Annotated in this window: 59 protein-coding genes (2 of these 59 running past the window's edge); 21 read left to right on the top strand and 38 right to left on the bottom strand. The window is 48.0% G+C overall.

Features of this window, described 5'->3' with window-relative positions; translation table 11 throughout:
• The 9 genes from AB9R92_RS10525 to AB9R92_RS10485 form a co-directional block, all read right to left on the bottom strand.
• Positions 1–377, bottom strand: partial view of a hypothetical protein gene (locus tag AB9R92_RS10525; RefSeq protein ID WP_370669404.1) — the 5' portion only. It extends 4 nt beyond the left edge of the window; 377 of the gene's 381 nt are visible here — the first part of the coding sequence; it begins with the start codon at positions 375–377; its stop codon lies beyond the left edge, outside the window.
• Positions 378–426: 49 nt separating this feature from the next.
• Complete coding sequence (locus AB9R92_RS10520; protein ID WP_370669403.1) at positions 427–975, bottom strand: GNAT family N-acetyltransferase; 549 nt, start codon at positions 973–975, stop codon at positions 427–429.
• 12 nt (positions 976–987) lie between these two features.
• On the bottom strand, positions 988–1,278 hold the full coding sequence (locus AB9R92_RS10515; protein WP_370669402.1) for a phosphatase: 291 nt from the start codon (positions 1,276–1,278) through the stop codon (positions 988–990).
• Between the two features lie 68 nt (positions 1,279–1,346).
• Entirely contained in the window at positions 1,347–4,385 is a 3,039-nt protein-coding gene (locus AB9R92_RS10510; RefSeq protein WP_370669401.1) for a cell wall-binding repeat-containing protein, read from the bottom strand.
• A gap of 188 nt (positions 4,386–4,573) precedes the next feature.
• The gene (locus AB9R92_RS10505; protein ID WP_370669400.1) at positions 4,574–5,485 is read right to left on the bottom strand and encodes a DUF5996 family protein; all 912 of its coding nucleotides are present in this window, start codon (positions 5,483–5,485) and stop codon (positions 4,574–4,576) included.
• 171 nt (positions 5,486–5,656) lie between these two features.
• On the bottom strand, positions 5,657–5,962 hold the full coding sequence (locus AB9R92_RS10500; protein ID WP_370669399.1) for a hypothetical protein: 306 nt from the start codon (positions 5,960–5,962) through the stop codon (positions 5,657–5,659).
• 23 nt (positions 5,963–5,985) lie between these two features.
• Complete coding sequence (locus AB9R92_RS10495; protein WP_370669398.1) at positions 5,986–7,785, bottom strand: M3 family oligoendopeptidase; 1,800 nt, start codon at positions 7,783–7,785, stop codon at positions 5,986–5,988.
• Positions 7,786–7,899: 114 nt separating this feature from the next.
• Positions 7,900–8,721: a PP2C family serine/threonine-protein phosphatase gene (locus AB9R92_RS10490; protein WP_370669397.1), complete on the bottom strand. Its 822-nt coding sequence runs from the start codon at positions 8,719–8,721 to the stop codon at positions 7,900–7,902.
• Positions 8,722–8,954: 233 nt separating this feature from the next.
• Positions 8,955–9,749: a hypothetical protein gene (locus AB9R92_RS10485; RefSeq protein WP_370669396.1), complete on the bottom strand. Its 795-nt coding sequence runs from the start codon at positions 9,747–9,749 to the stop codon at positions 8,955–8,957.
• A gap of 229 nt (positions 9,750–9,978) precedes the next feature.
• On the opposite strand from AB9R92_RS10485, the gene AB9R92_RS10480 reads away from it, so the two are divergent.
• On the top strand, positions 9,979–10,824 hold the full coding sequence (locus tag AB9R92_RS10480) for an SDR family oxidoreductase (protein ID WP_370669395.1): 846 nt from the start codon (positions 9,979–9,981) through the stop codon (positions 10,822–10,824).
• A 160-nt stretch (positions 10,825–10,984) separates the two neighbouring features.
• On the opposite strand, the gene AB9R92_RS10475 is transcribed toward AB9R92_RS10480, so the two are convergent.
• The 3 genes from AB9R92_RS10475 to AB9R92_RS10465 form a co-directional block, all read right to left on the bottom strand.
• The gene (locus tag AB9R92_RS10475; RefSeq protein WP_370669394.1) at positions 10,985–11,827 is read right to left on the bottom strand and encodes an ABC transporter permease; all 843 of its coding nucleotides are present in this window, start codon (positions 11,825–11,827) and stop codon (positions 10,985–10,987) included.
• A complete protein-coding gene (locus AB9R92_RS10470; protein ID WP_370669393.1) occupies positions 11,824–12,819 on the bottom strand; it encodes an ATP-binding cassette domain-containing protein in 996 nt (331 codons plus the stop codon). The genes AB9R92_RS10475 and AB9R92_RS10470 overlap by 4 nt, the downstream gene beginning before the upstream one ends.
• 178 nt (positions 12,820–12,997) lie before the next feature.
• Positions 12,998–13,981, bottom strand: a complete 984-nt coding sequence (locus AB9R92_RS10465; RefSeq protein ID WP_370669392.1) for a ketoacyl-ACP synthase III — start codon at positions 13,979–13,981, stop codon at positions 12,998–13,000.
• Between the two features lie 463 nt (positions 13,982–14,444).
• Here AB9R92_RS10465 and AB9R92_RS10460 point away from each other — a divergent pair, with 463 nt between their 5' ends.
• The 9 genes from AB9R92_RS10460 to AB9R92_RS10420 all read left to right on the top strand — a co-directional run bounded on the left by AB9R92_RS10460 (position 14,445) and on the right by AB9R92_RS10420 (position 21,929).
• Positions 14,445–16,394: an FUSC family protein gene (locus tag AB9R92_RS10460; protein ID WP_370669391.1), complete on the top strand. Its 1,950-nt coding sequence runs from the start codon at positions 14,445–14,447 to the stop codon at positions 16,392–16,394.
• Positions 16,395–16,781: 387 nt separating this feature from the next.
• Positions 16,782–16,985, top strand: a complete 204-nt coding sequence (locus AB9R92_RS10455; RefSeq protein WP_370669390.1) for a helix-turn-helix transcriptional regulator — start codon at positions 16,782–16,784, stop codon at positions 16,983–16,985.
• 76 nt (positions 16,986–17,061) lie between these two features.
• Positions 17,062–17,388 (top strand): permease, encoded by a 327-nt coding sequence (locus AB9R92_RS10450; protein ID WP_370670095.1) that lies wholly within the window; start codon positions 17,062–17,064, stop codon positions 17,386–17,388.
• Positions 17,388–17,615 (top strand): hypothetical protein, encoded by a 228-nt coding sequence (locus tag AB9R92_RS10445; RefSeq protein ID WP_370669389.1) that lies wholly within the window; start codon positions 17,388–17,390, stop codon positions 17,613–17,615. Before AB9R92_RS10450 ends, AB9R92_RS10445 begins: the two co-directional genes overlap by 1 nt.
• A 94-nt stretch (positions 17,616–17,709) precedes the next feature.
• The gene (locus AB9R92_RS10440; RefSeq protein WP_370669388.1) at positions 17,710–18,573 is read left to right on the top strand and encodes a MurR/RpiR family transcriptional regulator; all 864 of its coding nucleotides are present in this window, start codon (positions 17,710–17,712) and stop codon (positions 18,571–18,573) included.
• A 177-nt stretch (positions 18,574–18,750) separates the two neighbouring features.
• Positions 18,751–19,440 carry an RraA family protein gene (locus AB9R92_RS10435; RefSeq protein WP_370669387.1) on the top strand — a complete coding sequence of 230 codons (690 nt, stop codon included), beginning with the start codon at positions 18,751–18,753 and terminating at the stop codon, positions 19,438–19,440.
• A gap of 4 nt (positions 19,441–19,444) precedes the next feature.
• The gene (locus AB9R92_RS10430; RefSeq protein ID WP_370669386.1) at positions 19,445–20,317 is read left to right on the top strand and encodes an NAD(P)-dependent oxidoreductase; all 873 of its coding nucleotides are present in this window, start codon (positions 19,445–19,447) and stop codon (positions 20,315–20,317) included.
• Between the two features lie 22 nt (positions 20,318–20,339).
• Entirely contained in the window at positions 20,340–21,680 is a 1,341-nt protein-coding gene (locus tag AB9R92_RS10425; RefSeq protein WP_370669385.1) for a TRAP transporter large permease subunit, read from the top strand.
• A gap of 15 nt (positions 21,681–21,695) precedes the next feature.
• Positions 21,696–21,929 (top strand): hypothetical protein, encoded by a 234-nt coding sequence (locus tag AB9R92_RS10420; RefSeq protein ID WP_370669384.1) that lies wholly within the window; start codon positions 21,696–21,698, stop codon positions 21,927–21,929.
• Between the two features lie 47 nt (positions 21,930–21,976).
• On the opposite strand, the gene AB9R92_RS10415 is transcribed toward AB9R92_RS10420, so the two are convergent.
• Positions 21,977–22,183: a hypothetical protein gene (locus tag AB9R92_RS10415; RefSeq protein ID WP_370669383.1), complete on the bottom strand. Its 207-nt coding sequence runs from the start codon at positions 22,181–22,183 to the stop codon at positions 21,977–21,979.
• 37 nt (positions 22,184–22,220) lie between these two features.
• Positions 22,221–22,751 (bottom strand): 2'-5' RNA ligase family protein, encoded by a 531-nt coding sequence (locus AB9R92_RS10410; RefSeq protein WP_370669382.1) that lies wholly within the window; start codon positions 22,749–22,751, stop codon positions 22,221–22,223.
• Between the two features lie 215 nt (positions 22,752–22,966).
• On the opposite strand from AB9R92_RS10410, the gene AB9R92_RS10405 reads away from it, so the two are divergent.
• Complete coding sequence (locus AB9R92_RS10405) at positions 22,967–23,836, top strand: cation diffusion facilitator family transporter (RefSeq protein WP_370669381.1); 870 nt, start codon at positions 22,967–22,969, stop codon at positions 23,834–23,836.
• 28 nt (positions 23,837–23,864) lie between these two features.
• Here the strand turns inward: AB9R92_RS10405 and AB9R92_RS10400 are convergent, their stop codons facing one another.
• The 6 genes from AB9R92_RS10400 to AB9R92_RS10375 form a co-directional block, all read right to left on the bottom strand.
• The gene (locus AB9R92_RS10400) at positions 23,865–24,425 is read right to left on the bottom strand and encodes a GNAT family N-acetyltransferase (protein ID WP_370669380.1); all 561 of its coding nucleotides are present in this window, start codon (positions 24,423–24,425) and stop codon (positions 23,865–23,867) included.
• A gap of 128 nt (positions 24,426–24,553) precedes the next feature.
• Positions 24,554–25,018, bottom strand: coding sequence for a GNAT family N-acetyltransferase (locus AB9R92_RS10395; protein WP_370669379.1), 465 nt, complete (start codon positions 25,016–25,018; stop codon positions 24,554–24,556).
• Between the two features lie 31 nt (positions 25,019–25,049).
• On the bottom strand, positions 25,050–25,544 hold the full coding sequence (locus tag AB9R92_RS10390; RefSeq protein ID WP_370669378.1) for a GNAT family N-acetyltransferase: 495 nt from the start codon (positions 25,542–25,544) through the stop codon (positions 25,050–25,052).
• Positions 25,545–25,603: 59 nt separating this feature from the next.
• Complete coding sequence (locus tag AB9R92_RS10385; RefSeq protein WP_370669377.1) at positions 25,604–26,851, bottom strand: MFS transporter; 1,248 nt, start codon at positions 26,849–26,851, stop codon at positions 25,604–25,606.
• Between the two features lie 37 nt (positions 26,852–26,888).
• Positions 26,889–27,596, bottom strand: coding sequence for a class I SAM-dependent methyltransferase (locus AB9R92_RS10380; protein ID WP_370669376.1), 708 nt, complete (start codon positions 27,594–27,596; stop codon positions 26,889–26,891).
• 140 nt (positions 27,597–27,736) lie between these two features.
• Entirely contained in the window at positions 27,737–28,171 is a 435-nt protein-coding gene (locus AB9R92_RS10375) for an Rrf2 family transcriptional regulator (RefSeq protein ID WP_370669375.1), read from the bottom strand.
• Between the two features lie 187 nt (positions 28,172–28,358).
• On the opposite strand from AB9R92_RS10375, the gene AB9R92_RS10370 reads away from it, so the two are divergent.
• The gene (locus AB9R92_RS10370; RefSeq protein ID WP_370669374.1) at positions 28,359–29,216 is read left to right on the top strand and encodes an SDR family oxidoreductase; all 858 of its coding nucleotides are present in this window, start codon (positions 28,359–28,361) and stop codon (positions 29,214–29,216) included.
• A gap of 278 nt (positions 29,217–29,494) precedes the next feature.
• Here AB9R92_RS10370 and AB9R92_RS10365 read toward each other — a convergent pair whose 3' ends face one another.
• The 5 genes from AB9R92_RS10365 to AB9R92_RS10345 form a co-directional block, all read right to left on the bottom strand.
• Entirely contained in the window at positions 29,495–31,126 is a 1,632-nt protein-coding gene (locus tag AB9R92_RS10365) for a tetratricopeptide repeat protein (RefSeq protein ID WP_370669373.1), read from the bottom strand.
• 9 nt (positions 31,127–31,135) lie between these two features.
• A complete protein-coding gene (locus AB9R92_RS10360; protein WP_370669372.1) occupies positions 31,136–31,333 on the bottom strand; it encodes a hypothetical protein in 198 nt (65 codons plus the stop codon).
• A 3-nt stretch (positions 31,334–31,336) separates the two neighbouring features.
• Positions 31,337–31,717, bottom strand: coding sequence for an ASCH domain-containing protein (locus AB9R92_RS10355; protein WP_370669371.1), 381 nt, complete (start codon positions 31,715–31,717; stop codon positions 31,337–31,339).
• 55 nt (positions 31,718–31,772) lie between these two features.
• Positions 31,773–33,197: an anion permease gene (locus AB9R92_RS10350; RefSeq protein ID WP_370669370.1), complete on the bottom strand. Its 1,425-nt coding sequence runs from the start codon at positions 33,195–33,197 to the stop codon at positions 31,773–31,775.
• Between the two features lie 530 nt (positions 33,198–33,727).
• On the bottom strand, positions 33,728–34,276 hold the full coding sequence (locus AB9R92_RS10345; protein ID WP_370669369.1) for a GNAT family N-acetyltransferase: 549 nt from the start codon (positions 34,274–34,276) through the stop codon (positions 33,728–33,730).
• 294 nt (positions 34,277–34,570) lie between these two features.
• Between AB9R92_RS10345 and AB9R92_RS10340 the strand changes: the two genes are divergently transcribed.
• On the top strand, positions 34,571–35,338 hold the full coding sequence (locus AB9R92_RS10340) for an alpha/beta fold hydrolase (protein WP_370669368.1): 768 nt from the start codon (positions 34,571–34,573) through the stop codon (positions 35,336–35,338).
• A 355-nt stretch (positions 35,339–35,693) separates the two neighbouring features.
• Positions 35,694–36,290: a spore protease YyaC gene (yyaC, locus tag AB9R92_RS10335; protein ID WP_370670094.1), complete on the top strand. Its 597-nt coding sequence runs from the start codon at positions 35,694–35,696 to the stop codon at positions 36,288–36,290.
• 38 nt (positions 36,291–36,328) lie between these two features.
• Here yyaC and AB9R92_RS10330 read toward each other — a convergent pair whose 3' ends face one another.
• The gene (locus AB9R92_RS10330; protein ID WP_370670093.1) at positions 36,329–37,636 is read right to left on the bottom strand and encodes a CitMHS family transporter; all 1,308 of its coding nucleotides are present in this window, start codon (positions 37,634–37,636) and stop codon (positions 36,329–36,331) included.
• A 154-nt stretch (positions 37,637–37,790) separates the two neighbouring features.
• Positions 37,791–38,666, bottom strand: a complete 876-nt coding sequence (locus tag AB9R92_RS10325) for a LysR family transcriptional regulator (RefSeq protein WP_370669367.1) — start codon at positions 38,664–38,666, stop codon at positions 37,791–37,793.
• Positions 38,667–38,794: 128 nt separating this feature from the next.
• Here AB9R92_RS10325 and AB9R92_RS10320 point away from each other — a divergent pair, with 128 nt between their 5' ends.
• Positions 38,795–39,922 (top strand): 2-methylaconitate cis-trans isomerase PrpF family protein, encoded by a 1,128-nt coding sequence (locus tag AB9R92_RS10320; RefSeq protein ID WP_370669366.1) that lies wholly within the window; start codon positions 38,795–38,797, stop codon positions 39,920–39,922.
• Positions 39,923–40,037: 115 nt separating this feature from the next.
• Here the strand turns inward: AB9R92_RS10320 and AB9R92_RS10315 are convergent, their stop codons facing one another.
• The 4 genes from AB9R92_RS10315 to AB9R92_RS10300 form a co-directional block, all read right to left on the bottom strand.
• A complete protein-coding gene (locus AB9R92_RS10315; protein WP_370669365.1) occupies positions 40,038–40,589 on the bottom strand; it encodes an MEDS domain-containing protein in 552 nt (183 codons plus the stop codon).
• 417 nt (positions 40,590–41,006) lie between these two features.
• Positions 41,007–41,519 (bottom strand): GNAT family N-acetyltransferase, encoded by a 513-nt coding sequence (locus AB9R92_RS10310; RefSeq protein ID WP_370669364.1) that lies wholly within the window; start codon positions 41,517–41,519, stop codon positions 41,007–41,009.
• Between the two features lie 134 nt (positions 41,520–41,653).
• Positions 41,654–42,151 (bottom strand): DinB family protein, encoded by a 498-nt coding sequence (locus AB9R92_RS10305; protein WP_370669363.1) that lies wholly within the window; start codon positions 42,149–42,151, stop codon positions 41,654–41,656.
• Positions 42,152–42,209: 58 nt separating this feature from the next.
• On the bottom strand, positions 42,210–43,307 hold the full coding sequence (locus AB9R92_RS10300; protein WP_370669362.1) for a hypothetical protein: 1,098 nt from the start codon (positions 43,305–43,307) through the stop codon (positions 42,210–42,212).
• Positions 43,308–43,561: 254 nt separating this feature from the next.
• Here AB9R92_RS10300 and AB9R92_RS10295 point away from each other — a divergent pair, with 254 nt between their 5' ends.
• The gene (locus AB9R92_RS10295) at positions 43,562–44,767 is read left to right on the top strand and encodes an MFS transporter (protein ID WP_370669361.1); all 1,206 of its coding nucleotides are present in this window, start codon (positions 43,562–43,564) and stop codon (positions 44,765–44,767) included.
• 60 nt (positions 44,768–44,827) lie between these two features.
• On the opposite strand, the gene AB9R92_RS10290 is transcribed toward AB9R92_RS10295, so the two are convergent.
• Positions 44,828–45,298, bottom strand: a complete 471-nt coding sequence (locus tag AB9R92_RS10290; protein ID WP_370669360.1) for an NUDIX domain-containing protein — start codon at positions 45,296–45,298, stop codon at positions 44,828–44,830.
• Positions 45,279–45,932: a zinc dependent phospholipase C family protein gene (locus tag AB9R92_RS10285; protein WP_370669359.1), complete on the bottom strand. Its 654-nt coding sequence runs from the start codon at positions 45,930–45,932 to the stop codon at positions 45,279–45,281. The genes AB9R92_RS10290 and AB9R92_RS10285 overlap by 20 nt, the downstream gene beginning before the upstream one ends.
• A 266-nt stretch (positions 45,933–46,198) precedes the next feature.
• Here AB9R92_RS10285 and AB9R92_RS10280 point away from each other — a divergent pair, with 266 nt between their 5' ends.
• Positions 46,199–47,074, top strand: a complete 876-nt coding sequence (locus AB9R92_RS10280) for an alpha/beta fold hydrolase (protein WP_370669358.1) — start codon at positions 46,199–46,201, stop codon at positions 47,072–47,074.
• A gap of 8 nt (positions 47,075–47,082) precedes the next feature.
• Here the strand turns inward: AB9R92_RS10280 and AB9R92_RS10275 are convergent, their stop codons facing one another.
• The 4 genes from AB9R92_RS10275 to AB9R92_RS10260 form a co-directional block, all read right to left on the bottom strand.
• Complete coding sequence (locus AB9R92_RS10275; protein ID WP_370669357.1) at positions 47,083–47,772, bottom strand: aspartate/glutamate racemase family protein; 690 nt, start codon at positions 47,770–47,772, stop codon at positions 47,083–47,085.
• Positions 47,773–47,787: 15 nt separating this feature from the next.
• Positions 47,788–48,789: a S66 family peptidase gene (locus AB9R92_RS10270; RefSeq protein WP_370669356.1), complete on the bottom strand. Its 1,002-nt coding sequence runs from the start codon at positions 48,787–48,789 to the stop codon at positions 47,788–47,790.
• Positions 48,786–49,319 (bottom strand): kinase, encoded by a 534-nt coding sequence (locus AB9R92_RS10265; protein ID WP_370669355.1) that lies wholly within the window; start codon positions 49,317–49,319, stop codon positions 48,786–48,788. The genes AB9R92_RS10270 and AB9R92_RS10265 overlap by 4 nt, the downstream gene beginning before the upstream one ends.
• 107 nt (positions 49,320–49,426) lie before the next feature.
• On the bottom strand, positions 49,427–50,188 hold the full coding sequence (locus AB9R92_RS10260; RefSeq protein ID WP_370669354.1) for a Nif3-like dinuclear metal center hexameric protein: 762 nt from the start codon (positions 50,186–50,188) through the stop codon (positions 49,427–49,429).
• 145 nt (positions 50,189–50,333) lie between these two features.
• Between AB9R92_RS10260 and AB9R92_RS10255 the strand changes: the two genes are divergently transcribed.
• The 3 genes from AB9R92_RS10255 to AB9R92_RS10245 all read left to right on the top strand — a co-directional run bounded on the left by AB9R92_RS10255 (position 50,334) and on the right by AB9R92_RS10245 (position 53,097).
• The gene (locus AB9R92_RS10255; protein WP_370669353.1) at positions 50,334–50,657 is read left to right on the top strand and encodes an ArsR/SmtB family transcription factor; all 324 of its coding nucleotides are present in this window, start codon (positions 50,334–50,336) and stop codon (positions 50,655–50,657) included.
• Positions 50,658–50,763: 106 nt separating this feature from the next.
• Entirely contained in the window at positions 50,764–51,996 is a 1,233-nt protein-coding gene (locus AB9R92_RS10250; protein WP_370669352.1) for an MFS transporter, read from the top strand.
• Positions 51,997–52,251: 255 nt separating this feature from the next.
• Positions 52,252–53,097: a GAF domain-containing protein gene (locus AB9R92_RS10245; RefSeq protein WP_370669351.1), complete on the top strand. Its 846-nt coding sequence runs from the start codon at positions 52,252–52,254 to the stop codon at positions 53,095–53,097.
• Positions 53,098–53,185: 88 nt separating this feature from the next.
• Here AB9R92_RS10245 and AB9R92_RS10240 read toward each other — a convergent pair whose 3' ends face one another.
• The gene (locus tag AB9R92_RS10240) at positions 53,186–54,025 is read right to left on the bottom strand and encodes an aldo/keto reductase (RefSeq protein ID WP_370669350.1); all 840 of its coding nucleotides are present in this window, start codon (positions 54,023–54,025) and stop codon (positions 53,186–53,188) included.
• Positions 54,026–54,474: 449 nt separating this feature from the next.
• Between AB9R92_RS10240 and AB9R92_RS10235 the strand changes: the two genes are divergently transcribed.
• A protein-coding gene (locus AB9R92_RS10235; protein ID WP_370669349.1) for an EAL domain-containing protein crosses the window boundary here: on the top strand, positions 54,475–56,599 show its 5' portion. Its footprint extends 305 nt past the window's final position; only the first 2,125 of its 2,430 coding nucleotides appear in the window; its start codon is at positions 54,475–54,477; its stop codon lies beyond the right edge, outside the window.

Genomic DNA, 56,599 nt, shown 5'->3' with positions numbered 1-56,599 from the left:
TTTCCTGCTACAACATTATCGAAGGGAGTGAGCTGGTCATTTAAAAAAACAGCGATTTTATCATGTTCTTTGCCTGTCTTCAATTTATACGAATACTGCTGAATCTCATCGTTAGTTTCTTCATTTGAAACACTCAGCAGCATCTTCACCATATCGCCTTCCACTTGCATTTCGTGTTCAATAATACCTGGACTATGAAAAACGATAAATGAGTAATTGTTTCGATAAATCTGCTGGAGCTTATGCTCTGGGTTAACATTTTCTTGCACACTATAAGGCAACATATGGACCTTTTTGAAGCTTGGTCCATCAGTTAAATCATAAATACCGATACTAATAACTAAAGCCGCCGCTGCTAGAAAAAGCATTTTTCTCATGCGCCACTCTCCTTATCCTCTTCACTACGATTTGTTGTGCTCAAATGGGTTATTTACTACTGAGCTGGGTCTTTTTATACAAAACATGCTTTCTTAACGGGCTGCCTTCTGGAACGCGCGGATGTTCGAACTCTCCTACCTTCTCCATGCCGATCCGCTTCATGACGGTTTCAGACGGTGCGTTGACCGTTGAAGTGAACGAGTAGATTTCTTTTTTCCTGAGCTCCTCAAACGCATACACCAGGCAAGCTTTCGCCCCTTCTGTCGCATAGCCCCGTTTCCAGTACTTGTGGTCTAAGCGCCAACCAATTTCGGTCGCCCCTTCAATTCCGATATCGAAATTGACATCCAATAAACCGATAAAGCCGATAAACGCCCCATCTTCTTTTCGTTCCACCGCCCAAAGCCCGTAGCCCATCTCCTCAAAATGCGCTTCGATGCGGTCGATCAAGGCGTCCGATTCGGCACGGCTCAAGGTTTTTGGAAAGAACTCCATTACGTCAGTGTTTGCATTCAAAGCCGCGAACGGTGTGCGATCAGACGCTTTCCACCGCCTGAACCCGAGCCGTTCGGATTCGAATAAATAGCCGTTCTCCATGCAATCTTCCTTTCACAGTTCTTTTTCCTCTGAGTTTGTTTCCTCTGCTGCTAAAAAGTATTTTGCTTTCCACTCCCTGTCTGTCGCTTTGAATAAAAGCACGAGTCCTGCAATGAAGAGCACCAGGCTCAGGATAATCGGGAAAATGCCCACTTCACCCAATGCCGTTAAATAAAGCCCATATTCCCCTGAATAACCGACTTCCCTCAAATGCAGCGAATACACCGCCGCTGCGACCAAAGTAAACCCAAACAATAGAATGCCCGAGATGACGCCGATGCCGCCACCGATCAACTGCTTCATAACTTTCCCCCTCATTAAAGTTATAAAAAAAACAGGCGTCCGGAATCCGAACCGCCTGTTTTTCTGTGTTACTCGAACAATTGCCGGATGCTTTGCGTCGGCAAAGCGCCTTCACCGCCGAGGATGTAGATGCCGCTGACGGTTTTCAGCTGCGTTTGGACTGTCTTCACAGTCGCCGCATTCGGGCCGTTCGGTGCCGTCAACACGAGTGGTGCTTTCGTTTTCGCTGCCAGTACGGAGCCAGCGAGTGCATCCGGATAGTTCGCGCCGGTCGACAAGTACATGTTCTGGTTGTCGAAAGATGCTTTGAAATGGTTGATGATCGCGCTGTTCGTCTCGTAGCGTGAAGCGCCGGACAGGCGGACCGGGTTCTTGATTTCTTTTGCCGCGCTGTCAGAAACAGCGCCCTTACCGCCGACGATGAAGATTTTGCTGTAGGCTTTCGAAGCGAAATGCGCTTTCACTTCCGCCGGCAAGCCGTTCGGTTTCGTCAGCAAGATCGGCATCTTCTGGCTGCCTGCGACCGGAGCGATCGACAAGGCATCCGCAAATGTCGAACCGGTTGCCACGACCGCTTGCGTCGAGTTGGTCATTTTTTTCGCGATATTGACCGATGTTTCGTAGCGGTTTTTGCCGCTGATGCGTGTTGCTTTAATCTTAAGGTCTTTCAGTTCCAGTTCGACCGCTGGGCTGATGGCGCCCTGCCCGCCGATCAAGGTCACTTCTTCCACTTTCAAGCGTTTCAGTTCATCTTTTACCGCTTTCGGGATCGAATTGGTTTTCGTGAGCAATAGCGGTGCGTTTTGATATGCCGCAAGCGGCGCTGCACTCAAGGCATCCGGGAAATCGCCGCCTGTTGCCAAGACGGCTTTTTTCGATGTGCTCCAGCCTTTTTTCGAGACTTCCACTGCGGTATCGTAGCGGCTTGCCCCGCTGATGCGGTCGGCGAGGTTCCATTTATCGTCCATCGCTAGAATCGCTTCCGCTCCGTTCAAGCGGCCCCAGCCGGAGACGAGGTCAAAGCCCGGTGCCAACTCTTTCATTTCATACGGAAAATCTTCTTCGAAGAAAGGATCTCCTCCAAACGGATCCGGACGGTCTTCTTCGATAAATGCAACATCATCCGCTGAAGCCGTCAGCAAATTCTCCAGCTGGCCCGGCGTCAGGTTCGGGTTGATTGATTTCAAGACACCTGCAACTGCCGCGACGTGCGGCGCTGCCATGGATGTTCCGGACATCAAGGTGACATTGCCGTCCGGGAGCAAGCTCGGGATGTCGGTACCCGGTGCGACAAGGTCAAGCCCTTCGCCGTAGCTCGAGTAATCCGATACGAGGTCGAGTTTGTTCGTTGCGCCGACCGCGATTGCGTATTTCGAGGATGCCGGGTAGGACACTTCTTCCCAACCGTCATTACCGGATGCCGCGACAATCGTCACGCCGCGCTCGCTTGCGTATTTCATGGCGTATTCCAAGACGCGGCTATAGCCGCCGCCCAAGCTCATGTTGATGATGTCGGCCCCTTGGTCTGTTGCGTACAGGATGCCGTATGCGATTTGTTCTGTGTCGCCGTAGCCTGTCGCATCAAGCACTTTCACCGGCAGGATTTTCGTCGACTGGTTGATGCCTGTCATCGAATAATCGTTGTCCGCTTCCGCTGCGATGATGCCGGAAACGTGTGTGCCGTGCCCTTCGTCATCAAATGCTTTATTGTCGTCGTTGATGAAATCGTACCCTGTGCTGATTACTTGGTTCTTCAAATCGGCCAGCGTGTAATCAACGCCGGTATCGATGACCGCGGTGATGACTTCCGTCTGCCCTTTTTGCGCTGCGAGCGACGTCATTTCCTCGAAATCGATGTCCGCGTCTTCAATGCCAAAGCCGCCGCCCGCGTTTTCAAGCGACCACTGCTCGTCATAATAGATGTCTTCTGAGTGAAGCTTGTATTGCTGTACCGGTTCGACGAATTCGACTTCCGGCAAGTCTTCAAGTGACTGCAAAGTTTTATTCGTTGAAGCAGCCGACATGCCCGACTTCAAATCAACTACGTAAAATTGGTTGAATTTCGGCGCTTCCGCCTCAAACTCGGAAACTGATTTGACGCCAGCTGTTCCTGCTTCCGCTTTCGTCAGTGTTTCGCCTTCTTTTACTTTCACAATGACTTTATTGATTGAAGCGTCTTTTACGACATAAGGAGTCGGAAGCATTGCCGACATGACCGATTTCCCGGCCAACTTGTTGATGTTGATCGCCTGGCCTGCCGCTTCCACGTCGTCCTTCAGATTGGCAGGCGCGGTTTTCAACGCCAGCGCGTATAATTCATTGATCGCTTTCTGGTCAGCTGCCGTGACGGTTTTCGAGCTTTGGAAGCCATTTTCTGCAATGCTCGTGACCAAGCCGTCGAGTTGCTTGAGGTTTTTCTTCAATGAATCGCGGACCGATGCTTCCTTCACGGCTTGATAGCCGATGAACGGCGCCAGCTTATAGTAAAGCTTGGTCAATTCTTTGCCGCTCTCTGTTTTCGAAAGCACTTCGCCGCGGATAACGCGCAATTGGTCAAGCAGTTTTTGATCGCTTGCCGCCGCGTCGTCCATGACCAGTTCCGCCGGGCATTGCTCATCGTTCGTCGGTTTCGACGCTTTTACGGTGACGCCGTCAAAGCCGATTGTGTAACTCGCTTCGTCGGCTTCAGGCAATTCCACCGGCAATTCTTCCGCGTAAGAAGATACCTTTATGTAGTAGGGCCCTTCCCAGGCGACCGGGAACTTCACAGTCGACTTTCGTTCTGCGAAACTGTAGTTGCTGAACGGGTCGAAAGGCTGGTCGGCGGTCGCGCGTTCTGCGTCTGGGTAAACGGTAAAGGTCAATTCATCATCTGACTGGAGAGAAACTTCAAAATGCGTATGTACCGAGACTTGTGCAGGATCGACGTCGATCCGGTACCAATGTTCGTTGTCTTCTGCAGAAAAAGTATCGCTTACGTCATCTCCTTGCTCCAATACATCTGCATCCACCAAATCTTCGGCTTGTGCCGTTTGTGTTGCCGGTAAAACGCCAAAAAGTGATACCCCCATCAAAAAACTCGTCGCAATCTTGAACGCGCGGTCCATCCTACCATCCCCATTTCAATTTTTTTACAATTTCATTAAATCCATTAAAGCACATCGGAAGGCATAAAAATAGATAGTTTTCAAAATATTTTTCCGTGACTTTTGATGCTCTTGGAGTTGGGCGTCTCGATTATAAAAAATCGGAGAAGACTTGCCTGAATTGGCATATCTTCCCCTCGTCTATCCCTTCATTTTTTCGCGTGCTGCTCCGGCATATCGAGCGGCGTAAAATAATACGAACAATCCGGCCAGTCCAATTCTTCGCTGAGGATGTCAAAAGTCGAGCGGAAAAATTCCTGCATCGCTTGTGTCGGATCGGGCGAGCCTGCAACTTTATCGAGCATCAGGAAGTACTCGCTCAGCGAAGCTTCAAAATACGCGTCGGCAGGCTTTAAGCGCTCGTTGTCGAGTTCCTTATTGATAAATGGATACGGCAGCACAAAAAACGCCGGTACATCGACGTTGGCGTCGCCAAGCCAGAATCCATACTCGATGAAATGTTCATCGAATGCCGCTTTTTCGATGACTTTGTCTTCCGGGTACGGCTGGCGGATGCCCGGCAAAACGAGCGACGAGACGTCGAAGGTTCCCCAGAACAAGGCGGGCTTCATTTTTCGGGAGCGCAGCGGGCCGATGAATTTCAGCTGTGCGGCGGCCGCAAAATGAAACAGCTTGAGCCCGCGTATTGCCTGTTCCCAATTAAAGGTCAGGGGTGTGTCGTCTTCGTCGAGATTGGTTTTATACGCCATCTCCTGCGGTTTGGGGTTGACCTTCAACTCGATGCCTTTCGATGACAGCGCATCGAAAATTTCTTTGAAATAGGTTTTGATCGACTTGGCCGTCTCGAGCGGCACGGCTTGCACATGTCCATCAACATTGATGAGGATACGGCTTTCATGAATATCCAAGTCGACTTGAAAAGCGCGATCTTGATGGAACAACAAGCCCGTCGTGAACCCATTTGGGGTTATGGCGAGCGTTACGTGTGCCCACTGCGGTTCCTGCTCGGCGGTTTCGAGTTTAATCTTGCCAAGGATCTGTGACAGCAAATGCAAAGTGAATTTCGTATCGGCCCATTCGGAATGCTTGATCACTTCCATTTCCTTCTCCTCCTCTGGATTTCAAATCCATAAGCGTCGGCAGTTTCTTTCCCCTTATATTCGACATGCTTGCTGACTTTCCTATCCCTTTTTTGAAGAGAAGCCGGTTAACTTTTCCATCATTGAAAAAACCGCTTCAGCTGAAATTGCTGAAACGGTTTTCCATGGGGTTCATCCCCACCACATCGCCGTGACAAAAAAAGCCCAGAGCGAAGCGGCTGGTGCCACTGTAAACAAAACGACTGCATATAGTTCCCTGTGAGTATAGAATTTTTCCTGTCGCTTAATCAACACCAGCAACAAAAGCCCAGAGACCATGTATAGAAATATCCCCGCCGCCGTCAAGCCCGTCAAATAATAGACAGGGGCAAGCGGCACCGCATGCTCACTTAAAAAATATGCCATGCCTTGGCCGAATATACAAAAACAACTAGCCATCAAAAAACTCAGCAGTAAACTCCATTGAAGTTTTTTCATCTTTTTCTCCTTAATTCAAAACTTTAGCAATGCTTCTCAGTCAGTTCCAAATACTCTTCAATGGCGGAAGTCAGCGATTTCTGCGCATCTCGCCAAAACGCCACTTGCGTGATGTCCGCCCCCAGGTACTGGTCGCCCAATTGCTCGACGGTCATCTTTCCGGAGTCGCGCAACAAGGCATCGTAGCGTTCCGGGAATCCGTCCGGCTGCTGCTTGGCTTGTTCATAGACGCCGTTGCTGAATAAATAGCCGATTGTGTACGGAATATTGTAGAACGCCTTTTCGGCATCGTAGAAATGGCCAATGAACATCCATTTGTGAAGCGCCAGCTCCTCGACCAATCCGCCATAAATTTCATTTTCCACCTCAGCGATCATCGCTTTGATCTGTGCTGCGGAAATCATGCCGCCTTCCCGTTGTTCGTAAAATTTTCGTTCGAAACGGAACATATTCGGCACGCTCACGACGTACTTCAAACCGTCGCGGATTTTCATTTCGAGCATGGCGAGCCGTTCGTGTTCCTCTGTTGTCTGTTCAATCACCGCATCCAGCACCAGATTCTCCATGAACGTAGAAGCCGTTTCCGCGACACTCGTGCCTTTTTGCTGCGCAAGCGCCGGTTCGTCGTGAATGATGAAGTTGTGGTAGGCGTGGCCCAGTTCATGCGCCAAGGTTACCAAATCCTGATAAGTATCACGATACGTCAGGAAAATCCGGCTTTCTTTGGCTAGTGGCATCGACGCGCAAAAGCCGCCTTCTGCTTTACCCGGCCGGTTTTCGGCTTCGATCCAGTCTTGTTCAAATGCGCGGTCGGCAAAATGGCCAAGCTTATCGCTGAACTGATGGAATTGCTTGCTGATGACGGTTTTCGCCGAAGCAAAGTCCACTTTGTCCGACAGCGAAAAAGCCGGCGACTCCAGATCGAACCAGCCGGCTGTATCGTGGCCCGCCATTTTTAATTTGCGTTCGATATACGCTCTGTACAAATCCTTATTGCCGTCGATGGCCTTGAGCATCGCATCGATTGAAGCTTCCTGGATCCGGTTGTGCTCGAGCATCTCTTTCAGTTTGTTGTCCCAGCCCCGCTGCTCGTAAATCGCCAGTCGCGATCCCGCCACACGGTTCAAAATGGCCGCCACGGTATCCGCTTGCGCTTCACATGTGTCGGCCACAGCTTCAGCTGCGCGCTGTCGGCTGGCGCGGTCTTTGGCGTTTACCGCTTCATTCAACGCCTGGCCGATCGATACTTGCTGGAGCTCTCCGTCCACTTCAATCGGCACCCTTAACTTGGTTAAGACCAGTTCATGCTGCTGTTCCCAGCCTGACAGGCCATTGACGGACAGCGCGCTGATCATGCGCTCCAGTTCGACCGGCAAGCGGTCCTTTACCATTCCTCTTCTTTCATTCAAATAAAACGACGAGTCCTGAATACGGTCAGAAGCCGTAAACTCCCGCCACTCCGCATCGGAAAATTCAGCAAGGGCTTGATCCAACTCAACCTGCAACGAAGCGAGCTTGGCTTTCAGTTGGGCGCTGTCCTCCATCAAAGCGAGCGCTGCCTGATCCGCCACGTTTTCCGCATAAGCACAAATGGCGAAATCGTCGAGTTGCTCCCAACCGAGCAAGGCCATTTGGAATTGATCGATGACTTCCCATAAGACATCGTTTTCACGCGTTTTCATCTCGCGGTAATTTTGCAATTGACCAGCCGCTTGTTCGAGCGTATTTTGCAAACCCGCCATGAACGTTTTCAGTTCTTCTGATTGGCTTGTTCCCGCATATAAGGAAGTTAAGTTCCACGTTTGTGCTGTTGTCTGTTCCACGAATAATCCCCTTTTTGTCTGCGGCAGCATCCCACTGCCTTATTTACGCATCTTTATACTCATTCTTCTCTTTCCTGAAAATTCCTTTTTTAAATGAATACAAAGACCGCAAAACTATTGCAGTTGATCTCCGGGGCGTGTGGATTCACTTTTGACTTCTACACTCCACGACAAGATTGTGGTGCTGTCCCGGACTTGCTTGTCTTTGATTTTTTCCAACAGCGCCCGTACGCCTTCTGTATTTGAAACACCATCAAATCGTTTTGCCACTTCCAATGGATTTGAAAAATCGGCATTGGGGCATTCCACCAATCCATCGGTCGTCAGCACAATGTGATTGGTCCCTTTTCGTAATTCTTTTGCGCCTGTGCTAAAACACGGCACCGGCAAATCGAATGTGTTCACTTTGCCGATCCATTCATAAAAGCTGCGGTGGTTTTGCTGCATCTCGCCAAGCGCTTCGAGTTCAGGATGAAACAAGTACAACAGGCAATCGCCGACCGAGAGCCACCAAAGGAACTTGCCTTTTCGTGCAGTGCACAAGACAGCCGTTTCGCCTTGCACTTCGCTGCATGCTCTTTTAAAGTGTTCGCTGTCAAAAGCCGTCAGGAGAATTTCCGGTAGCTGGCCAAATGCTTGTTTGACCGGCAGCTTTAAAGCACCGTTGATTAAAGGTGCCAAGCGGCTAATTTCCGCTACGACGAGCTCCGCGCTTTCTGCCGTTTGATGGGCGTCCAGCAACACGGTAAATTCCCAGTCTTCCTCCGCGTTCGCCCAAACCATACAGCCATCTTCATTTTTCGTTTGCCCAGCTGTCGAATTGCCGCCAAACCGCCCAACTGTGACTGGCCCGATTTGCTGAATGTCCAGCTGGTCGACAAAATGTTTTTCGCTGCCGACCCAACTGAATTGTGCTTGCTCTTTTCTATTTGCCATGAGTATTTGCCTCCAAGCTTCACTACTGCTCCGATAAAGTTGCTAACTGCATTTGCCTGCTGTATTCGCGCAAAAAAAGCCTATCGCCTTTTCAAAAGGCAATAGGTCTTCCCCTGTTCAACTCTATTGATTAAGTTATTTTTGCTTTAAAACTGGACTCAACTATATTGTCACACCAATAGCACCCAATTCAAAATAGGCTGTCAATTTGGCATTTGCTTACTAGTACGGCCTCAAACAGCATGACGGGCGCCAGGCAATTTCTGGCTATTTCTCGAACGGTAGTTTTTCACGCCATTGATGCCGATTAGACAGGTAGCCGTTGCAGCAATGAGCGCTAGTGGAAGTGCTTTCCAACCACCTAGTACCGAACCAACACTAATGGCCACAAAAGCCCATAAAATGGCGGCATAATAACCTGTTTGGTATTCGACTTCCTTCAACAGCCGTAACGAAATGGCCGCAGCGGCCAATAACATTCCCGCTTGCCATAAAATTCCCAGCAAGCCTGTGACTGGCCATCCATAAAAAGTAAGCGCAGATGATAGATTGGCAAATACAGCGACTGTCGTCCACCCATAATAAAGCGCAAAAGTGCCTGTGACAATCCATCGCTCTGGAGAAGCCAAGGAAGCATTCAATAGGTCCAAAAATACTGAGCGCAACAGCAGCCCCATTGCCGCAAAGATGAAAACGGTGGTCCATAGCCATTCGTTGGAAGCACACCAAATCCATGCCCCGAAACCTATGAAGATTAAGCTGGAACGCGCAGCGATGCGGTCATAAATAGTTTTGGGATAGCTGACAGGGAGGAGCTGGTAAATAGCATAAGCAATTGTTCCGAGAACGATAACGGACCAAATCGAAAATGCGTATCCTGCTGGCGTAATGAGCGGATCGGCTCCGTCGCCTTCAAACAAGCCACCGTTTGCTTTTTCCACCGCCCATACAGTGGCCGGCTGCAACAACGCTAACGCAAGAACCGCGATTCGCTGTAATTTACTCAACAAGCGTTTCAGCCATTTCACTTTACTCCTCCACCTTCCTATACTAAAACCCCATTTTATTTTCTCTTACAATATACACAGAATTTTCAGTCAATAAAATACATATGCTTACAATTTTTCATGTATAAGCTTGAATTTATGAAAATAGCTTGTGGGCTCATGCTATACTGGACGATATAACCAGTCTTTTATTGGTGATTTTATTCGCTCCTGTACCCACAATATGATTTCATGGAAAGCGGTGGATTAGATGACTGTACTGGTGACTGGCTTTACCGGGAACGTAGGGTATGAAGTTGCCCAGAGTTTAAAAAGGAAAGGTATTTCTTTTAAGTGTGCGGTGCGCAATGTGGAAAAAGCCCGGAAACAATACGGCTATGCCTACGAATTTTCAACATTGGACTTTGCAGATCCAGCAACTTTCAAACCAGCTCTAGAAGAGGTGGATCAACTATTTTTAATGTATCCGCCTGGCGAAAACCTGAAATTCGCTGAATTTTTAGAAGCAGCAAAAAGTAGCGACATTCGCCACATCACCTACCTGTCGGTAAAAGATGTCCAGTTTTTGCCGTTTATCCATCACCATAAAAACGAAAAGCTGATTCGCAAACTGGGAGTTTCTTATACATTCATCCGCGCCGGCTACTTTATGCAGAACCTGAACGATTTTTTAGGAGAGGAAATTAAAGAACGCCAGCGTATTTATGTGCCAGCGGGCATGGGGAAAACCAGTTTTGTCGATGTACGGGATTTAGCGGAAATTGCTTCTTTATCCTTACAGGATCCGCCCCTGTACGAAAATAAAGCCTATACGATCACAGGCGATGAAGCGCTGAACTTTTCACAAGTTGCCGAAAAAATGACAGAAATTCTCGGCAAGCCAATTACCTATGCAAACCCTTCCCCTAAAGATTTTAAACAGTACATGCTGAGCCGCGGAAAAGATAAAGGGTTTATCAATGTGGTCATCGGCATTCATTTTCCGACCAAATTGGGATTGGCCAAGGGCATAACTTCCGATTACCAAAACTTGACCGGCCACCCCCCCAAGAAAATGGAAGCCTATCTGCATGATTACCGGCACTCGTGGAAGTGAGCACATATAAAGGCCAAAGCGTGATGAGTTCTCCAAATAAAACCCCGGATGGGACCACTGTTGTTGACGTGGGCCTATCCGGGGTTCGTTTTTGTTCACTGAGCGAATGACGAAGATGAGCAGATAACCGGTTTCCGCACAGCAAGCCCCATCAAATCCACTATTCTTTTCGCCGGTACAGATACATGGTCAGCGGCGCAAAAATCACGACGAAAATCGCGGATACGACGACCACCCATCCGATCTGCTCCCATGTGCCGTTGCCGTGCATCAAGCCGCGCACCGCTGTGGCGAGGATGGAAATCGGATTGATGTTGACGAAGCCTTGCAGCCAGGAAGGCAAAGTCGATGGATCGACGAAGACATTGCTGACGAACGTCAGCGGAAACACCACCAAAAAGCTGACCATCATCAAGGATTTTTCGGAGCGCATGATGATGCCGGCGGCGGTCCAAATCCACGAGAAGCTGAACGAGAACAATAAAATGACCAATACCGCGCCCAACACTCCCATCGCTCCGCCTTCCGGCCGAAATCCGAGCACCAGCCCGAGCCCGATCATAATCGCCGATGCCAGCGAGTAGCGGATGACGTCGACAAGCAGCGCCCCGACCAAAGCGGACGGGAGCCAAATCGGCAAGGTCCGGAAGCGGTCGAATATGCCTTTTCGAATGTCGTTATTCAAGTCGATGCCGGTATACATCGTAATCTGCGATACGGTCATGACCAAAATGCCAGGCAACAGAAATTGCAAGTATTCACCTGTCGATCCGGCGATTGCGCCACCGAACAAATACGTGAACATCAATAGAAAAATGATTGGAAACACCGTGACGTCAAACATCTGCTCCGGCACATGCTTGATCCTAAGCAGCGCCCGGTGGGCAAACGCCATCGTCGAAGCCAAGGCATTCGGCGGATCCGGCCGCCTGCTGGAAGCAATGGCATTCGACGGATGCACTTCTTCATACGCCGTTTTGTCATGTTCAATTTGCACGCTCATGAGTTTTCCTCCTCAGTCGGCTGATTGCTGGCGGCTTGTCCGGTCAATGTCAAAAACACTTCATCCAAGCTCGGCCGCCCGAGCGAAAAATCGCTGATGCCGATTTTTTCTTTGCCCAGTTCGCCAAGCGCTTCGGCAACGATCGAAGAGTCTTTTGCCTGCGCACTCAAGGTCACGCCGTCTGTTGATACGTGAACCGGGACGCTGAGCTTGCGTTCAAGAATGGCTGCTGCTTGCGCTTGATCGGCTGCATCGAGCAATTGCACATTCAATGTGCCAGTCCCGACAGATGCTTTCAATTCACTGCTCGTGCCTTCTGCGATGATCTTGCCTTGATTGATGACGGCAATGCGATCGGCCAGCTGGTCCGCTTCCTCCAAGTTCTGTGTCGTCAACAGCACGGTCGTCCCAGCCTGAACGAGTGCGCGCACAATCTCCCATACCTGATTGCGGCTGCGCGGGTCGAGGCCTGTCGTCGGCTCGTCGAGAAATAACAAATCCGGCGTCACAACAATGCTTGCGGCGATATCGATCCGCCGCCTCATGCCGCCCGAATACTTTTTCACTTGCCGCTTCGCCGCACCTTCCAAGCCGAATGCCGAGAGCAATTCCGCCGCACGCTGCTTCGCTTCCTTCACCGTATAACCCATGAGCCTGGAGATGAGCACCAAGTTCTCGATGCCGGTCAGATCTTCATCGATCGATGCATACTGGCCCGTTAAACTGATGCGGCTTTTGATGGCCGCGCTTTCTGTCTTCAAATCGTGGCCGAAAATGGTCGCGCTGCCCGCGTCCGGCTGGATCAATGTGGCGAGCATGCGGATCGTCGTCGTTTTTCCCGCCCCATTCGGCCCTAAAAACCCGTATACTGTCCCGCTTGGTATCGCTAAGTCCACACCGTCTACCGCCCGTTCTTTCCCGTACACTTTCACCAGTCCCGCCGCTTCTACAGCCAATCCGTTCGCTTGCCGGTCCACGCTTTTAGTTTCCATGCTTTTCACCTTTTTTCTTTGCAGGATACGTTCACATGATTATGGGCTCTATTATAAACCTTTTGGCAGAATATTCACTCTTTTTATTTTATTATAGAACAAACGTTCTCACTAATCCACTATTATTTTCTATCAAAAGAAAACCCCTGCACTTAGCAGGAGTTTACACATACAACTATTAAATCGACCATTTCACCAGCATCCCCGCATGGGTCAAACCGCCGCCGAATCCGTACAGCAGCAATTGATCGCCCGCTTTGATGCGGCCGTCTTTGACGCCTTGTGCCAAAGACAAGGGAATCGAGCCGGCAGAGGTGTTGCCGTAATATTCAAGGGAATAGATGGTGTTCTCAAGCGACAGCCCGCTTCTCGTGCAAATCGACTCGATGATCCGCAAATTGGCGCTATGCGGCACGAACCAATCCACTTCACCAGGCGTTACCCCTGCTTTCTCCATTAAGGCGTTGACACCTTTCGGCACGGTATTGACTGCCCATTTATATACTTCGCGGCCATTTTGCCAGACGACGTTGCGGGCAGCCAACTGTTCGCCGAACATCTCTCCGGCCAGGTCTGTGCAATACAGGTTATTCGCCAACGCGCCGTTTGTCCCCATATGCGACTCGATAAAGCTCGGGTTGTCTGCGTCGTGTTCGACCAGGACTGCCCCGCCGCCGTCTCCGAACAAGATGCAGGTCGAGCGGTCGGTGTAGTCGAGGATCTTCGAGAAAGTCTCTGCCCCGATCACCAGAATCTTCTTATGCAATCCGGAGGTGATCAAGCCGTTCGCCACCTGCAGGCCGTAGGAAAAACCTGCGCACGCCGCGTTCAAATCAATCGCGCCGGCGTTCGGGATGTTCAGTTTCGCCTGGACCATCGCGGCGACGCTTGGTGTTTTGAAATCAGGCGTCATCGTGCAAGCGATAATCAAATCGACATCGTCGAACGATTTTTCGTAGCGTTCCGCCAAATCTTGTACTGCACTCACACTTATATCACTCGTAAATTCGTGTTCTCCCGCAATGCGGCGCTCCCGGATGCCGGTGCGCTGGAGAATCCACTCGTCATTTGTTTCAACCAATTGTTCCAGGTCCAAATTCGTCAGCCTCTTTTCGGGTACATACGATCCGATGGCTGTAATTCGTGCTGCTGATTTGCTCATTCATACACCCCTTTAGCTTACTCACCTCATTTTAGCACCTAACATTAGTATTAGGTACCAATAATTTAGATGAATGGGCAAATACTTTTTACTGCATAATATTTTCAGCGTATTTCCGATTCATAAGTCATGGGCTGCCTAGGAAATAAGAAGTCTAGTATCGCTCCAGTTGTTTGTGGCAATTGACTTCTCAATATTTTTCTATCTCTTAAAATGCTTACACCCAAAATAAAAACTTCAAAGAGATGAGAAAAATGTTAAAAAATGAATAATAAATTTGATGCTAAATAGAACTTCTACGAGGAGTTTTTTTCAAGCACCCACTCGATCTTAAAGTGAAACGTAAAGACAATGCAGAAGTTTGGCTCGTAAATTTCTGCAAGCGGACGGCTGAGGCTCGCCCTTCAAAATCGTTCTGTGGAATAATGGGCATAAGAGAATTTATTTTTTAGGAGGCGCTGGAATGAAACGAAACCGAATCGCAAAAAGTGGTGAATTCCGCAAGCTCCTGAAGCAGGCTTTCGCCATCAACCAACGCCCGCTCCCCTGGGCCAAAGCACTGGCTGCCGGCATCAGCTCCGGGCTTCCCGTGCTGATTGGCGTCCTGTTGGGCCAGTTGCAATACGGGCTGATCGCAGGGCTCGGCGGCTTGGCATTTCTATATATGTTCAATGAACCGTACGCGCTGCGTTCGAAGAAAATCTTTTTCGCCGCGCTCGGCTTGGCCTTGTCTGCAGGGTTCGGCGCCCTGTTGTCGCAACAGCCCTTGCTCGCCGCAGCCGCCGTCGGCATCATCGGGGCATCGGCGGTGTTTATTTTCGGCGCCTATCAGTTCACGGGGCCGACCGCGATTTTTTTCGTTCTGGTGTTTTTGATCAACAATAATATGGCAGACACCCCGTCGCTGTTCTTTTTGCATGGCTTTCTCGTGTTCCTGGGCGGCATGCTGTCCTGGCTGATGGCGATGTGGGCTTATCCATTCAATCCCCATGCGCCAGAAACCAAAGCAGTGAAACGGGGCTATATGGCGCTCACTGCTTTGGCTGAATCGGCTGGGTCCGCTGAATTCTATGAAGTGCGCCAGCATGCCTGGTCCGCCTTGAAATCCGCCGAAACGGACCTCAGCAATGCAAACGCGAAGTGGACGCGCTCGAACCGGCTTGTGCAATTGACCTTGTTGCATGCGCAGGCAGTATCAATTTATGCCGAAATCATCAAGCGCGGCGACCGTTATTCGACCGTGTCGAAAGAAACCGTTGAGAATTTGCGGCTCATCGCTTCATCAGTCGAAGCGTCCGGCAAAAAATCCTTTGCCGCCGCCCCCCGCCTGCAGACGGAAACCGGCGATGCCTTAACCGAAAGCACACGAAAAGCTTATGATATCCTTACCGGCCGGCGCGACAAACGGACGCGTGATACCGAACTGAAAGCGGAATCGTTCAAGACCGTCTTTGCCAATGCTTTCAACAAACATTCCATGGTGTTTTTTGCGGCCATCCGCTTCGGCGTCGTTTTGGCGTTTGCGGCATTCGTCGCCTACTTCCTGCCGATCGACCCGTCGTATTGGGTGCCGTTGTCGGCTGCGGCGGTCATGTCCGGCGCCACGATCCTGTCGACGTTCAACCGCTCGCTTCAACGGTCGGCTGGCACCATTGTCGGCATTGTAGTCGCCGCTGTCATTCTGTCCTTCCAACCGGATGGACTGTTCATAGCGCTGATGATTTTCGCGTTGACGGCGCTCACGGAGCTGGCGATTGTCCTGAACTATGCCGTTGCGGCATTCTTCATCACGCCGAACGCATTGATGATTGCGGAAAGCACATCGCAGATCGGGGACCTTTCCTATTTCGCTTCCGCGCGCATTGTCGATGTGCTGATCGGTTCCGCGATCGGATTGCTCGGGGTGTTGCTGATCGGCAGGCGCCGCGCGTCCACGTTGCTGCCTCCGCTCATGTCCAAAACTTTGCGAAGCCAGCAGCGCTTCATGAGCCTGCTGTTTTCACCATATAGCCCGGACATCGATGCACAACCGATCGAACAAAAGAAAATGCGCACCAATCTTAACAATTTGAAACTGGTGCTGGACACTGCACAAGGCGAATTGCCGCAGCGGCCGGAAAATCTCGCTCTCTTGCAGCAGGTGTTTTTCGCTTCCGAACAGCTCGCCTTCCTGCTCGAAAATGCAGCGCAAAAAGACCGGCTCGCCTTATCTCCGGTCCAACTCGGGCAGCTTCATCTGTTTTTCGAAATGATGGCGAATGCGTTGGAAGGCAACTGGCCATTTGCGGAACACGTGATTCCGGAAATCCCAGGATTCCCGGAAATCGAACAGGAACTCGCTGCCTTGCAGGAAACGGTTCGAATGAGCACGCGCAAGGCCGACTTGCACGAAAAAGACGAAGCCTTTGAGTAGGCTTCGTCTTTAGTTTGTCGAGAAAGTAAAGTAGTTGTATTTTCCGAAGCTTATTGCTCGCTTTCCGTGGGGCGGGAATCGAGCCTCCTCGTTCGCTAAGCTCACTGCGGGGTCTCTCAAACCCGTCGCTTCGCTGCTCCCACAGGAGTCGAGCAAACGCTTCTCCAAATACTTGAATAAATCATTGATTTTTGAATGTCGAAAAGATCGTCAGCTTTTAATTTAATATCTGTCTAACAAACTTCTTCAATACTCTGAAGACGAAGCCTTTGAGCAGGCTTCGTCTTTTTTGCGCATGTGAACTTCAAGTGCATGTGTGTAAACCTTACTTGACGTAAAGTCTCCTTTACACGTAACATGGAAACATAATTACGAGGACGTGATGGAGTGGATAATAAATTAAAGGAATTGCGGGAGACGCACGGTTATTCACAAGACCAGCTCGCCAAAAAACTGGGCGTTTCGCGACAGACAATCATTTCAATTGAAAAAGGGCGCTACAACCCTTCGCTTCCGCTCGCCTTGCAGATGGGCCAAATTTTCGAAACGCCTGTCGAAGACATTTTCTTTTTAGATGGCAGCCCGGATTAACCGGTTGAACCACGAAGGAGGGATTATTATCAATTACCGCATTGCATTTTCAGCACTGGGCTCGTTATTTTTGCTGATGGGAGGATTTTTGACTATAGCAGCATTCATGGCCAATAGTGCTCCGCTATCGGAAACCTATACCATCCTTTCGATGTCAGTGATGGCATTTTGTTTGAGCTACCTATACCCACAATTTGTCCAAAAAGATGAACGCATGCAGCTGATCCGTCAAAAAGGCATGTTCTTCACTTTCTTTGCGTTCCTGTTCTATTCTTTCATCCTCAACTTATTAGTGGAATTTGAAGTTGTTCAATTAACCGCCAGTGAAGCGATCAATATTTTAACCGCGTTGATGATCAGTACTTTGTTTACGTCATGGGTTTTCCTTTCGAGGCGTTATTGATGAAAAACGTAATTCTATTGTTAAAAATCATCTTGGCTATCTCGGCAGTAGGCAGCATTTCACTAGGAATTTATTTGTACTTGCACGCAAATGACGGTGCCGCCGGCCATCTATTGCCTCTAGCACTAACAATGAATACTTTCATCACCATTATCTTGCTGCTCCTCTTTACACTGGAGAAACGCATGGGCCAACCCAAACGCTTGGACAGTGCCCATGGGAAGTGAATGTGCATCACCCCTCACTTTATTTAAAACATGTATAGTACACTGAATAGAAGTGAAAACGAATCAGCTGTGCTTGAAAAGGAGCGGATTAGGAATGGATCCTTTAACGTCGATCAAAGAAAACTTGTCGAAACTTACGACTGGCCAACGTGCGATTGTGGATTATATTATGAAAAACTCTTCAGAAGCCGCTTTTTTAACCGTGCATGAATTGGCACAGCGTGTAAATACCAGCACCACCACCATTATGCGGCTGACCGCAAACCTTGGCTATAGCGGCTATAGCGAATTTCAAAAAGGCTTGCAGCAGCGATTGCGGGATCAAACCGCTCCGCAGAACCGCTTGAAATTAAACCTCGAAAGCCCCACTGAAGGCGACTTGTGGGAAAACACCATCGCCCATCACATGCATCATATCCGCAATTTGGCCGAACAATTACCGAAGGCGCAACTTGATGCAGCCGTCCAAAAAATTGTCTCCGCACGCCACATTTACTGCACCAGCGTTCGCAGCGGGCTGCCGGTCGGGCAATACTTGAGCAACGGCTTGAACCGGACATCCGGAAACGCGAGACTTTTCATTGCCGACACGAGCGATTGGGTCGATGAAGTGATCACCATGAATGAAGGCGACTTGATCATTGCGACCAGTTTCCCCCGCTACGCCAAGCGCATCATCGACTTTGTCAAAGCCGCGAAATTACGGAAAGTGCAAATCGTGGCCATCACCGATAGTTTCTCTTCGCCTATTGTCGAGTTTGCGGATCTCACGCTCGTCTGCGAATCGGATAGTCTTGCTTTTCATAACTCGCCCATCTCAGCAATGGTTGTCGCCGACTATTTGATCAACGCAACCGCCATTACCCAATCCGAGAAAACGAAAGAACGATTGGACCTCATCAACGATGTGCTGACCGGCATGGATTATCACTACAACAACTCATCAAAAGATTCCTAAAACCGTCTTTTTGCAGCCACCTAAACTTTTCAGAAGATGTCGTCCGTCTTCTGAAAAGTTTTTTTATTTTGTTTTTTTATCAATGAAAGGGTTTACATCGGAAAAAGCAATTGGTATAGTAATAAAAATTACTTTAACTCAATTTTAAGTAATAAATATTACAAAGGTGGTTTTCATATGACCAAGTCTTCGCTGAAACAAGATTCACAGTTGATTGAACAGATGCGTACGATAAGCTCTTCCATCTTCGCCGATGTAATGGAGACGAATAATGCGATGGACTACCGGGTAAAGCCGGTGAATTACAAACAGCCGCTCGTTGGGCGGGCACGGACAGTATCCCTGCCAAAAGGCGATAATTTATTTTTGCACCACGCCATTTACGAAGTGGAACCAGGCGATATTATCGTAGTCGATGGACAAGACCATAAAGGCTCCGCTTACTTGGGGGAGTTGATGGCTGGAGTTGCAGAAGCACTCGGCATCCAAGGGGTCGTGATCGATGGCATGGTGCGTGATAAAAGAGAACTTGAACAATTGGATATCCAAATTTATGCAAAGGGATTCTTGTCGACAGGCCCCCAAAAAGAAGGGCCCGGTTCGTTCGACACGGACATCACGTGTGCAGGCGCATTCGTTTCTTCGGGCGACTATATCGTAGGGGATGAAGACGGAGTAGTGGTGATTCCTTATGAACTGGCTTCCGGGATCATTGAAAAAGCAAAAAAGAAATTGGCCTACGAACAAAATCGCCTCGACGTCATCGAGCAATACAAGCAGCACTCCGGCACGAAGCAAAAATCCGCGATTGCCCCGAGCTGGCTCGAAGATAAATTAAAAAAATACGGCATACCGGAAAGGGATTGAGTGTATGAAAATAGGATTCATTGGATTCGGTGAAGTGGGATACGAAATGTCTAAAGGGTTCCAGCATCTTGGGAGCGATCTTCAACTTTTCGCTTTCGACCAACAGCACAAAGAACCTGGGATGATTCAACGGGCTCGAGAAGCACGTGTGGCTTTGCTCGACAGCCCTTTGAAAGTGGCGGAGCAAAACTTGGCGATCCTCTTCGTCGCAGTTCCCGCCCAGTATGCAGAGAGTGCATGGGATTCTGTTTTCCCGGCGGTGAATAACGAGACGCTGTATGTGGATTTGACGACTGCTTCCGCTAACATTAAACAGAACATCAGCGAGCGATTGGCATCTACACAAAGCCGGTTCGTAGACGCCGCAATTATGGGGCCCTTAAAAGGCAACCAGCATAAAGTGCCGATGATTGTCAGTGGTCCCGCTGCACAAGCATTCATCCGCCAGGGAGAGAATTTGGAGATGAACTTGGAGTATGTCAGCGAAGCCGCTGGCGATGCTACCAATATTAAATTCATCCGCAGCATCTTCACTAAAGGCCTTTCTACTCTTCTTCATGAAGTGATGGAAGTGGCGGAGAAACTGGATCTCGATGAGACGATTACTGCGTCAATCACTAACACGATCGACAAGGAACCGTTCGAAAACGTAATCAATCGCTTAATCACCGGCAACGTGCTTCACGCAGAGCGGCGCGTCAAAGAAATGGACAATGTAATTGAATTTCTGAACGAAAATAAAGTGGACACCTTGATGACCAAAGCCACGCGCGACAAATTGCAATTGCTCACCGATTCAAAACTTAAAGAGCAATTCGGTGGAAAAGCGCCTCAAACCTGGAAGCAAGTCATGGAGAAAATCAACCATTCCGATTGAGACATAGAAAGGAGACCGCATAATGGGAATTATTGCACTCGTTATTTTTGTAAGCGTTTTAGTTTTCTGGAGCGTGAAACTGAAAAGAAATTTGGGCGAAGCGGCCTTGATTGGGTTTTTGGCCATCATCCCACTCGGCGGATCTCAAGCCTTTGCCCTGTTCATGCAAGGCATTGAGTTCGCTTCCACATTTTCAGTGCTCTACGCCGCGATCGCTTTCGTGTTTATGGCGTATGTAATCGATAAATTCGGCATCGTTGAGCGCCTATTGGCCATTTTGAACTCGCTGGTCGGCCGCCTGCCAGGGGCTCCTGCCCTTATGGATGCTGTAGGTTCTTCCGTGATGGGCACTTTGTCCGGCGGAGATTCCGGCAATACGGCTGCCACCGGCTCGATTACCGGCCCTTGGATGCTGCGCAATAAGTGGAACAAAGAAATTGCCGCATCGGTCATGGTCGGAAATGGCGGAATGGCGTCTGCCCTCCCTCCCACTTCTTCCATGTTCATCATTTTGGGGTTTGCTCCAGTCGCTGCCGCCATTACGACAGGTGAATTTTTCATCGCCTTGTTGATTGCGGGCGCCTATCAGTTTTTGCACCGATTGATTATGATTGGCTACTTCGTTAAGAAACAGAACATTAAGGCCTTTCCGCCGGATTCGCTTAGCCCGTTAAGCGTTTCATTGAAGGATGGCTGGACTTCCATTTTGATTTACTTGGGAGCTATCATCCCGTTGGTATTGACGATCGGGCCAATCAGCGAATTTATCATGAATGTCCCTGCACTCGGCGAGGAAGCGCTCGACAGCATCGACATCGTCATCTGGATTCCGACATTGATGATCGCAATTGCTTTCCTGTTAGCCGGCAAATCAGCTCCACGCTCTTTCTCGGAGATATCTGCTTTCATCCAAAAATCAATTCCGCGCTTCACCGTGATTGGCGCACTCATATTTTTCGCGGTGGCGTCCAGTGAAGTTCTCACGTCACTTGGCCTGTCCGACAATATTGCTTATATGATGAGTTCTGTTGACACGCCTGCTTGGCTGACGCTTCTGTTGGTCGGGATCGGCATCACCGCCATTGCCGGCCCATTGACTTCAACGGGCACATTGACCGCAGTCGGTCTGGTCTCTTACGAAATCCTGGCTGCATCCGGCTTTTCGCCGCTTATTTCGGCGGTAGCCGTTATGACGTTCGCTTCCACTTCGGCCCAAATGCCGCCAGCTTCGGGGTCGATCTACATCGCTTCCGGCATTGTCGGGGCACGGCCTGAAAAAACCTTCATCATGCTGATTTTGTACTACGCTTGCCCTGTGGTGTTGATCGGTTGGCTCATTGGCATGGGCATTCTACCAATATAAGGAGGTTGAATAACAATGCAAAAGTTATTGGAACGGCTTTTCACGATTTGCTTGTTGCTGTCGATTTCATTGGGGCTCATCATGGTATTAAGCCAATTAGTGGGCCTTGCGATCGGCAACGGAGAGTTTGCCATCAAGGCTGGTGAAGTGTTAAAACAACCCACTATTGTATTGGCAGCGATTTTCTCGGCTTTCGCGTTTATCTTGGGGTATTTCCCGAAATACCGCGAAGCAGCAAATAAAGAATAAATCTCAAAAAACGCCCCGTTGCTCTAGTGCAGCGGGGCGTTTTTTCATTATTTGTCAGAACGAGCCGATTCTTGTTCTATGCGAGCTTGCTTCAAATCCGAGAAGCCGGTCAATGAGCAAATAATGACGCCTGCCACCATGATCCACGTCAGCACCCAATTGTTTCCCCATGAACTGATAAGGACAATCAAACAGTTCAAGGCGATGATGAAGCCTCGGTACTTTTCGATTGCCGCCATATATGATTTGAACATATTCGCTTCATTCTCCTGTCATTTTTAGCTTAACTTTTTAGGTGCCGAATGGAATGTCCATGTATTTCCGATAGGCGCCACTGCCGTTTTTCTGGTAGATCCGGATAGAACCAATCACAAACCGGCAACTATCGAACTCTTTACTCGCAAGCTGCGCCATCTCTTTTAGCTGTTGTGCTGACAATCCGTAACTCGTCTTTGCCAGAGTCAGATGGGGAACGAATTGATCAAGTTCGAAATACTGCGCAATCATTTCATCCGTCGGTTTAATTATGGCAACAAGCCGTTCGTGCAGTTTCTTAAGCTCAAGCGAATCGACCTGTAAATACAGAATTTCTTTCCCGAAAAATGCAGTACCGCCAATCATCACTTCGAACGGCGCTATTTTCTGGCAAGCTTTTCGCACACCTTCAAGCCAGCTCTCATCTGGCGTTAAGCCCCCTTGCGCTTTCAAAGTAATATGTGGTTCAACTACCTCATCAATTTGGTTGTCCGGCCATTGCTTCCTGAATCGGCTCAATCTGTTTATAAATTTGTCAGCCGGCACAATGCCGATAAAATACTTCATTTCCTCGCCTACTTCCTTTATGCAATAGTTTCAATTAAAAGGGTAAGTTTATTTTTCTCCTAAAGAGCTATTATCCAAATATTCTTCTGTTTTCCCTTCCGAAACTTTCTTTCCTCTTCTCTTTTCAGTTGCTATCCTGAAAAAACTTTGCCGTAGACACACTCGATTTCGGGGTGGTATCCTACTCAAGTACTTGCAGGACGGGGGAAATCACAATGGAACAGGAACGATTCGACAACCTGAAATTGGGCGAGCGGGGCGCGATGCTCAGCATTGCTACTTATATTATTTTATCAATTCTTAAATTATGGATCGGCTATATAGCAGGATCGGAAGCGTTAAAAGCGGACGGCTTGAACAACGTCACCGATATCGTTGCGTCAACGGCAGTTTTGATCGGCTTGAAATTATCCCAAAAGCCGGCAGACGCCAACCATCCTTACGGGCATTGGCGGGCAGAAACCGTGGCATCACTGGTGGCATCGTTCATCATCGTCGCAGTCGGGCTTCAAGTCACCTACTCAGCCGTCGTGTCCATGTTCCAAGGCACAAGCGAAACACCTGGGCTGCTCTCAGCCTGGACCGCAGGATTTTCTGCTATCGTCATGTATTTAGTATACCGATATAATAAAAAACTGGCAGAACGCATCAACAGCAAAGCCGTGGCTGCGGCCGCCAAAGACAATTTATCCGATGCCTGGGTCAGCATCGCCGCGGTCGTCGGAATCGTCGGCGCGCAGTTTTACTTGCCGTGGCTCGACCCGCTTGCGGCACTTCTTGTCGGCTTATTGATCGTCAAAACCGGCTGGGGCATCTTTTGGGAAGCGACCCACGAACTGACGGACGGCTTTGACGAAGAGCTCATTAAATCGTTTAAAGAAACCGCGCTCAATACAGAGGGCGTCACCGAAGTCCGCGAAATCCGTGCCAGAAATTACGGCAACCGGGCTGTCGTCGATGTCACTGTCTTGGTGCCCGGCGATCTGGACATCGCGGTCGCGCACGATATTTCGACCAAAGTGGAAGTAAAACTCATGAAACGCTACGATATTTCGGCTGTCCATGTGCATGTGGAGCCGCATTGAAAAGCACCGGCAGCTGCCGGTGTTTTTGTCATTCTTCCTTTATGTCGAGATCTGCGAGGTACGCTTCAAAATCCTCTTTTCGAAAAACATGCAAAACGCATGGCTGCTTTTCCTTTTTCTCGAGTGCTTGATGCTCTTCCGGAAATTCAGCTTCTACGTGCAGGCTGATAAAAGGCAGTTTTTCCTGCGCTTTTTGAGAGCGGATGTTCACCTTTCTCGCTCCGGCGAATACGTTTGATAATCCAAGTTCTTCGAAAGCGATGTTCAAGATTTCGACTTTTGAAGCTTCGTTAAACCCTTTCCCCCAGTAACCCTGCCCGATCCACGTCCCGATATGGCAAGATTTCTTGGCGTGGTCGATAAACATCAAATCCGTCAGGCCGACCAGCTGGTTTTGCTCGTTTAAGATGACGCGCGCTATCCGCGTACCCGCTTTTTCCTCTTCCCTCACGAGCCGGCTGAAACGGATCGTATCGTCCAGTGTGCCTTCCGGCAATCCTAAAGCGTCTTTTACTGCCGGAACTGAGGATAAGCGGAATATTTCTTCGCAGTAGCCGTCTTTATGCGGCACCAATACAACTTTTTTCATATTTTCCCCTCCTTCAAAACCCAAACAAGTGAATTGATTCATTGCTTGATTGATAAAAGAATATCCAACCACCTAAAACTTTTATCCAATAAACTTCTTGTACTCATCTTCCACTTCACTGTTTTTCTCTAACAATCCAATTCCATTTTCACAAAATCGAAATGACCGCCATTCGTCGGCTGTACGAACGATTCGACTTCCCTGAAGCCCAGCTTTTCGTATACCGAGATTGCCCGCTTATTGAAAGCCGCCACTGACAAGGTGATTTTTTGCGGGTGGTAATTGCTTTTGGCAAACTGCAAGCCTGCCTTCAAAAATGCAGCACCGCTGCCTTTGCCGGTCAACTCAGGTTTCATGCCGAGCCCGATATCCACCGTCTCTTGCCCCGTTTGACCGAAACTGTAGAAACCCACGGCTTCATTGTCTTGAAAGACCATAAAATAACTGTCCGCGCGTTTTTCAGGATCCAAAAACTCCTCTAAGTCCTCCGGGTCTGCGTTCATATCATAAAAGGAATATTCTCCTTGATAACGCCAGCTTGCCGCAATATCTTCCGCTTGTTCCTGCGTCATCGCTTGAAAAGTATAGTCCATCTGTTTTTTCACCTCTTTATTCCCTAGTTCTTCATGTCGACCAGTAAATCTTCCCTTCACGCTCGCCTAAACTGATGAAGCCCGCTTTTTCCAAAACCCTTGCTGAAGCCGCATTGTTCGGGTCGCAGCTCGCGATAATGCGCTCTATTCCCTCTAACTTAAGCCCCCACTCAATGATTGCTTTGGCCATTTCCGTCGCATAGCCATGGCCTTCATAAGCGGGAACGATGCTGTAGCCCAATTCGATTTCTTTTGGGTTGTCGGTGCTTCGCCGAAAGCCCATATCCCCGATGACGCGCCGGTCCTTCTTATGGATAATGAGCCCTTCCCATTCGTTTTCTTCAGGAAAGTCCCGGTACCGCTGAATTTTATATGGAAGAATTTCTTTATAGGTTTCGCTTGGATACCCACTAGCTACGGAATAGCCTGTGGCCTGTTCCAGCTCGTCCCGAGTCGAGGTCGCGGCTTGCATCATTTCTGTCGTGAAAGTCATCAACTCTAACCTATCTGTATAAAGATGCGGCATTTTACATCCTCCTTCAGTTTTTTAATATTTTATTCAAAGCCAATGAACTCGGCTTTCCATTACTGAACATATACTTCCTCTTCCAGCTCTTCCTCTTCTTCAAAAAGCTTGGCTTTTCCTGTTTTCATGACAAAAAAGGCCAGCACGACAGCTCCTGCCAGCATGATGACTGCTAAAGCGGCAATCGTGATCCTTAGCGAAACAAAATCCGCGAGCAGGCCGACCGCCAACAGAAAGACGATTTGCAAAGTGCTTTGAAACAGCTGGAAGATGCTTGTGATGCGCCCCATCAACGCCACCGGGATATTGTTTTGATAGAAAGTGGCGATGCCGGCGTTCATGAAGACGATGAAAAAGCCTAAAATCAAAAAGCCGCTCATGACTGAGATGAAGGACCAAGAAAACGCATAGACCACGTAGCCAATCGTCGTTAAAATCAATCCATATACCATCATGGATCTGATAGAAATTTTAGCGGAAAATAACGATAGCAACAGGCCACCGCTCACCGACCCGATGCCCGTCAGGCTGATCAATAAGCTGTAGTCGAGTTCCGATAAGCCAATTACTTGCTGGGTGAACACCACTTCCTGCGCATCCATTGCGAAGGAAAAGATAAGGACAGCTGTGAAGCCTAGATAAATAAATGTGATGTATTTATTTCGAGTGATAAAATCGCTCACAACTTTAAAATCGCTGATGACTTGGGAAACGGTCAATGCGGGGATAGAGGCCGGATCGATGTCTTCCAATTTGGGAAGCTTCACAACCAACAACGCCGCTAGCACAAAGAATAGTGCATTGACCCACAAAGTCACCTCGATCGAACTCGCCAGAATCAGCACACCGCCAAGTGCCGGGCCCAAAATGAACGCACCGGAAGACGTAAAGGAGCGAATCGAGTTGAAACGTTTGCGCTTCGATTTCGGCACCAGCATTGCGATGTAGGTCACGGAAGATGGGCCAAAAAAGGATTTCGCGATACTCAAGAAAACAAGAAACACATAAATGACGAAAACATTCGGTGCGAGCGGAATCAGCGCGATGAATCCGGCCCGCAGCAAGTATGTAGAAGTGATGACTGCTTTTTTGCTTCGGTAATCGATAAAACTGCCCGTCCAAAACTTCGTCAGGATATTGACGATAGGCCCCACAATCCAAAGTCCAGCGACAGCTGCGGCCGAGCCGGTCATCTGATAGACAATGATATTGATCGCCACTAAATAAATGAAATCCCCGAGCCCTGCGATTCCGAGTGACAGCAATAATAAGGCTGGATTTTTCCAGCCTGTCCGTATTTCACTCAAATCCTTTCCCCCTTTCCCCTAAAACCTTATATGAACATTATCGCTTCCTTGCTTTTACAATCAGGAAGTTCGGCGCTTTCATCAAGCGTACATAACGCTCCGTATCCAGCTCTTTGAATTTTTGTGTCGGTTTTGGTTCGATAATATCTTCCACCAAGAAATACTGAAGCGTTTTCGCTAAGATGTCGCCAAGCGGCCTTCTGAAAAATGGGACTTCGTAGACTTTTCCTTCCTTTTTCCATGTGTCCACGATCAATTCAGTTGAGAAGTATTCCATATCACGTGACAACTTAATATCGGTGAACGGGTGATGGACTGAGAACAGCAACTCGCCTCCAGGTTTTAATATGCGGCGGAACTCTTTGAATGTGAACTCCCAGTCTTCGATGTAATGCAGCGTCAACGAACTGACGATGTAATCGAACATTCCTTCTTCGAAAGGCAAAGCATCTGCCAAATCCAAACACATGACTTCCGCTCTCTCTCCTATGCGTCTTTTTGCAGCCGCAGCCATTTCCGGACTCATATCCACAGCAGTCACCTGCGCTCCTTTATCGACCAATTGTTCTGTGTACCACCCTGCCGCACATCCGGCATCCAATATTCTTTTTCCGCTCAAGTCCTCGGGCAACTGGGCAAGCATTGCCGGTCTTTCGTACTCACTATTGTATAAATTCTGTGTGTCTGTCGAATGTTCATATGCGCCAGCAAGATTATTGAAGGTTTCTTTGATTCGATTTTTCATGATTCACTACTCCTTCATATTCCAAAGATTATTATACCAATAATTCCCACAAGTTATTCGAAATAATTGAATGTTGTGTCTTTCAAAGCTTTCTTAAGATATTTCTCAATAAAAAAAGACATCCACTTGGAATGTCTTTTTCACTGAACCTGTTCTTTCGCTTCAATATCTTTCACGATGTCTTCGAGCGTCAGGTTCTGAAACACTTTTTCCATCGCCGACTGGGCGGCCATGAAGATCGGCTCGATGGTGCTTTGGATGTTTTTGCCGACAACGCAATCAGGATGCGGCTGGTCATGGATGCTGAATAATTCGTTCTCCTCGACCACGTTCACTGCCTTGTATATATCGAATAGCGTAATCTCCGATAACTCTCTCGAAAGTTTTGCGCCCGCGACTCCTGGCTGCACGTCGATCAATCCTGCTTTTTTCAGCATGCCCATGATCTTTCTAATCACCGCTGCGTTAGTGTTGACGCTGCCGGCGATGAATTCGGAAGAAGAGGCGGTTTCTTTATTCAAATCAATTAACGCCAGTATGTGGATTCCGACGGCAAATCGGCTGCTGATTGACATGTTGAGCCCTCCATTGCTTATTTGTGTTGAATTTCACATGATGTAATTGTTCCGGTTACAAGTAATTGTATCAAATTTAGAGACAAAAATATAATAAACCCAACCTGTTGACAAGGCGGTTACAAGTGAATAAACTAAACATGTAATCGATTCAGTTACAAGTTAAAATGAACAGGAGGAATTATTGATGAAAATTTTGGTGACAGGAGCTACAGGAAAACTGGGCTCAAAAGTAGTGGCGTCTTTATTGAAACAAGTACCTGCTAGCGATCTTGCGGTAAGTGTCCGCAATCCCGAAAAGGCTGAAAACTTGCGCGCTCAAGGCGTAGATGTTCGCCACGGTGATTTCGATGCTCCGGAAACATTGGATCACGCTTTTCAAGGCATCGACCGCTTGTTGATCATTTCAACCGACGGTGACAACGAAACGAGAATCCGCCAGCACGAGAATGCGGTTCTCGCCGCTGAGCGCGCAGGCGTTCAATTTATCGCCTATACGAGCCTCGCCAATGCGACAGAAAGCCAAAACCTGATGGCACCGCCGCATGTAGCCACAGAAGCGGCCATCATCAAAACGGGCATCCCTTATGCCTTCCTTCGCAATAATTGGTATTTGGAAAACGAACTCGGCAGCATTCAAGCTGCAGAAGCAGGCGCGCCTTGGGTCACTTCAGCTGGAGAAGGAAAAGTCGGCTGGGCTTTGCAGCAGGACTATGCAGACGCAGCGGCCGCCGTATTGACTGGCAACGGCCATGAAAACAAAACTTACGAACTATCTGGCCCTTTGTTAACACAGGAACAATTGGCTTCAGCACTTGGCGATGTACTGAATAAACAAATTCCTGTCCAGCACGTGAGCGACGAAGAATACGCAGAAGTCATGAAAGGTGCCGGCGTGCCGGACTTTGCCATTCCGATCGTCGTCGGCATCCAGGAAAGCATCCGCAACGGTTCGCTTGAAGTTGCAAACAGCGATTTTGAACAAGTTCTCGGCCGCCCGCTGACACCGATCCACGATGGCCTCGCACAGCTCGTTTCAAAATAAAAAACTATAAGAAAGGTAAAAAGCCGTATTTTCCGAAGCTTATCGCTCGCTTTCCGTGGGGCGGGAATCGAGCCTCCTCGTCACTGCGTTCCTGCGGGGTCTCTCAAACCCGCTAGTCCCACAGGAGTCGAGCGAATGCTTCTCCAAATACTCAGATAGAACATTGAATTTTGAATGTAGAAAAGGTGATGCCCTTTTTCATTCATAGCGGATTACGGACTTCTTCAACACTCTGAGAAACGGAGCTGATCTTGTCGATCGGCTCCGTTTCTTATTTATTATTGTTGAGCTGCCAGCTCGGCTTCAAACTGTTTTTTCAACTCAATCAATGCGGTTCTGTTAGCTGAGAGATCTTGGGGGTATCGTTCTAGAACAGTCTCAATTAATAGGATTTTTTCCTTTTGGTTGTCTGTGACTTGGTTATACGCGTATTCACCAGTGAGAATTGTAAGATAAGCTTTTAGAGGATTACCGTTTTCAATATCCACTTTTAAGGCTTCTACTTCATCTAAAATGCCCTCACTCCATATATTTCCTTCCGCAGACGAGACTTCCACTGCTTTGAGCGCAGCTTCTTGAGCTTGCTCAACATCGGTAAACAATAGATGAAGAGCCAAATAGCTATAAGCCGCTGATAAATTTTCAGATCTCTCAGTTTCCAAGAATGCAAGTTCTTTTTGGCTATAGGCGAGAGCCGTTTCATAATCTCCCAACTCCAAATATAAATTCGAAATCCGATGATTCAACGATTCCATATTTGGTGCAATTTCAGCCACTTCTAAGTAAGTTTTTAAACGTTCTTTTATATCTCCATTTATTTCTAATTGTACAGCTTCATCCCACAAACTCGGTATCCGTTCGAACTCTTTAAAAAATTCCATTTCGTAATCTTTTACCGTTTTGCCCGTCACTTGCTCAAAGCTTTTTGAAAATGTCATATGCTCCATATTGCCAAAAATCTTTTTGACGACATTTCCACCTTCTTCATCCACCAAATATTCAATGAAGGCACGACTTTGAAAATAAGGGTCTTGGGGAAACGCTAAATTATTTTCCCATCCGCCCGGCTCCTTCAACTTTTCAAATGTTACATATTCTGCAGTCTGTATAGAATCGTACGGTAGGGTATGCCCTTTTTCCGACAAATAAGTAGCTACGCCCTCTATAAACCAAACAGGAATTTCAGAACTATACATTCCTCGTTCTTCGGCAATGCCGAAAAACAGATGATGTGCATATTCATGAACAGCTGATACTTTGTCGATCGGCAGAGGCAAGTGAATGGTCTGGTCGTGTTCTTTGTAAAACCCGCCGTACTCTTCCTCAATCGTTTCCCGAATTGGCATATCGAGACCCGCTCCGTAGAGAACGATAGAAACTGGGGCGTTGGTTTCCCCGCCCAACTCACGCTCCAATTGCGGATGGCTGGTTTCCACAAGTTCTGCCAGCTGCTTCATTTCTTCTAAAGGCTCACTTCCCGGTGCGAAATAGAACGTGATTCCATCGATTTCTTTTGAAGCTAATGTGGCTAAATCAACGGAGCCGTCCTCTCCTGTAATCAGTTGCCGGTAATACGCCAACTTTTCTCCAGGCGCCAGCTCCGTTGCCTCCGTCATATCGTACTCAACATCATAGAGCAGAAAATTTGTACCGAATAAAAAGAGCGTAAAAATCCAGAACAAAATAGAAGAAGCTATCAGAAAGACAGCATCCGTCAAACTTTTCCTGCCATCACCCGTTTTTGCAATCCAGACAATCGCCAACACAATACATGCGATTGCAAAGACGCTTGCGGCAAGCCAGGCAATTAAGCTTTGCCCTACATCCAAATACAGCAGCAACCCCCCGAATCCAGCCGTCAGTAAAAACACGCCGAGGAAGCTCAAAATACTATTTTTTACTATGTGCATAAGTCACCTCTACTTAAATCGGGCATTCCGGTTTGATTTCCTCATAGGTTTGGGCAGGAAAAAAGCGCTGCTTCCCATCATCCAACCACCTGCTACAGCCAGCGCAGTCCCGACAGCCACCGCAAAAGTGGATAAGTATGTGGATATATATACACCTGCCATAAACATTATTAAGCCTGTGGAAAACATAATCATGGTTTTTGTCATTTCTTACAGCTCCTTCAACAGCTTATCCACCGTTTTAGGGGGGAAAAGCAGCTCAATTTCAATCGCCAAGCTGCCCCATTCCTGTTCACGCTCCGGCGAATAGAGGGTGTGGATGGAATTCACGCGTTTCTCGATATTGTTATCCACAATCCCGAACTTCTCCGCGGGAATGTCTTCGAACATTTCCCGAAACGTCGGATATGTGCATAACTTTTTTACTTTCACCGTTATTTTATCGTCTTCACCGGGCAGTTTCGCGAATTCGATCGTGTCGCCGCGCTTCACTTTCCGTCTCTTTGGATCGTGAAGCCTGATTTCGACTGTTTTCTTTCCGGACTGGATGGCCAGGAACGGCTCTTCGTAAAGTTTCATTTTGTGCTCCATCGATTTCCTCCAAAGTCATCGTTAGTAGTAAAGAGTTCGAGAAATTTATTCTTTATTACCAAAGGCCAAGCGCTTTCCACCACAGGCCGCCTGCACCAAACCAGACCACAATGTGGATAAGGGAAATGATAAACCCAAGGCTCCACCATTTCTGTTGGCTGACATAGCCGCTTCCGAAAAACACCGGAGCCGGCCCTGCACCGTAATGGGTCAAGCAGCTGAACAAGTTCGAGAAGAACGCGAGAATCAGTGCTGACAATAGCGGCGGTGCGCCCGAAGCGACAATGACCGATAAGAACGCCGCGTACATCGCGCTGACGTGTGCCGTGTTGCTGGCAAAGAAGTAATGAGAGTAAAAATAGACGATCGCCAAAATGACCAAGGTCATCATCCATGACATTTGTCCGACAGCATTCCCCATCAAATCGCTAAACCAAGGAATCATGCCCAATTCGTTCAAATACGTTGCCATCATGACGAGCACCGAGAACCAGACGAGTGTATCCCAAGCGCCTTGTTCTTTCTTGATATCCGACCAAGTCAACACACCGCTGAGCAGCAGCACACTGAGCCCAACAAACGCACTGGTCGTCGCACTGATGCCGAAGTTCCCGCCGAAAATCCATAGCGATAACAGCAGGACGAAGACGCCGATCATATAGCGTTCTTCTTTTTTCAGCGGCCCCATTTCCTTCAATTTCTCGACAGCAATCGCAGCCGCTTCGGGTGTTTCTTTTAGTTCAGGCGGGTACAATTTGTAGATGACAAAAGGAATGAGCGCCAAACTGATCAAGCCAGGCACCAATGCCGCTAGCGCCCAACCGCCCCAAGTGATTGTTTCTCCTGTGATTTCCTGTGTAATCTGGACAGCGAGCGGGTTCGCGGCCATGGCCGTGACGAACATCGCCGAAGTGATCATATCGCCTTGGAAAGAGACTTTGACCAAAAATGCCCCGATGCGCCGCTCCGTGCCGTCTCCGACTCTTGATTCGTATGTTTCGGACAGCGAGCGGATGATCGGGAAAATGATTCCGCCGGCTCGAGCGGTATTTGACGGCATGGCGGGTGCCAAAATCAAATCACTCAGCAGCATCGAATACGACAAGCCGAGCGTTTTCTTGCCGAACAGCCGGACGAACAGATACGAAACCCGTGTCCCCAAGCCGGTTTTGATAAATCCCCGGGAAATGAAAAAAGCAATGACAATCAGCCAAATGGTCGTGTTTTGAAATCCGCTTAACGATTGTTCCAAGGTAAGGATTTGGGTTAGCGCAATTACCGTCAGCGCAATAATCGCCGTGCTTCCCATCGGTATCGGCTTGATCACCAATGCCACAATCGTAGCCACAAATATGCTGAACAAATGCCAGGCATCCGTTTCCAAGCCAGCAGGTGCGGGAATGAACCAGATAACCGCCCCGATGGCGACACAAATCAAGAGCGACTTCCAGTTCACTTCTCCTTGTTTTTGAGTATTCATCCTACTTCTCCTTTTTAAAATGCTGTATTTTATGCAAGGAGGATTATACGCCTCTCGGGCTGTCGAATGAATTTATCCGCTCGGCTGTTTTACGCGAATGTGGAACAGGAATACGCTTGCTTTTGCCCGGCAATTGCCCTCAACCCCGGAACGGCGGAAAGAACATTTAACTGCTTCCATCTTGGTGCAATTTTCGACTTTTTGTTCACAAAAAATTGTATGCGTTACCATGGCGAGTAGCTTCTACACCATAAGCCACTTAGCCATCTGTTCACTGTTTCGCTGCCATGGAACTGTGAGTTTTTTCGCTCTTTCTTTTCAATCTAGAGATAATAACAAATATCATAGCTATTAGATTGGCCAAAAACATGAGGATGTAGTAGATGTGGGTGTCGCCTTCCAGTAGATAAGTGCCGTATCTTAGCGTATTGATTGCTAGGACAATGACTAAGAATATATGGGTTTTTTTATGCAACGAAACACTCCTTTAAACTATTTATTTGCATCGGCTGTTAAAAGAAAGCTAGTGTCTACTTTTCCCATTCTTCTCGTAGCATCCCCATCTTGATGGCATCGAAATACTGTCCTTCTACCATTCGTGCTTTTCTAATGCGCGCCTCTTCTTTCATGCCGATCCTTTCCGCAACTTTCATCATTCTTTCATTGCCTGACCAGGTCGACATCCCGAGCCTATGCAATTCCGTCGATTCGAAAATAAAGTCGATCCACAAGGTATAGGCTTCTCGGCCATAACCACCGTTCCAGTAATCTTTATCGTAGATGACGATTCCTGTTTCAAGCCAATTTGTGTTTTGGTCCACCCAATACGCGCCTACATAACCGATCACTTTTCCATCTGCCTGAATCGTAAGGGATGCCGGAACCCCTGCAGCAATCTCCTCATCATTCAGCCATTTTTCCCTGTGCTGCTCTTTGCTCATATGTTCTTCAGGAATATACGGCCCATTCCACTTTTTCGCTTCCTGCTCTTTTTCTTCGAACCGCCAAAAATATAATTCATCCAAGCTCTCTGCCGTATTTTCGGTTAACTCAATTTTTCTTCCTTTAATATCAGTCATTATTTATATCTACCTTTCTACATCCGATTAACCCTAAAGCTTCCATCTCTCATCGTCGCTTCCATAATAGTGAGGCTGGTATCTTTGATAAGTGAATTCTCTAAGTTTTAGTTTCTGCATTGTTAAAATCATAATCGAAGGCCCACTTAAAACTTCGCAAATGAATTTCACTCTTCTCTACTATATCCAATTATTGTATACACATCCAATCAATTTACAGAATATTGTAGTATAATTAGGGAAATATTTTTGGGCAGTAAGTTAGAAGCTTGTCTAATGAAATGGAGGAAGAACATGACAAAGCAATGGATAGGCCAGTGCATGGATATTGGAGGGATCCAGCTTTATTTTGAAGAACTCGGTGAAAGCACAGAGAGTCCCGTTATTGTTTTTGATTCAGGCAATGGATGGAGAACGAAAAATTGGAACCCGATTAAGGCGGAGGTCTCCGCATTTTCCAAAATGCTCGTGTACAACCGGGCGGGGCTCGGGAAAAGCACCATCGACGACCGACCGCGCCATAGTCTGCAAAACGTTGAGAATTTACGGCTTCTGCTTCAAAAATTGAACGTAAAACCTCCCTATATTTTAGTCGGACATTCCTTCGGCGGCTTGAATGTCCGTTTATACGCCAGTCTATACCCCGAAGAAGTGGCAGGTGTTTTGCTCTTAGACGCCTGCCACGAAGACCAAAACAAATTGATGACGCAGGCTTTGCCTACCGAGATGCAGCTACAGTATTTCAGGCAATTTTCAGTAGAAGGCACTTTAGCGGAATTTGAAGAAAGCTTGGAGCAAGTGCGGCAATACAAATCACTCGGCGATATGCCATTAACCGTCGTGACAGGCGGCAATCAGCCGGATCATACGGCAGAATCGTGGAATCATTGGATGAATTTTCAAAGGGATTTAGCGGCTTTGAGTTCGAATAGCCGGCACGTTGTTCTTGAAGATGCCGGACACGCCGTTCACATCGATAATCCTCAAGCAGTCATTGATGAAATCCAAAAGATGCATGATGCGTTGAAGCATACTGCTGAACCGTCGCTAAAGGAGAAGTGAGAAGTCTTGGCTTTCTTTATCTACATTAAGGCGCAGCGCATATGTTGCAGTGGGATGAACCCGGAGTGACTGCGAAGATATTTAACCAGTGGCTACACGAAAAACACCTCCAAACAACGGGTTTTATCTTTATGCGCAGAAACTCTAGTTGCTTTCGCGACAATGAAAAATTTGAAATAAACACAAGCGTATTCGAATTCGAATACGCTTGTATTTGATACTCATGCCTCAACGGTGCAAAAGAGAACTTCTCACTTTACTTCCTAAAGCACACACCTTCATCTTATGCTCTCGGTTTAAATAAAGTTATAATAAAACCAATCGATAAAAGTACGTACAGAGGTGGTCTAACGTGATGAATACCTTCCGCAAACATAAACTGCATGAAGTTGCACCCAAACCGAAAAACACACTTCAGTTTAATGAGCATACGGCACCTGAAGAGCTGCAGGCAATCATCGATAAATTATCGGCGATCCTAACTGAAGCCCGCACCGAGCAGCGCGACATCGTTTATTTGTGCATCGGCTCCGACCGATATATCGGCGATTCTTTAGGGCCTCTCACCGGAAGCTTGATTGTGGAAAACGCTAAAATCCCGCGCGTATACGGGACATTGGAAGAACCCATCCATGCGTTCAATTTAAAACCTGCTTTAAAAGACATCCACAAAACTTATCAAAACCCGCTGATCATCTGCGTGGATGCGAGCCTCGGCACGAAAGAACAAGTCGGCGATGTGCTGTTTGTGGACGCTCCTCTGATGCCTGGAAAAGCGCTGGAGAGAATGCTTCCGGAAACCGGCGACTATCATTTCCAAGGCATTGTGAATTATTTGGATCCCCTCCCGACTTCCCAGTTCCTGAACGACACGCGCCTGCACACGGTCATGAAGCTGTCCCGATTAATCGCTCATGTCATCACCGAAAGCGAACAACAAGCAAGCCACTAAAAAAGATTCCGCCCCAGTCGGGCGGAATCTTTTTTAAGTTAAATTGCCCCGGTGATGAAAGCGACCGCAATGATGGATAAGCAGCAAAGAAACGCCCATTTGAATGCGAATTTCTGCATCTCTCCGAAATCCTTCCTGATCATTCCCACCACCAATAAAGTCGAAGCCACCAACGGGCTCAAAAAGTGAATCGGCTGCCCTAAAACAGAAGCGCGTGCGATTTCAAGGGGGCTGACGCCATACGCAGCACCCGCTTCCGCCAAGATTGGCAACACCCCGAAATAATAAGCGTCGTTCGACAATGCGAAAGTAAAGGGCATGCTCGTAATCGCCACAACCAACGGATAATAAGAGCCAACAGACGCCGGGATGATCGAGATCAATGAGTTGGAGATGGCATCGACCATTTGCGTGCCGGAGAAAATTCCGGAGAAGATACCGGCAGCAAAGACCAGCACGACGACCGTGATGGCGTTGCCGGAATGCGCCAGAATGCGTTCTTTTTGCATATTAAGGTCGGGATAATTAATAGCAGCCGCCAACACGAAGCCAATGAGGAAACTGACCGCAGCAGGCAAGATGCCCGTCACCAAGACGCCCAGGACGGCGAGTACCAACACAAGGTTAACCCAGATCAATTGCGGCTTTTTCAACCCTTCGTCCAATGCATGGGTAGCGGCCACTTGAAGCATGCTCTCAGAAGTGGCAGGAATGTTTTCCACTGTAATGATGCCGAGCCGCTCGCGTTCCTTTTTCCCCATCATATACGCAATTCCCAAAATGCTCAGGATTCCCGCAAACATCGTCGGAAGAATCGGGATGAAAAATTCATTGGCATCCAAGCCTAACGCAGCGATAGCCCTTGTTGCCGGACCGCCCCATGGCGTCATCCCGCTGATGATGCTGACGGACATAATGGAAATGGTCGCCAATACCAACGGGTTCATGCCGAGGCGGATGTACAGCGCGAGCATCGCCGAAATGGTGATCATATGTGTTGTCGTGCCGTCGCCGTCCAACGACGCGATCATGGCGATGACCGCTGTTCCGATCGCGATCTTCACGGGATCCCCTTTCACCAGTTTCATGACCTTGTTGATCAAAGGATCAAAAAGCCCGGCATCGATCAAAATGCCGAAGAATAAAATCGCAAACAGCAATAAAGCAGCGGACGGCGCAACTTGTTTCAAGCCGTCCATCATCATCGTCCCCAAGCCGGACCAAAATCCGCCGATGAGGGCAAAGACAATCGGTACGACAACCAATGCAGAGACCGGCGACATTTTTTTCGCCATGATCAAATACGTAAATACGAGTACCATTGAAACCCCTAAAAGTGTAAGAATAGTAATTCCCCCTCTAAATGTATTCGCTTACATAACGACTGAATTTCCCACCCCTTGGCAAATTAGCGATACGAATTAGTTTTAAGAATATTCCATTACTTAAAATAAGTAAAATAGAGAGAATTTATAAGAAATAGACAAAAAAACTTATAACCTAAACTTCTGACAGAAGCGAAGGATGATTTTTTAAGAAATCCACAAACTTCTGGACAGTCGACAGTTTCAAGAATTCCTGGTTGTACATCAGCCACGTATCCCGTGTGACCGGTTCGCCGTCTTTATAGAATAAGGGGTATTTGTGAATCTCGTCGGAAGGGCGCAGGCAAATTTCGGGAAGGATGGCAATTCCCAAATCGTTCTTGACCATTTCCTTGCATGTTTCCTGCCGGTCGGTTTCCATGGTAATGATCGGCGGCTCGTTGTATTGATCGTGCCACCATTTATTGATGATGTCTTTCAAGGAACTGTCGGTTTTGTAATTGATGAACGGCAATTCAGGCACTTCTTCCATATTCACTTCGTTTTTCGAAATCAAAAATAATTGTTCCGTATGCAGCAGTGATTTTGACCCGGTCCAGTTGTAGTCGCCGCGCAAAATGCCGAGATGGACGTCAGATGAATTGAGCAAGCCCATTACGTCCGCACTCCATCCCGTGTTCACGCTGAACTGGACTTTCGGATGGGCCGTGATGAATTCTTTCAACAGGGCCGGCAGTTTATACTGCGCAAAATTGCTGGAGACGCCGAGCCTGAGAATCCCCTGGACTTCCTGGTTCATATTCTGGATATAGTCTTTGGCGTTTTGCAATTTCGTGATCATTTCATCCGCATATTGCGCAAGATACACACCCTCCGCTGTCAGCTCGACGCCTTTTTTGGTTTTAAAGAAAAGTTTGGTCCCCATATCTTTCTCCAAATTCTTTAATCGATACGTCAAAGCCGGCTGCGAAATATACAAGCGTTCCGAAGCACGGCTGATGTTTTTCTCTTCATATAGAACTTGCATCGCTTCCCAATCTTTCTCATCCATTTCAATCACTCCAATTACGTTATAAGTTTTTTTTAGAACAACACCTTAATATTATCTATTTCACTTATGACTAAAAATACCATAAGCTTTTTTCATAAGCAATCGAATTTATGAAAGGTGGCTGCAGCATGAAAATACCGATATCAGTAATGCGTGGAGGAACCAGCAAAGGGATTTTTATCGATTTTGAGAATATGCCCGTGGACCGTGCTCGTTGGGATGGTTTTCTATTGGATATCATGGGAAGCCCGGATCAACGGCAAATCGATGGGCTCGGAGGCGGCAATTCATTGACCAGTAAAGCCGCCATTATCAAAAAGTCCGAGATTCCGGACATTGATGTGGAGTATACGTTTGCGCAAGTGAGCATCGAAAATCAATTGGTCGATTTCCGCGGCAATTGCGGCAATATTTCTTCTGCAGTCGGCCCTTACGCCATCGAGCAAGGGCTCGTGCCGGCAGTGGCGCCGATGACGACCGTCAAAATTTTCAATACCAATACGCAAAAAGTGATCATCGCTGAAGTCGAAGTCGAACACGGGCAGGTGAAAACGGAAGGCGAATGTGAAATTCCCGGCGTCCCGGGCACCGGCTCGCCCATCTATTTATCTTTCACCGATGCGCAAGGCGCCGTCACAGGCAAGCTCTTCCCGACTGGCCAGCCGGTCGATCACGTGACGACCGCTTTCGGCACGATTGCCGTCTCGATTATCGATGTGGCCAATCCCTTGGTGTTCGTCAATGCGCAAGATGTGGGGTTGACTGGCTCTGAACTGCCTGCCGATTTCACCCCGCAAATGCTCGATCAGCTCGAGGAAATCCGCTCAGCTGCGGCAGAATTATGCGGGTTCTGTTCGAAAGATGAAGCGACAATCAAATCCCCGGCGGTGCCGAAGCTGACACTCGTCGCTCCGCCCGCCGCTTACTCGGACGTCAACGGCATTCGCCGTGAAGCCGGCACCATGGATTGCCGGATCCGGATGATGTCCATGCAAAAACCGCATCAGGCATTGGCCATAACCGGCGCGATCTGCACAACAGCGGGCGCCTTCTTGCAAGATACCATCCTGAACGACTTGATCCGGATCGATGCCAATATCGTGCGCCTTGGCCATCCATCCGGCATCATCGAAACGAAAGTCGACCTTATCGCCGGGCATATCAGCAATATCAAAGCCGTCCGGACCGCACGCCTCATCTTGGAAGGCTACGTCCATACAAAAGGCAACTACCATCACGCAATATCTGCCGTCTAAAAAGGCTTCCCGGAAGATCATCTTCATGATCTCTTCGGGAAGCCCTTTTTGTGCGCTCTTGAAATGCCTCATTTTCAATTGTAGCCCTTCGTTAAGCAAGTCTGGAAGCGACTGGCTATAAAGATGTGATGCTGTCGTCTTCCATGAGGTAATTGTGGTGCAAGCCGAGTTGGTCCTGCAAATGCTGCTCGACACGCATGGCGTCGTATGCACACACCGCAATCAAATTGTGCTCCGTGATCAACAGGTCTACCCGCTCTTCGTACGACAAAAGCGCTTCTTCCAAGCCGTCACGCGTGTTCCATTCGATATGCCCCCAAGTCCGAAAATGGCGAACCGGCAATGCTGAGACGTCGAAATTTTCCTGGAAATATTCGACGATCGTGCTTGGATGAAAATTTCCTTTATGCCAATAAAGCTTGTAACTATCGAAAAAATAAACCTTGTCCAGTTCTTCAGCCGTCAAAACCGATTGAAGCCGTTTCTGGATTAGAGGGGTCAAACGCTTATTTTCCACAATCAAGACATGCTCGTTGCTCTTTAAACCGTCTAATATGAAAACGACAATATTATCAACATAGTGCTTAGTTTCTTTCGTCAGATAGAAGATATGGCCGCCGGAACTGTTTCTGACCTTTAATGTAAGTGCCGGTATTTTTTGTTTCATGTTCCACTTCCTTTTCTCGTTCTTATCCGTTCGTTCACCTGATCGTGTCGTTGTGGACATTCAATAGAAAATCATGGTGTTTTGTAGCATCCAGAGCCGCTTCTTCCGAATGTGTGTTCTGTAGTTGACCCAAAATATATCATATTTTGGGACTGGGCTAAAGCGGTTTCTTCGATTTACTTGAAAACCTATTGAATTATCTTCCTAACGGATGCACCGACAGGGAATCCAGAAGCTTGCAACGAGCTTCTGCTGCACTTATTCGCTAGCTGAAAAAACTGCCCTGGAAGATCGTGTTTTGATCTTCCAGGGCAGTTTGAGGCATTTAATACTATGAATATGCTTATGATTTGAAAACCAAACCTTCACACCGCTTGAATTCAGCTCATATTGTTCAATTGGGAAACTAGGATTCTGTCATTTTTCGTCCGTTTCCCATACATAATAGACAAAATGCATGTCCTGGCCATTCATGTTAAATTCCTCTTCCCCCATACCCTTTTCCTGAAATCCGTTTTTCACCAATATTTTTTGAGAGCCGCGGTTAACGTTCGTGGTTTTTCCGTGTATTTTCCTCAATCCTAAATCGGCATCAAGCAAGAGTTTCAAGGCACGGCTTCCGATGCCCTGTCCGCCGTATTTTGCCCCAATCCGAAATCCGATTTCAGCTGTTTGATGGCGCTTGTCAATATCCACCAAGTTGATTCTCCCGAGAATGTCCCCTGCATCGTTTTTGATCAGGTAGAAGCGAGCAAGTCCCGCTTGTTGTTCTTTCAACAACTCCCGATGCCTCAAAACAAACTGTTCGAAGACGTAGAAGTCATCCCCACGGCCAGGCACCAGCCGCTCGAAAAACTCCCGGTTCTCCAACTCGAACTGGAACAATGCTGCTGCATCTTTTTCGTGGAGCAAGTGCAAGGTGATTTCCATACGTTCACCTCCTCTATAAACTGCTCATTAGTATGATTTTATTAATGCTGCCAGCTCTCTGTCTGGCTTTCAGTTTAGCCATTTTCACTTTTGGTGATGTCCCAGTGAAATTATAGACACTTAATAAACCAAATCTATTCCAAGTAGCTTTCCAGCTCTTCTTTTTGACGCAGATGGTGGCGAGAGTGCATTTCCACCAAATTCAGCCATTCTCCCGCGTTCAGCCAGCCGAATCCGCCATGCTTTGCTTTGCGCTCTGGATGGATTTCATCCACTTGCGATTCCCAGTACTCCAGCCTTTGAATTAATTTTTCCATCCTGTCGATCAGCTCTTCCTGGCTGTCTGAATTATTGGGAGGAGCATTCATTTCGTCCGGTAATCTAATTTTGATGGGCGGGAATCCTTTGGTATGAAATAACTCCTTGCCAGCAAGGGTTTTCTCTAAGTGACCTTGCTCTTGTGCTTCCGAACAAACAGCGGCTTGGTCGAGATACTCATGCGCCACGACGATGATATGGTCATACATTTGCCCGATCGACCATACGCCTTTTTCGGGAATGCTCCGCAACTGTTCCGGTGAATAAGTAGTGAGGTCTTGTTTGAATTTAGAAAGAATGTCTTTGCCATTCATGTAATTCCTCCTCGAAATTCCACTTTCTTTGTATTATTCTTAACGCATATAGATATATTTAAAGGCTTGCCCCGTTCTCCAACGCTTCCTCGAAGTTCCCTATTTCCGATGCTGCCAAGGCTTTCAATTCACCCGCCAATGTCGCGAGCCGATCTTCAATCTGCCTTTTGTTGCCGTAGCGGATGCGCGCTTCTTCCGGCAGGTTTCCCGACAATAAATGAAACTGGCTATAGGCGGTTTCCAGCAGCTGCAGCAATTGCTCGCCCCTGACTTCAGCCTGAACCCGGCTATCGCCGGCGCTATAGCCGGCCAGAAATCCATCCGCAATACCCTTTAAATTATCTGCACAATCAGCAAACCGGTGCTTCCCATAACGCTCGGTATCCGATAGCGCGATAAAAAACGTGTCGTAAAGGTTCATGAAGTTCCCGGCCATTCCCCTCGGGTAATAAATATTCGGGAACGGATCAATCAGGCAAACCTGCGTTCCGTTTATCAAGATGTTTTCAGGCGAAGCGTCTTGATTGCTCAGGCGCGGCTGGGTGAATCCTCGCTCCCTCAGCGCCACTGCCAAGTTCAGCGCATCGTTCACCGCAGCGTCCTGAAACTCAGGACGCGCTTCGCTGAGTTCCCGGTAATCCGACAAATGCTCTTCACTTTCTTCTTTCAGGAATTGGCGGACATCTCCGGTGATGCTGCCTCTCAGCCCGCTTTCCTCTGTCCAATGCAAATAGCCGAAACCGTCCAAGCCGTGCGGAATCTCTTCCGTTTTCCGGTAAATCTCACCGAGCGCCTTTCCGGCCTCAATCGCTTGTGCTCGTGTCAGTTCATGCAAATCGATAGGCTTTCCGGCGAACGATTCGAGCGTATAGCTCAATTGTTCAGAAACATGGAACTGGAAAAACTCCGGTGCAGCGCCTTTTACTGCTTGATTGACCGAATGATAGTAAAGTTTTGTCGAGGCGTATTCAGCGGTCAATTCTTCTTCGTTAAATTCAGCCGGCTTGCCGTAAACGATGTCCTTTGGGATTCGCAAGACCAGTCCGCGGCCCTCTTTTTCGACTTTCCATGCATCATGCCAAGCCCCGTCCCCTAAAAATTCCGGAGATGTCACTTCAGCGTAGAGGACCGCTTTTTGCAATTTCGCTTTATTCATGTAATGACCTGCTTCCCGTTCCAAAGATTTTCCGTACTAAATCATAAGCTTTGTTTCTACTATATCCATTATTTTCTTTCGCCGCCATTTGTTTTCCAATTATTTAGCGTATAATGAAATCAATCCATCCTGAAGACAAATTCCCCAAGCTTTGTCTTCCCTACGAAAGGAACATCCGGCGTGACGATCAGTCCAATCTAAGTTATCTCCTGCACTAGAAGTCATTTACGAAATTGACTCTTGGGGGATTCATCATGAAACTGAATAGAAACTTTCATTTATTGCTGGCGGGACAGTCGCTTGCGAATATTGGCGACGTGCTTTATATCGTCAGCGTCATTTACCTGATTTTCGAATTGACCGGTTCCGCCACGGCTGCCGCTTTGGTGCCGTTCGTCATCACCAGTTCGATGTTCGTCTCGAACACCTTAACGCCGCTCTTCATGCAGCGCGTTGATTTAAAATGGCTGCTTGCGGGCTCGCAAATGGGCAAGACTAGCTTGTTGATTGCCTTAGCCCTATTTCTGCCGCAGTTAACCACGGCCAATTTCACCGTGCTGTTTTTACTGATCAGTTTGGTGGCGCTTTTGGACGGTTGCGCCAATCCAGTCACACAGGCCTTGATTCCGAATTACGTAAAAAGTGAGCAGCTGTTGAAGGCGAACGGCATCGCCGAGACCGTTACGCAGCTAATCCAGACCTCGATGTGGTTTGTCGGCAGTTCCTTATTGATTTGGCTCGCTGCCATCGAACTGGCCTGGCTGACAGCAGGGTTGTTCTTGCTTTCAACCCTGTTGTTGAGCAGCTTGTCTCGAGTCGACAGCACTCCGCCGCAACCCAAAAACAAATGGCAGCAGATCACCAAAGGCTGGCACACCGTCTCAAAGACGCCGGTATTAAAGCGCATTGCGATGATGGAGATGCTTGAGACGATTGCCGGCGCCGTGTGGATCGCTGCGATTTTGTATGTCTTTGTCAGCGAAGCACTCGCAGTCGATGAAAAATGGTGGGGCTTTATCAACGGTTCGTTCTTTATCGGTTTGATCGCAGGAAGCCTCATTTGCCTGCGATTTACAGAATGGGTCGAACGCAATCTCAGCCGTTTCATCCTCACCGGGGCGATTTTCAGCAGCGCGGCGACTGTGCTGTTCGGGTTGAACAGCATGCCGCTCGTGGCGCTTCTATTATCCGTTCTGGTCGGCGTCTTTAGCCAGCTGAAAAATATCCCGCAGCAGACCGTTGTGCAGACGAGTGTGCCAAAAGAGCAGTTGCCGACCGTGTTCACGACGCTCGGGGCGATCGGCATGGGCACATTCGGCGTTTCCTCGCTGCTGATGGGGATACTGGCCGATTTGTTCGGCATCCGCTCAGTCTTTGTCTTGTCTGGCCTTTTGCTCGCTATCGCCAGTTGGATTGCATATGTTGGCCGCAGCTCCTTTCAACGCACGGTCCAGGAATAGACGTATATACGAAAAAGGACAGCCGGATGATTTCGGCTGTCCCTTTATATGTTCTGTGATTTAATTAAACGCACCCAGATAAACCGAATTCCCGTTACCACTCTCAAACTCCTGGATCCAGCGGCGGATGCCTTTCGGATAAATCCGGTGCTCCAATAAGCCCTGGATTTCCACCCATTCAAAGCCGGTTTGCTGCGTATCGGGGTTCGACGGTGCGGCCGATTGCAAGTCCCCCTGCAACAGGCACTCAAAATAATATTCGATCTGGTGAATGCCGCGCTCGGTCTCGGCATATTCGTGGCGCTCGCCTATGTATTCGCGGATGTGGATCAGGCTTTTCACTTCAACGGCGCAGCCGATTTCTTCGAGACATTCACGGACGGCCGCTTCCGGCAAAGTCTCGCCGAGCTCCTGCCCGCCGCCGGGGAAAAGATAATAGCTGCCTTCTGCGTCTTCATTGGTCGTCAGCAATACTTTGCCGTCTTTGACAATGATCGCTTTCGCGGAATTTCTAATGGCCAAGGTGTCCACTCCCTTGCCGTTCCTGCATCCCAAGAGACAGGCGTACGCGAACTGCCTGTTCTGTCGCGGACTTGATATAGCCGGTAATTTCTTCAACTGTATATATCTCCAAGTCCTGGCTTGAAGATAGCTTCGGTGAGTGGAAATCGACAAGCGTCTCTTCGGTGAATTCCCGCAAGTTATTGAGTTCGATTTCTTCTATAAGAGTCTCGGAAAGTTCGGCGGATGCCAATTGTTGTTCCAGTCCTGCGCAATCAAATCGGTCAACGAGCAGACCGTTAAGCTTCCGGAAATCCGCATGCCATTTTTCGAGCACTGCCGGGTCGGCATCGATGCGGCTTTTCATGTCTTTTTTGAAATAGATGTCTTTCATCCACACATCATCCGCCACTAAATGCACCACATACCCAAGAATGAATTCGTCCTGAATCTCTTTCTGGTATTTCTCTATGAAGCCTTCGTAATGCACGCGTCTTGTCCCATCGTCTACGCTGCCCTCGTAATAATGAGACTTGGTTTTTTGCTCTCTTCCGTGAACTGCATCCGGTGCAATGCCACCCAAGAGAAACCGCGGCCGGTCGGAAATGTTGATTTTTTCCGCTACGTGCTCGGCAATGATCAAATGCATCATGCGTGATCCCATTTCGACTTCCCCCTTCTAGCTTCAGTTATTCAGCGCTTCTTTCACTGCTGCCTCAACATGGATTTTTGCCGTATCAAACAGCAGTATTTCTAATAGTCATTTCTCTCTCCCGTCCTCCACCAATTTAATTTACTTGTGCTGTTAAAATAATTCTTTAATTTTCAAGATCTATCGAACATACTGAAAAAAACGTTTTAAAATCATCCGCTTCAAAGGCACAAACTTTTGTGAAGAGATTTCGGTTCCCAAAAAAGGGAGGATACACTATGCAACATGATACGATTTACAAAAAAGACGGAAAATCAATCATCGCCAACCATTACGACAGCTATTTATCAAACTTTGGGTGCGAGATCGAGCAGACCAATGTGAAGACAAGTTTTGGCGATACCCACGTGCTTGTTGCCGGGCCGCCGGAAGGAAAACCTGTTATTGTTTTTCAAGGCGGCAATTGTATCAACCCGATGACCTTGTCTTGGTTTTTGCCGCTCATTAAGACTTATCGCATCTATGCGCCAGACACCATCGGACATCCTGGATACAGTGACGAAAGGCGAATTTCAGCAAAAGATGACAGCTTTGCAAAGTGGGCAACGGAACTTATGGATCATTTCTCCATCGAGCGCGCTGCAGTGGTCGGACCGTCTTATGGAGCGGGAATTATCTTGAGGCTCGCGACTTTTTCTCCTGAGCGAATTGCCTGTTCGGTGCTTGTCTCACCGGCTGGTCTTCGTCTCGGTTCTAAATCAAAGATGGTTAAAGACATCTTATTCCCTTTAGGCATGTATAAGCTCACCAAATCCGAAAAGCACCTCATCAAGCTTACCGATAGAATGTCTGATGGACTTATGCAAGAGCAAGATAGAAGAATAATTGGCGATGTATTTAATTATGTTCGCTTGGAACAGGACATGCCTAAATTAACAACAAAAAAAGAATTATCAAATTACCATTCGCCTACCTTGGTCATTGCCGGAACTAAAGATGTCTTTTTCCCGGAAAGTAAAGTAAAGAAAGCAGCGGAAGAAGTCATTCCCAATCTTTCAACTTTCAAGACTTACGAAATGGGTCACTTCCCTTCTATAAACCACCTCTCAGATATTAATGAAGACATTTTGCTGTTTTTAAAAAATCATTATTGAGTCTCACTTTATTCTAAAGCGCTCTCCACCGCTGCTCGCGCATGAATCTTTGCCGTATCAAACAGCGGCACATTTGCGTCTTCTTCGTGTATCAACAAGCCGATTTCCGTACAGCCAAGAATGATACCCTGTGCTCCGCGATTGATGAGGTTTTGGATGGCTTGTTGGTATTTCATTTTTGACAAGTGGCTGATTTTCCCTAAGCACAATTCGTCAAAAATGATTTGGTTGATCATGTCGCGTTCTGCAGCTTCCGGAATCAACACTTCGATACCGCTGTCTGCAATGCGTTCTTTGTAGAAATCCTGCTCCATCGTGTACTTGGTGCCGAGCAACCCTACCGTATGGAGATGGTTTGCATCGATCTCTTTTGCGGTCGCATCTGCGATATGCAAAACCGGCACCGAGACAGCTTCTTCTATAGAAGAAATCACTTTGTGCATCGTGTTCGTGCACAAGACGATCAGCTCCGCACCGCCCTTTTCAAGCGCACGGGCAACATCCGCCAATCGCTCGCCTGCTTGTTGCCATTTCCCTTCTGACTGAAAGCGTTCAATCTCCTCGAAGTCCACACTGTACATCAAGCATTCAGCCGAATGCAGGCCGCCCAAATGCTGTTTCACTTGCTCATTAAGCAGCCGGTAATATTCCGCTGACGATTCCCAGCTCATCCCGCCAATCAACCCGATCGTTTTCATCGTAGCCCCCCTTAATCAACGAATCCATTGCTCCATGATTTCCACTCGTTTTTCCGTTGCATTCAATGTGACGGTTTTGCCGATTGGCATCGCAAGCATCGGCTGGGTATGCGCACAGTCAAAATCGGCAAGAATCGGCAACTCGCGGCCTCCCAGCACTTCCAGCAAAATCTCGTACGGTTTTCTGCCGGTTCCTTGATCGTCGAATAATTCATGCTTGCCCAAAATGATTCCCGCTACTTTATCGAAAATACCGTTGAGCTTCAGCAAATTGAAGTTCTTCTCCACGACAGCGGCCGTTTTCATCGTATCTTCCAACAACAAAATATCACCGCTTTCAATCACCGGCATATACGGGCTTCCCATGATGCCGGCCATCGTATTCAAATTTCCGCCGACCAAGCGTCCCGTCACCTTGCCTTGTGTCACACTCACCCACTCGTTATTTCTCATTTCCTTTTCCTGTTTTTTTTCTTCCCAATTCACCGGTTCATCCGTCCAATATGGCGGCAATTCCACTGCATACGGAAGGGCTTGCTCATGCATCAATACTTTTTCGAAATAATCATATGTATAATCCACGAACGGTTCATGTTCACCGAAAGACGGTACCAGCGCCGGGCCGTAAAACACCGGAATGCCGGTCTTGGCATAGATGGCGAGCAGCACAGCCGTCGCGTCCGAGTAACCGATCATGATTTTCGGATCTTTTTTAAACGCTTCGTAATCAATATACGGCAACAGCGCATTGGAATTCGTGCCGCCGATCGTCGACATGATGCAGCGGACGTCCGGGTTGCGGATCAATTCATTCAGCTCTTCTGCCCGCTCCTGTGTCGTCCCCGATCGGTAGAAATCCCGCTTGCCTGTCAAGCTGCCCTCCACAATTTCAAAGCCTTTGGATTCTAGAAAACCTTTCGCCCGTTTAAAGCGCACCGGTGAATTATAAGTGATCGGAGACGACGGGGAATAAATCCCGATCTGGTCCACTGTTTTAAGTCGATTGAATATAGTCATGTACTTGCTCCTTTGCTTTTATTGACCTTCTGATGCTCTTCAACCCGGCTGCAAATCAGTTCGACGATCGCTTGCTCAGACATTTTCTCTGTCAGTAATTGTTCACCTGGCACACCCAAATCGTCTTTCGGGGTCCACCATTTTTTCAGCGATTCTTCCCCGAAGTCCTGAGATTGAGAACGTGTATTGTGGCGCTCCAGCGTTTTTTCGAATGGCAAATCAAAATAGTAGACCAATGCTTCTCCGTCATAAAACTTGATCAAGTCGAGCAGCAACCGTTCATAACGCTGCTTCATGAAGATCCCTTCCAAAATGACGATTGGGCATTTGCTTTTGCCATATTCCGTGATCTGCCGGATCAACTCTGTCGATAGGTTGCCGTCCCGGTCCTGCACCCTAAGCATGTCACGGCGAACTACATCTTGCGACACCAATAAGGTGCCCCGCCCGAAATGATCTTGCAGGCGTTTCGCTATCGTCGTTTTGCCGCTTGCAGAATTTCCTCGCAAAACAATTAGTTTTGTTTCCAATGTGATCACGCTCTCTCTAGCTCTGTTTTCAAGTCATTTTATTTTAGGAAACTTCCTATATCAATGAACTTGCCTAATAAACTACTATACTAAGCCAACAGCTTTCATCAATGGTTCAACTCAAAATGTGCTTCTTCCAACTCCAAAATCTCCACATCCGGATGCATTTCCGCAATCTTCTTGGCTAAGCTCGCTACGCCGAAGATTTCCGTGAAGGTGTGGCTGCCGACCAGTAGATTGATGCCAGCGAACTGCGCATACTGGATCGTGTAGAGCGTAGCTTCTCCGGTGACATACGTATCGCATCCTCTTTCAGCGGCCTCGCGGATCAATGCAGAGGAATGGCCCGCTCCGGTCAAGACGCCGATCCGTTTGACGGGCTCAGCATTATTTTGCCACGCGCGCACCGGTTCGTTTAAAGCGCTGCGCATTCTTTCAACCAATTGCTCGAACTCTAGAGGATCAGTAAATTCCGCGATGCCCGGAAGTTCGCCTTCCGATTCGCTATAAGTGGAGTAGGCATTGATTTCATCTACTTCCAATACCTTCATCAACGAGGTGCAGGTGCCAAAGTCCACGAAATCGAGCGGCGCATGGATCCAGAAATGGCTGATGTTATGAGCTGCCAGTTTAGCGGCACACGCTTCTTTCAAGCCGTAGATGAAATCCCAAGCATCATGATGCGTCACCATCAAATCGACGCCTTGTGCAATGGCCAGTTCTACGGTTTCAAGAGATAAATTGGTCGCATAGCCAATTTTGTGGATCTCCCCATCCGATATGTTCGTGAAGCCGTATTCGTCGTCTTCTTTCAGCAATTCCTCGCCGAACAATTGCCGGATCGTTTTCTCAAAATCACTTAGTTTCATCCTAAAAGCCTCACTATTCTGTTTTTTCTTGATTTTACCATATTTAACTCCTTAGATAATATTGGCCGTTGGATTTCTTTAAGAGATTGTCGCTTTGAAACGCTTTGTTTTGACATATCGAATAGTATCGATATAAGATAGCCCCATGGAAAATTTAAATGTTATTGATATCTTTAAAGCATTGTCGAATGAAACCCGTTTGAACATCTTAAAATGGCTGCGGGAACCGGAGAAGAATTTCCCTGCACAGCAAGCGCATTTGCCCAAGGAGGTCAGCATCGAAGGCGGCGTCTGTGTCGGCGATATTCAAGAAAAAGTGAATTTGTCCCAATCCACCGTGTCGCATTATTTATCGCTCATGCAAAAAGCTGGGTTGCTTGAGGCTGTGCGCTATGGGCAATGGACGTATTACAGGCGCAATGAGGAGACATTAGCGAAGGTCGCAAAATTCATCAACGAGGAAGTTTGAGACCGGGCTCGTCTCTTTTTTTGATTTCTTATATCGATAATCTTAGATATTTCTATATTACAATAAACTGATTTTCCACATGCATTACATAGAGGAGTAGATTGTTATGGAAACAGCTTCACCACCAGAATTATTCACTACGAAACAGAAAGTATTGGCGTTCACCTTGACCTTATTGACCTTCGTCATGGGCACGAGTGAATTCGTTATTGTCGGCCTGCTCGCCGAAGTATCGGCGGACTTGAATATCAGCTTGGCAGTTGCCGGGACGCTTGTGTCAGGATTTGCGATTGCTTATGCTATCGGAACCCCGTTTTTGACCGCTTTTGTCAGCCGCTTTCCCAAATATCCACTGATGCTAACCTTGATCTCGATCTTCACGGCCGGAAATATCCTCAGCGCATTATCCGGATCGTATGAATTGCTGATTTTCTCGCGCATCATTACAGCCGTCGTCAGCGGTGTCTTGGTCGCTTTATCGATGAGCATCGCCAGTGACATCATGCCGGAAAGCAAAAAAGGCCCCATCATCGCGCTGATTTTCGCCGGCTTCACCATCTCCAATGTCATCGGCGTCCCGCTCGGCACACTCATCGGCCAGCTCGGCAATTGGCAGCTGACGTTTTGGTTTACGACCTTGCTCGGCATCATCAGCTTAGTGATGGCCATCTTTATCCTGCCGCGCAAATTGAAAGTCGTTAAAGCCTCCGCTAAGGACCAGCTTGCATTGTTGGCCAATCCACGGATGATTTTGGCTTTCTTTATCCCGACCTTCTCCATCGCCGGCACCTATACGATTTACACATATATCACGCCGATCTTAGAAGACGGCATGGGCATCCCGACACGCTACGTGAGTGCCGTCCTGCTCGCATACGGCGCTTTTTCAATTCTCAGCAATGTATTGGCCGGCAAAATCGCCGGGCGCAACGGCGTCCGCAAGCTGCGCTATGTGTTCATCGTGCAGGCGGTCATTTTGGCTTCGCTTTATTTCACGATGGGTACAACTTTCGCAGGGCTCGTCAGTCTCATGCTGATGGCGGTCATGATTTACGCGATGAACGCCACCATCCAAATGTATTTGATGAACTTGGCTACAATCTATTCGCCCGCAGCCAAAGATTTCGCTTCGTCGCTGACGCCTGTCGCTGTCAATATCGGCATCGCACTCGGTGCAACACTCGGCGGCTACGCGGTCGCACAGGGCGGCTATATTCACCTGTCTTGGGTCGGCGCATTGTGCGCCTTGCTCGCATCGGGACTTGCGTTTCTCAGCACCCGCTTGGACCGGGCGGATGAATTTTCCACAGCACGTGCAAAGGCCGGCCTCGAGCAGTAAGCAAACCCGCATTTGATAAAATTTCGAGCTGTAGGCGAAGTCTTTTTTCGCCATGCGAAATGTTTTTTCTTGACCTCAAATCCCCACTTCTATAGGGTTAGATGCAGAAACATGAGGGGCTACCCTACTGACTGGACGTTTAAACTGGAGTTTTTATGAAAACTTGAATAACATTAAGTTGCACGTAAAGGGAAATGACTCTATACATCAAAGATGACTGGCAGGGTCCCCCCAGAAGTTGGGGAGGAACGTAAGATGAACGAAAACAAAAGAATGTCGACGCATGATTCATTGAAAGCCGTCTCCTATAAACTATTTCAAGTGATCAGTGAGGAACTGGACGTTAATAGCGCTTATGTGACGCAGCTAGGTTCGGCCGCATTAGAAGTCATTAGTTCCTTCAATAAAGACCATTACCTTATTCCGGAAGGCTTTGTGGTGGATTATGATGGTGCTTACTGCCGGTTAATCTTCCAAAGCGACCACGAAGTGGTGAAAACAAATGATTTAAGTTCTTTTGCATTAACAAAACATATGGACTTGACGAAAGAGCTTGAAGGAAAAGGCTTTCTTGGCGTGACGCTGCGCGATTTTTACGGCGAAGTGTTTGGTGCCTTATGCGTTATGGACAAAGAAGAAAAAGATTTTACCGACAACGACATCCAGTTTCTCAGGCAAATGGCGGACGTGCTGTCTTATGTGATCCATCTGGATTCTACCTTGGCAGACATTGAACTATTGAGCGTGCCGATCATCCCGATCAAAAAAGGGTTGGCAATCTTATCGCTTCAAGGAAATATCGATGAAAACCGCTCCCAGAAAATCATGGAAGACACTTTGCATTACGCGGCCGATAAAGGCATCCATTCCTTTGTTATTGACCTTTCCCAATTGCGCTTGTTGGAGAATCAATTTCCCGATGTCCTGAAAAGCCTGGTCGCAGGATTGGACATCATGGGTGTTAAAGTAATGATGACCGGCCTGCCGCCTTGGCTTGTGCAAAGGCCGGGCGTCAGCGAACACTTGTCACAGTTAAAAACCGAGTATGTCGCCGACATTGAATCGGCGTTGAATAAAATCGGCTATACGTTAGAAAAATAAAAGGAAGCGAAAAGCCCATGGGCTTTTCGCTTCCTTTTGTTCTGGGCGGAAATGCAAACACTCACTTAATGTTAGTGTTAGTTTCCCTTTAAAAATTAAAATTGTCCGGGTCCGGGCCGACGCGGCGGTCTTCGTTCAATGCCGAAATCCGCTCCATGTCTTCCTCCGTTAATTCAAAATCGAACACTTGGGAGTTTTCCACAATGCGCCCTTCGTTGGTCGACTTCGGAATGGCCACGACGCCGTTTTGCAGATTCCAGCGCAAAATGACCTGTGCAACTGATTTATCATACTTAGACGCGATTTTTTTCAGCTCCGGCTGCTCAAGCGCTTCTCCTGCCATGAGCGGCGACCACGATTCCGCCTGGATATCGTGTTCGCGGCAGAATGCGAGCAGCTTCTCTTGCGTCAAGCGCGGGTGATACTCGATTTGGTTGACGACCGGTTTGATGTCTGCGTCTTCCATCAGGTCTTCTAAATGATGGATCTGGAAATTGCTGACGCCAATCGCGATGACCTGCCCGTCCATATAGAGATGTTCGAGCGCTTTCCACGCTTCTTTGTATTTGCCTTCAACGGGCCAGTGGAGCAAGTACAAGTCCAGATACTCCAGCCCCAATTTCTTCAGGCTTGTCCCATAAGCTTGGATGCCGGACGTGTAGCCGAAATCGTCGTTCCATAGTTTTGAAGTGATGAACAAGTCTTCCCTCGAGATCCCCGCCGCTTTGATTCCCTGGCGGATGCCTTCCCCGACGCTTTCTTCGTTCCCGTAAATGGCCGCAGTGTCGATGCTGCGGTAGCCGTTGACGATGGCCGTTTTGACGGCTTCAGTCGCTTCAGGGCCGTTTTCTACACGGAATACGCCAAGGCCAAGCCAGGGCATCTCGCTTCCGTTATTTAACGTGACAGTCGCTTGCAAATTTTTCATGTATGAATCCTCCTATATTCGTTAATCAGGCAATACATTTACTATACCCGTTACACCGAAAAACTATCTCGCATGAATGAAGTGACACTAAGGAAGCTCATTTCAATTTCATCCGGATCTGGTTTTATTATTCAAGAATACAAAAATAAACCCACTCTTTACTATACTAAAGTTTTAAGCCCAATGAATAGTTTCGTTTCGAGACAAATGTGGTATTCTAATAAAAAATAGCTTTATTTGGATATTTATGATGTCTTATGGTCTTAGTTAGATAAAATATTTTTCGTTTATGTAAGTCTTATGACCTTTCTTATAATTTCCATAAATTAACTTTTATTCCGTGAGAACTTTCGGTTTATGGTGGTTGATTTTATTAAGGAAATGGGTGTCTCGGCTATTTTTCTCTATTATTTTAATAATATCCCCATCAAAACCACTAAAGAAAGAGTGTGAGTCCCATCAATAATCTCATCAGTTCGTACAACCTCCCCCTTGTCGCCCTTTCCATCCTGGTCGCCGTCTTCTCCGCCTCTGTCGCGCTCGACATCAGCAGCCGCCTAAAATACGCCAAAAACGTATCACGCCTGCGCTGGATTACAGCTGGCGCCTTTATTTTGGGGCTCGGCATTTGGTCGATGCATTTCATCGGCATGCTGGCGTTTCATTTGCCGGTCGAAGTCTCTTATTACTTCGGCTTGGTGTTATTGTCGATCGTGCCGGCGGTCATTTCTTGCGCAATTGCGTTCTATCTTATCAGCAAGCCCTCCGTCACTTGGCGCAATCTGTTCACGGGCGCGTTCTTCATCAGCACGGGGATCGTGTCGATGCATTATCTGGGCATGGGCGCCATGCGCATGGATGCAATGATTTCCTACGATCCATTCATGTGGGCATTATCGGCACTGATCGCCTTTGCCGCTTCTTTTGTCGGCTTGGCATTGCTGTTCTATATTCCGAACGTGCCCAGGTTCCACTGGCGCAAGCTGGCGGGTGCGGTGTTAATCGGGTTCGCGGTCTCCGGCATGCATTATACCGGCATGGCTGCGGCGGATTTCTCCCAGATGGGTCACGCAGCAGGCCATAGTTCACCGTTTTCCGTCAATAGCACGCTGCTCGCCTATGGCATCGGTGGCGGCATGCTGCTGCTATTCGTTGTTGCACTTGCGAGCGTGCGGACGGACCGCCGGTTGGAAACACAATCGGAAGAATCCGAGATGAAGTTTCAATCGGTGATCGAATCGGCAAAAGATGCCATTATCGTGGCCGATTTTCAAGGTTTGGTCGTCCAGTGGAATCAAGGCGCTAAAGCCATTTTCGGCTATGAAAAGGAAGAGATCCTTGGACGCAATATCAATATCATCATTCCGGACCGCTTCAAGGAAGCGCATGAAAAAGGCATGGAAGCCTATCGCAAGACGCGTGAGCCCCATGTCATCGGCAGCACTGTCGAGTTGACGGGCTGCCGGAAAGATGGCAGCGAGTTCCAGCTTGAGATGTCGGTGGGCACATGGGAAACGGAAAACGGTATTTTCTTCAGCAGCATCCTCCGGGACATCACCGAGCGCAAAGCCTCTGAAGACAAAATCAACGACCTTGTCTATCTGGACCCGTTGACCGGCTTGCCGAACCGCCGTTTGTTTAACGACCGGCTGGATTCCTTGCTGCGTCACGCGGATGAACGCGGCTTGAATTTCTCGCTGTTTTATATGGATTTGGATAATTTCAAAATGATCAACGACCGGTTCGGGCATTCAGTCGGCGACCTCTTTTTAAAAAATGTCGCCAGCCGCCTAGAAGCCCAGATCAGCCCGAAAGATACGCTGTCGCGGCTTGGCGGCGATGAATTCATCCTGCTTTTGCCGAATACCGAATACAGCCAAGCGGCGGCCCGGGCACAAGATTTGATTGACGCCTTGAATACACCGTTCCGTTTTGAAAACGAAGAAATCTTCACGAGCGTTTCAGTCGGCATCAGCACCTATCCTTCTGACGGCAGTGACTCCGAGACTTTGGTCAAAAATGCGGATATCGCGATGTACCAGGCAAAAGAAGGAGGAAAAAACGCTTTCCAATTCTTCACGCGTGATATGAATGAATCAATCGCCCGAAAATCGAGACTGGCCACAGGTTTGCGGAAAGGCTTGGCACACGGCGAATTCGCCATCCATTACCAGCCGCAGATCAGCTTGAAAACCGACCAGATCATCGGTGTTGAAGCCTTGCTCAGGTGGAACCATCCCGAATGGGGAATGATCTCGCCTGCAGAGTTCATCCCAATTGCCGAAGAAACCGGGAGCATCACGAAAATCGGCGAATTCGTATTGGAAGAGGCGTGCCGGCAGAACAAATACTGGCAAGACTTAGGGATTGCCCCCTTCCGTGTAGCAGTCAATATTTCCGCGCGCCAGTTTGCGCAAAAGGATTTGACCGAAGTCGTCAGCATCGTCTTGAAAAAAACCGGTCTGGCTCCAGAATATCTGGAACTGGAATTGACGGAAACGATCATCCAGAATGCGGACAGCGCCATCTCTACCATGGAAGAACTGGCGGCGCTCGGCGTCCATTTATCGATTG

Origin of the sequence: Planococcus sp. SSTMD024 (assembly GCF_041320495.1) — a bacterium.
Classification (GTDB): domain Bacteria; phylum Bacillota; class Bacilli; order Bacillales_A; family Planococcaceae; genus Planococcus.
This window is presented reverse-complemented; position numbering and strand designations above follow the sequence as displayed.

What these genes read in the sequence shown, in the direction of transcription:
- AB9R92_RS10520 (WP_370669403.1), bottom strand. Translation starts at nt 975, where the DNA reads ATGGAGAACGGCTATTTATTCGAATCCGAACGGCTCGGGTTCAGGCGG.
- AB9R92_RS10415 (WP_370669383.1), bottom strand. Translation starts at nt 22,183, where the DNA reads ATGTTCAAATCATATATGGCGGCAATCGAAAAGTACCGAGGCTTCATC.
- AB9R92_RS10430 (WP_370669386.1), top strand. Translation starts at nt 19,445, where the DNA reads ATGAAAATAGGATTCATTGGATTCGGTGAAGTGGGATACGAAATGTCT.
- AB9R92_RS10270 (WP_370669356.1), bottom strand. Translation starts at nt 48,789, where the DNA reads ATGACTATATTCAATCGACTTAAAACAGTGGACCAGATCGGGATTTAT.
- yyaC (WP_370670094.1), top strand. Translation starts at nt 35,694, where the DNA reads ATGAATACCTTCCGCAAACATAAACTGCATGAAGTTGCACCCAAACCG.
- AB9R92_RS10440 (WP_370669388.1), top strand. Translation starts at nt 17,710, where the DNA reads ATGGATCCTTTAACGTCGATCAAAGAAAACTTGTCGAAACTTACGACT.
- AB9R92_RS10345 (WP_370669369.1), bottom strand. Translation starts at nt 34,276, where the DNA reads ATGACTGATATTAAAGGAAGAAAAATTGAGTTAACCGAAAATACGGCA.
- AB9R92_RS10460 (WP_370669391.1), top strand. Translation starts at nt 14,445, where the DNA reads ATGAAACGAAACCGAATCGCAAAAAGTGGTGAATTCCGCAAGCTCCTG.
- AB9R92_RS10320 (WP_370669366.1), top strand. Translation starts at nt 38,795, where the DNA reads ATGAAAATACCGATATCAGTAATGCGTGGAGGAACCAGCAAAGGGATT.
- AB9R92_RS10445 (WP_370669389.1), top strand. Translation starts at nt 17,388, where the DNA reads ATGAAAAACGTAATTCTATTGTTAAAAATCATCTTGGCTATCTCGGCA.
- AB9R92_RS10245 (WP_370669351.1), top strand. Translation starts at nt 52,252, where the DNA reads ATGAACGAAAACAAAAGAATGTCGACGCATGATTCATTGAAAGCCGTC.
- AB9R92_RS10375 (WP_370669375.1), bottom strand. Translation starts at nt 28,171, where the DNA reads ATGTCAATCAGCAGCCGATTTGCCGTCGGAATCCACATACTGGCGTTA.
- AB9R92_RS10365 (WP_370669373.1), bottom strand. Translation starts at nt 31,126, where the DNA reads ATGCACATAGTAAAAAATAGTATTTTGAGCTTCCTCGGCGTGTTTTTA.
- AB9R92_RS10505 (WP_370669400.1), bottom strand. Translation starts at nt 5,485, where the DNA reads ATGGAAGTGATCAAGCATTCCGAATGGGCCGATACGAAATTCACTTTG.
- AB9R92_RS10500 (WP_370669399.1), bottom strand. Translation starts at nt 5,962, where the DNA reads ATGAAAAAACTTCAATGGAGTTTACTGCTGAGTTTTTTGATGGCTAGT.
- AB9R92_RS10250 (WP_370669352.1), top strand. Translation starts at nt 50,764, where the DNA reads ATGGAAACAGCTTCACCACCAGAATTATTCACTACGAAACAGAAAGTA.
- AB9R92_RS10515 (WP_370669402.1), bottom strand. Translation starts at nt 1,278, where the DNA reads ATGAAGCAGTTGATCGGTGGCGGCATCGGCGTCATCTCGGGCATTCTA.
- AB9R92_RS10310 (WP_370669364.1), bottom strand. Translation starts at nt 41,519, where the DNA reads ATGGAAATCACCTTGCACTTGCTCCACGAAAAAGATGCAGCAGCATTG.
- AB9R92_RS10355 (WP_370669371.1), bottom strand. Translation starts at nt 31,717, where the DNA reads ATGGAGCACAAAATGAAACTTTACGAAGAGCCGTTCCTGGCCATCCAG.
- AB9R92_RS10315 (WP_370669365.1), bottom strand. Translation starts at nt 40,589, where the DNA reads ATGAAACAAAAAATACCGGCACTTACATTAAAGGTCAGAAACAGTTCC.
- AB9R92_RS10420 (WP_370669384.1), top strand. Translation starts at nt 21,696, where the DNA reads ATGCAAAAGTTATTGGAACGGCTTTTCACGATTTGCTTGTTGCTGTCG.
- AB9R92_RS10425 (WP_370669385.1), top strand. Translation starts at nt 20,340, where the DNA reads ATGGGAATTATTGCACTCGTTATTTTTGTAAGCGTTTTAGTTTTCTGG.
- AB9R92_RS10465 (WP_370669392.1), bottom strand. Translation starts at nt 13,981, where the DNA reads ATGAGCAAATCAGCAGCACGAATTACAGCCATCGGATCGTATGTACCC.
- AB9R92_RS10295 (WP_370669361.1), top strand. Translation starts at nt 43,562, where the DNA reads ATGAAACTGAATAGAAACTTTCATTTATTGCTGGCGGGACAGTCGCTT.
- AB9R92_RS10300 (WP_370669362.1), bottom strand. Translation starts at nt 43,307, where the DNA reads ATGAATAAAGCGAAATTGCAAAAAGCGGTCCTCTACGCTGAAGTGACA.
- AB9R92_RS10370 (WP_370669374.1), top strand. Translation starts at nt 28,359, where the DNA reads ATGAAAATTTTGGTGACAGGAGCTACAGGAAAACTGGGCTCAAAAGTA.
- AB9R92_RS10470 (WP_370669393.1), bottom strand. Translation starts at nt 12,819, where the DNA reads ATGGAAACTAAAAGCGTGGACCGGCAAGCGAACGGATTGGCTGTAGAA.
- AB9R92_RS10260 (WP_370669354.1), bottom strand. Translation starts at nt 50,188, where the DNA reads ATGAAACTAAGTGATTTTGAGAAAACGATCCGGCAATTGTTCGGCGAG.
- AB9R92_RS10480 (WP_370669395.1), top strand. Translation starts at nt 9,979, where the DNA reads ATGACTGTACTGGTGACTGGCTTTACCGGGAACGTAGGGTATGAAGTT.
- AB9R92_RS10350 (WP_370669370.1), bottom strand. Translation starts at nt 33,197, where the DNA reads ATGAATACTCAAAAACAAGGAGAAGTGAACTGGAAGTCGCTCTTGATT.
- AB9R92_RS10340 (WP_370669368.1), top strand. Translation starts at nt 34,571, where the DNA reads ATGACAAAGCAATGGATAGGCCAGTGCATGGATATTGGAGGGATCCAG.
- AB9R92_RS10405 (WP_370669381.1), top strand. Translation starts at nt 22,967, where the DNA reads ATGGAACAGGAACGATTCGACAACCTGAAATTGGGCGAGCGGGGCGCG.
- AB9R92_RS10400 (WP_370669380.1), bottom strand. Translation starts at nt 24,425, where the DNA reads ATGAAAAAAGTTGTATTGGTGCCGCATAAAGACGGCTACTGCGAAGAA.
- AB9R92_RS10490 (WP_370669397.1), bottom strand. Translation starts at nt 8,721, where the DNA reads ATGGCAAATAGAAAAGAGCAAGCACAATTCAGTTGGGTCGGCAGCGAA.
- AB9R92_RS10240 (WP_370669350.1), bottom strand. Translation starts at nt 54,025, where the DNA reads ATGAAAAATTTGCAAGCGACTGTCACGTTAAATAACGGAAGCGAGATG.
- AB9R92_RS10475 (WP_370669394.1), bottom strand. Translation starts at nt 11,827, where the DNA reads ATGAGCGTGCAAATTGAACATGACAAAACGGCGTATGAAGAAGTGCAT.
- AB9R92_RS10305 (WP_370669363.1), bottom strand. Translation starts at nt 42,151, where the DNA reads ATGAATGGCAAAGACATTCTTTCTAAATTCAAACAAGACCTCACTACT.
- AB9R92_RS10435 (WP_370669387.1), top strand. Translation starts at nt 18,751, where the DNA reads ATGACCAAGTCTTCGCTGAAACAAGATTCACAGTTGATTGAACAGATG.
- AB9R92_RS10360 (WP_370669372.1), bottom strand. Translation starts at nt 31,333, where the DNA reads ATGACAAAAACCATGATTATGTTTTCCACAGGCTTAATAATGTTTATG.
- AB9R92_RS10390 (WP_370669378.1), bottom strand. Translation starts at nt 25,544, where the DNA reads ATGCCGCATCTTTATACAGATAGGTTAGAGTTGATGACTTTCACGACA.
- AB9R92_RS10510 (WP_370669401.1), bottom strand. Translation starts at nt 4,385, where the DNA reads ATGGACCGCGCGTTCAAGATTGCGACGAGTTTTTTGATGGGGGTATCA.
- AB9R92_RS10395 (WP_370669379.1), bottom strand. Translation starts at nt 25,018, where the DNA reads ATGGACTATACTTTTCAAGCGATGACGCAGGAACAAGCGGAAGATATT.
- AB9R92_RS10285 (WP_370669359.1), bottom strand. Translation starts at nt 45,932, where the DNA reads ATGGGATCACGCATGATGCATTTGATCATTGCCGAGCACGTAGCGGAA.
- AB9R92_RS10255 (WP_370669353.1), top strand. Translation starts at nt 50,334, where the DNA reads ATGGAAAATTTAAATGTTATTGATATCTTTAAAGCATTGTCGAATGAA.
- AB9R92_RS10325 (WP_370669367.1), bottom strand. Translation starts at nt 38,666, where the DNA reads ATGGATGAGAAAGATTGGGAAGCGATGCAAGTTCTATATGAAGAGAAA.
- AB9R92_RS10380 (WP_370669376.1), bottom strand. Translation starts at nt 27,596, where the DNA reads ATGAAAAATCGAATCAAAGAAACCTTCAATAATCTTGCTGGCGCATAT.
- AB9R92_RS10450 (WP_370670095.1), top strand. Translation starts at nt 17,062, where the DNA reads ATGGGAGGATTTTTGACTATAGCAGCATTCATGGCCAATAGTGCTCCG.
- AB9R92_RS10280 (WP_370669358.1), top strand. Translation starts at nt 46,199, where the DNA reads ATGCAACATGATACGATTTACAAAAAAGACGGAAAATCAATCATCGCC.
- AB9R92_RS10275 (WP_370669357.1), bottom strand. Translation starts at nt 47,772, where the DNA reads ATGAAAACGATCGGGTTGATTGGCGGGATGAGCTGGGAATCGTCAGCG.
- AB9R92_RS10410 (WP_370669382.1), bottom strand. Translation starts at nt 22,751, where the DNA reads ATGAAGTATTTTATCGGCATTGTGCCGGCTGACAAATTTATAAACAGA.